The sequence below is a fragment of the Rhodomicrobium sp. R_RK_3 genome (assembly GCF_002198715.1).
Lineage (GTDB): Bacteria > Pseudomonadota > Alphaproteobacteria > Rhizobiales > Rhodomicrobiaceae > R-RK-3.
Genome location: NZ_MWLK01000012.1, coordinates 1 through 54,713, shown reverse-complemented (window position 1 = coordinate 54,713; position 54,713 = coordinate 1). Strand labels below are relative to the sequence as shown.

56 protein-coding genes, 2 tRNA genes and 1 riboswitch (1 of these 59 running past the window's edge) are annotated in these 54,713 nt (G+C 65.6%); of the genes, 30 read left to right on the top strand and 28 right to left on the bottom strand.

Features of this window, described 5'->3' with window-relative positions; all coding sequences use genetic code 11:
• A protein-coding gene (locus tag BLEFHOIH_RS05745) for an SDR family oxidoreductase (protein WP_088343566.1) crosses the window boundary here: on the top strand, positions 1-579 show its 3' portion. 180 nt of this gene lie to the left of the window's left edge; 579 of the gene's 759 nt are visible here — the last part of the coding sequence; its start codon lies beyond the left edge, outside the window; its stop codon occupies positions 577-579.
• Positions 580-806: 227 nt separating this feature from the next.
• Here the strand turns inward: BLEFHOIH_RS05745 and BLEFHOIH_RS05740 are convergent, their stop codons facing one another.
• Entirely contained in the window at positions 807-1,451 is a 645-nt protein-coding gene (locus BLEFHOIH_RS05740; protein WP_088343565.1) for a hypothetical protein, read from the bottom strand.
• 488 nt (positions 1,452-1,939) lie between these two features.
• On the opposite strand from BLEFHOIH_RS05740, the gene BLEFHOIH_RS05735 reads away from it, so the two are divergent.
• Complete coding sequence (locus BLEFHOIH_RS05735; RefSeq protein WP_088343564.1) at positions 1,940-3,094, top strand: helix-turn-helix transcriptional regulator; 1,155 nt, start codon at positions 1,940-1,942, stop codon at positions 3,092-3,094.
• Between the two features lie 110 nt (positions 3,095-3,204).
• On the top strand, positions 3,205-3,714 hold the full coding sequence (locus BLEFHOIH_RS05730; RefSeq protein WP_088343563.1) for an OsmC family protein: 510 nt from the start codon (positions 3,205-3,207) through the stop codon (positions 3,712-3,714).
• Positions 3,715-3,974: 260 nt separating this feature from the next.
• Here BLEFHOIH_RS05730 and BLEFHOIH_RS05725 read toward each other — a convergent pair whose 3' ends face one another.
• From BLEFHOIH_RS05725 to BLEFHOIH_RS26595, 3 genes are read right to left on the bottom strand one after another with little or no spacing between them, the layout of a single operon-like run.
• Entirely contained in the window at positions 3,975-4,343 is a 369-nt protein-coding gene (locus tag BLEFHOIH_RS05725; protein ID WP_125461599.1) for a hypothetical protein, read from the bottom strand.
• Positions 4,344-4,386: 43 nt separating this feature from the next.
• Entirely contained in the window at positions 4,387-5,394 is a 1,008-nt protein-coding gene (locus tag BLEFHOIH_RS05720) for an FHA domain-containing protein (protein WP_125461598.1), read from the bottom strand.
• A 15-nt stretch (positions 5,395-5,409) separates the two neighbouring features.
• Positions 5,410-5,571, bottom strand: coding sequence for a hypothetical protein (locus BLEFHOIH_RS26595; RefSeq protein ID WP_170937019.1), 162 nt, complete (start codon positions 5,569-5,571; stop codon positions 5,410-5,412).
• Positions 5,572-5,936: 365 nt separating this feature from the next.
• Between BLEFHOIH_RS26595 and BLEFHOIH_RS05710 the strand changes: the two genes are divergently transcribed.
• From BLEFHOIH_RS05710 to BLEFHOIH_RS05680, 8 genes are all read left to right on the top strand, one after another.
• Positions 5,937-6,542, top strand: a complete 606-nt coding sequence (locus BLEFHOIH_RS05710) for a type III secretion protein (protein ID WP_088343559.1) — start codon at positions 5,937-5,939, stop codon at positions 6,540-6,542.
• 128 nt (positions 6,543-6,670) lie between these two features.
• The gene (locus BLEFHOIH_RS26590; protein ID WP_170937018.1) at positions 6,671-6,847 is read left to right on the top strand and encodes a hypothetical protein; all 177 of its coding nucleotides are present in this window, start codon (positions 6,671-6,673) and stop codon (positions 6,845-6,847) included.
• Positions 6,848-6,880: 33 nt separating this feature from the next.
• Positions 6,881-7,411: a hypothetical protein gene (locus BLEFHOIH_RS05705; protein WP_088343558.1), complete on the top strand. Its 531-nt coding sequence runs from the start codon at positions 6,881-6,883 to the stop codon at positions 7,409-7,411.
• 169 nt (positions 7,412-7,580) lie between these two features.
• On the top strand, positions 7,581-7,823 hold the full coding sequence (locus BLEFHOIH_RS05700; RefSeq protein ID WP_088343557.1) for a FliM/FliN family flagellar motor switch protein: 243 nt from the start codon (positions 7,581-7,583) through the stop codon (positions 7,821-7,823).
• Positions 7,816-8,472, top strand: a complete 657-nt coding sequence (sctR, locus tag BLEFHOIH_RS05695; RefSeq protein WP_088343556.1) for a type III secretion system export apparatus subunit SctR — start codon at positions 7,816-7,818, stop codon at positions 8,470-8,472. Before BLEFHOIH_RS05700 ends, sctR begins: the two co-directional genes overlap by 8 nt.
• A 17-nt stretch (positions 8,473-8,489) precedes the next feature.
• Positions 8,490-8,759 carry a flagellar biosynthetic protein FliQ gene (locus BLEFHOIH_RS05690; protein WP_088343555.1) on the top strand — a complete coding sequence of 90 codons (270 nt, stop codon included), beginning with the start codon at positions 8,490-8,492 and terminating at the stop codon, positions 8,757-8,759.
• A 19-nt stretch (positions 8,760-8,778) separates the two neighbouring features.
• The gene (sctT, locus tag BLEFHOIH_RS05685; RefSeq protein WP_088343554.1) at positions 8,779-9,591 is read left to right on the top strand and encodes a type III secretion system export apparatus subunit SctT; all 813 of its coding nucleotides are present in this window, start codon (positions 8,779-8,781) and stop codon (positions 9,589-9,591) included.
• Between the two features lie 440 nt (positions 9,592-10,031).
• Positions 10,032-10,784: an alpha/beta hydrolase gene (locus BLEFHOIH_RS05680; RefSeq protein ID WP_088343553.1), complete on the top strand. Its 753-nt coding sequence runs from the start codon at positions 10,032-10,034 to the stop codon at positions 10,782-10,784.
• A gap of 352 nt (positions 10,785-11,136) precedes the next feature.
• Here the strand turns inward: BLEFHOIH_RS05680 and truA are convergent, their stop codons facing one another.
• Positions 11,137-11,874 (bottom strand): tRNA pseudouridine(38-40) synthase TruA, encoded by a 738-nt coding sequence (gene truA / locus BLEFHOIH_RS05675; protein WP_088343552.1) that lies wholly within the window; start codon positions 11,872-11,874, stop codon positions 11,137-11,139.
• Between the two features lie 155 nt (positions 11,875-12,029).
• A complete protein-coding gene (gene tyrS / locus BLEFHOIH_RS05670; RefSeq protein WP_088343551.1) occupies positions 12,030-13,283 on the bottom strand; it encodes a tyrosine--tRNA ligase in 1,254 nt (417 codons plus the stop codon).
• Positions 13,284-13,477: 194 nt separating this feature from the next.
• Here tyrS and BLEFHOIH_RS05665 point away from each other — a divergent pair, with 194 nt between their 5' ends.
• Positions 13,478-14,611 carry an anhydro-N-acetylmuramic acid kinase gene (locus BLEFHOIH_RS05665; RefSeq protein ID WP_088343550.1) on the top strand — a complete coding sequence of 378 codons (1,134 nt, stop codon included), beginning with the start codon at positions 13,478-13,480 and terminating at the stop codon, positions 14,609-14,611.
• A 55-nt stretch (positions 14,612-14,666) separates the two neighbouring features.
• Complete coding sequence (locus BLEFHOIH_RS05660) at positions 14,667-14,936, top strand: hypothetical protein (RefSeq protein WP_125461597.1); 270 nt, start codon at positions 14,667-14,669, stop codon at positions 14,934-14,936.
• A 4-nt stretch (positions 14,937-14,940) separates the two neighbouring features.
• Here the strand turns inward: BLEFHOIH_RS05660 and BLEFHOIH_RS05655 are convergent, their stop codons facing one another.
• The 3 genes from BLEFHOIH_RS05655 to BLEFHOIH_RS05645 all read right to left on the bottom strand — a co-directional run bounded on the left by BLEFHOIH_RS05655 (position 14,941) and on the right by BLEFHOIH_RS05645 (position 17,546).
• The gene (locus BLEFHOIH_RS05655) at positions 14,941-15,477 is read right to left on the bottom strand and encodes a thioredoxin domain-containing protein (protein ID WP_088343548.1); all 537 of its coding nucleotides are present in this window, start codon (positions 15,475-15,477) and stop codon (positions 14,941-14,943) included.
• Positions 15,474-15,983, bottom strand: a complete 510-nt coding sequence (locus tag BLEFHOIH_RS05650; RefSeq protein ID WP_088343547.1) for a redoxin domain-containing protein — start codon at positions 15,981-15,983, stop codon at positions 15,474-15,476. The genes BLEFHOIH_RS05655 and BLEFHOIH_RS05650 overlap by 4 nt, the downstream gene beginning before the upstream one ends.
• Before the next feature lie 216 nt (positions 15,984-16,199).
• Positions 16,200-17,546: a hypothetical protein gene (locus BLEFHOIH_RS05645; protein ID WP_125461596.1), complete on the bottom strand. Its 1,347-nt coding sequence runs from the start codon at positions 17,544-17,546 to the stop codon at positions 16,200-16,202.
• Positions 17,547-17,989: 443 nt separating this feature from the next.
• Between BLEFHOIH_RS05645 and BLEFHOIH_RS05635 the strand changes: the two genes are divergently transcribed.
• Entirely contained in the window at positions 17,990-18,619 is a 630-nt protein-coding gene (locus BLEFHOIH_RS05635) for a GNAT family N-acetyltransferase (protein ID WP_245296880.1), read from the top strand.
• Between the two features lie 98 nt (positions 18,620-18,717).
• On the opposite strand, the gene BLEFHOIH_RS05630 is transcribed toward BLEFHOIH_RS05635, so the two are convergent.
• Entirely contained in the window at positions 18,718-19,770 is a 1,053-nt protein-coding gene (locus BLEFHOIH_RS05630) for an SCO family protein (protein ID WP_170937017.1), read from the bottom strand.
• Between the two features lie 189 nt (positions 19,771-19,959).
• The gene (locus BLEFHOIH_RS05625) at positions 19,960-22,374 is read right to left on the bottom strand and encodes a multicopper oxidase domain-containing protein (protein WP_245296879.1); all 2,415 of its coding nucleotides are present in this window, start codon (positions 22,372-22,374) and stop codon (positions 19,960-19,962) included.
• A 663-nt stretch (positions 22,375-23,037) separates the two neighbouring features.
• Here BLEFHOIH_RS05625 and BLEFHOIH_RS05620 point away from each other — a divergent pair.
• A complete protein-coding gene (locus tag BLEFHOIH_RS05620; protein ID WP_088343543.1) occupies positions 23,038-23,721 on the top strand; it encodes a response regulator transcription factor in 684 nt (227 codons plus the stop codon).
• A complete protein-coding gene (locus BLEFHOIH_RS05615) occupies positions 23,722-25,110 on the top strand; it encodes a HAMP domain-containing sensor histidine kinase (RefSeq protein WP_088343542.1) in 1,389 nt (462 codons plus the stop codon).
• Between the two features lie 175 nt (positions 25,111-25,285).
• On the opposite strand, the gene hisI is transcribed toward BLEFHOIH_RS05615, so the two are convergent.
• Positions 25,286-25,699: a phosphoribosyl-AMP cyclohydrolase gene (gene hisI / locus BLEFHOIH_RS05610; protein ID WP_088343541.1), complete on the bottom strand. Its 414-nt coding sequence runs from the start codon at positions 25,697-25,699 to the stop codon at positions 25,286-25,288.
• Between the two features lie 45 nt (positions 25,700-25,744).
• Complete coding sequence (gene folE / locus BLEFHOIH_RS05605) at positions 25,745-26,410, bottom strand: GTP cyclohydrolase I FolE (protein WP_088343540.1); 666 nt, start codon at positions 26,408-26,410, stop codon at positions 25,745-25,747.
• A gap of 257 nt (positions 26,411-26,667) precedes the next feature.
• On the opposite strand from folE, the gene BLEFHOIH_RS05600 reads away from it, so the two are divergent.
• Positions 26,668-27,129: an iron-sulfur cluster assembly scaffold protein gene (locus tag BLEFHOIH_RS05600; RefSeq protein WP_088343539.1), complete on the top strand. Its 462-nt coding sequence runs from the start codon at positions 26,668-26,670 to the stop codon at positions 27,127-27,129.
• 165 nt (positions 27,130-27,294) lie between these two features.
• On the opposite strand, the gene BLEFHOIH_RS05595 is transcribed toward BLEFHOIH_RS05600, so the two are convergent.
• The gene (locus BLEFHOIH_RS05595; RefSeq protein WP_088343538.1) at positions 27,295-28,008 is read right to left on the bottom strand and encodes a CbtA family protein; all 714 of its coding nucleotides are present in this window, start codon (positions 28,006-28,008) and stop codon (positions 27,295-27,297) included.
• A 12-nt stretch (positions 28,009-28,020) separates the two neighbouring features.
• Positions 28,021-28,224, bottom strand: coding sequence for a CbtB domain-containing protein (locus BLEFHOIH_RS05590; protein ID WP_088343537.1), 204 nt, complete (start codon positions 28,222-28,224; stop codon positions 28,021-28,023).
• A gap of 56 nt (positions 28,225-28,280) precedes the next feature.
• Positions 28,281-28,352, bottom strand: a riboswitch (cobalamin riboswitch).
• 99 nt (positions 28,353-28,451) lie between these two features.
• Here BLEFHOIH_RS05590 and BLEFHOIH_RS05585 point away from each other — a divergent pair.
• The gene (locus BLEFHOIH_RS05585) at positions 28,452-29,027 is read left to right on the top strand and encodes a histidine phosphatase family protein (protein ID WP_088343536.1); all 576 of its coding nucleotides are present in this window, start codon (positions 28,452-28,454) and stop codon (positions 29,025-29,027) included.
• A gap of 286 nt (positions 29,028-29,313) precedes the next feature.
• Entirely contained in the window at positions 29,314-30,837 is a 1,524-nt protein-coding gene (locus tag BLEFHOIH_RS05580) for a DEAD/DEAH box helicase (protein WP_088343535.1), read from the top strand.
• 211 nt (positions 30,838-31,048) lie between these two features.
• On the opposite strand, the gene BLEFHOIH_RS05575 is transcribed toward BLEFHOIH_RS05580, so the two are convergent.
• From BLEFHOIH_RS05575 to BLEFHOIH_RS05545, 7 genes are all read right to left on the bottom strand, one after another.
• Positions 31,049-31,381, bottom strand: a complete 333-nt coding sequence (locus BLEFHOIH_RS05575) for a type II toxin-antitoxin system PemK/MazF family toxin (RefSeq protein WP_088343534.1) — start codon at positions 31,379-31,381, stop codon at positions 31,049-31,051.
• Entirely contained in the window at positions 31,381-31,638 is a 258-nt protein-coding gene (locus tag BLEFHOIH_RS05570; protein WP_088343533.1) for an antitoxin, read from the bottom strand. The genes BLEFHOIH_RS05575 and BLEFHOIH_RS05570 overlap by 1 nt, the downstream gene beginning before the upstream one ends.
• A 130-nt stretch (positions 31,639-31,768) precedes the next feature.
• A tRNA-Ala gene (locus tag BLEFHOIH_RS05565) sits at positions 31,769-31,844 on the bottom strand.
• A gap of 133 nt (positions 31,845-31,977) precedes the next feature.
• Entirely contained in the window at positions 31,978-33,984 is a 2,007-nt protein-coding gene (gene tkt / locus BLEFHOIH_RS05560; protein ID WP_280950376.1) for a transketolase, read from the bottom strand.
• Positions 33,985-34,128: 144 nt separating this feature from the next.
• Positions 34,129-34,977 (bottom strand): fumarylacetoacetate hydrolase family protein, encoded by an 849-nt coding sequence (locus BLEFHOIH_RS05555; RefSeq protein WP_088343531.1) that lies wholly within the window; start codon positions 34,975-34,977, stop codon positions 34,129-34,131.
• Between the two features lie 168 nt (positions 34,978-35,145).
• On the bottom strand, positions 35,146-35,937 hold the full coding sequence (gene hisN / locus BLEFHOIH_RS05550) for a histidinol-phosphatase (protein ID WP_088343530.1): 792 nt from the start codon (positions 35,935-35,937) through the stop codon (positions 35,146-35,148).
• A 338-nt stretch (positions 35,938-36,275) separates the two neighbouring features.
• Complete coding sequence (locus BLEFHOIH_RS05545) at positions 36,276-37,178, bottom strand: N-formylglutamate amidohydrolase (RefSeq protein ID WP_088343570.1); 903 nt, start codon at positions 37,176-37,178, stop codon at positions 36,276-36,278.
• A 337-nt stretch (positions 37,179-37,515) separates the two neighbouring features.
• Between BLEFHOIH_RS05545 and BLEFHOIH_RS05540 the strand changes: the two genes are divergently transcribed.
• Complete coding sequence (locus BLEFHOIH_RS05540) at positions 37,516-38,964, top strand: deoxyribodipyrimidine photo-lyase (RefSeq protein WP_088343529.1); 1,449 nt, start codon at positions 37,516-37,518, stop codon at positions 38,962-38,964.
• 3 nt (positions 38,965-38,967) lie between these two features.
• On the opposite strand, the gene BLEFHOIH_RS05535 is transcribed toward BLEFHOIH_RS05540, so the two are convergent.
• Positions 38,968-40,002: a HAMP domain-containing sensor histidine kinase gene (locus BLEFHOIH_RS05535; RefSeq protein ID WP_170937015.1), complete on the bottom strand. Its 1,035-nt coding sequence runs from the start codon at positions 40,000-40,002 to the stop codon at positions 38,968-38,970.
• Positions 40,003-40,547: 545 nt separating this feature from the next.
• On the opposite strand from BLEFHOIH_RS05535, the gene BLEFHOIH_RS05530 reads away from it, so the two are divergent.
• From BLEFHOIH_RS05530 to BLEFHOIH_RS05515, 4 genes are all read left to right on the top strand, one after another.
• Positions 40,548-40,922, top strand: a complete 375-nt coding sequence (locus BLEFHOIH_RS05530; protein ID WP_088343527.1) for a phasin — start codon at positions 40,548-40,550, stop codon at positions 40,920-40,922.
• A gap of 105 nt (positions 40,923-41,027) precedes the next feature.
• Positions 41,028-42,005 (top strand): phasin family protein, encoded by a 978-nt coding sequence (locus BLEFHOIH_RS05525; RefSeq protein ID WP_088343526.1) that lies wholly within the window; start codon positions 41,028-41,030, stop codon positions 42,003-42,005.
• Between the two features lie 196 nt (positions 42,006-42,201).
• On the top strand, positions 42,202-43,332 hold the full coding sequence (mnmA, locus tag BLEFHOIH_RS05520) for a tRNA 2-thiouridine(34) synthase MnmA (RefSeq protein ID WP_088343569.1): 1,131 nt from the start codon (positions 42,202-42,204) through the stop codon (positions 43,330-43,332).
• Positions 43,333-43,361: 29 nt separating this feature from the next.
• Positions 43,362-44,825 carry a glycosyltransferase family 39 protein gene (locus BLEFHOIH_RS05515; protein ID WP_088343525.1) on the top strand — a complete coding sequence of 488 codons (1,464 nt, stop codon included), beginning with the start codon at positions 43,362-43,364 and terminating at the stop codon, positions 44,823-44,825.
• Here BLEFHOIH_RS05515 and BLEFHOIH_RS05510 read toward each other — a convergent pair.
• Complete coding sequence (locus BLEFHOIH_RS05510; RefSeq protein ID WP_088343524.1) at positions 44,807-45,589, bottom strand: glycosyltransferase family 2 protein; 783 nt, start codon at positions 45,587-45,589, stop codon at positions 44,807-44,809. The genes BLEFHOIH_RS05515 and BLEFHOIH_RS05510 overlap by 19 nt on opposite strands.
• A gap of 174 nt (positions 45,590-45,763) precedes the next feature.
• Here BLEFHOIH_RS05510 and BLEFHOIH_RS05505 point away from each other — a divergent pair, with 174 nt between their 5' ends.
• From BLEFHOIH_RS05505 to BLEFHOIH_RS05495, 3 genes are all read left to right on the top strand, one after another.
• Positions 45,764-46,411 carry a class I SAM-dependent methyltransferase gene (locus tag BLEFHOIH_RS05505; protein WP_088343568.1) on the top strand — a complete coding sequence of 216 codons (648 nt, stop codon included), beginning with the start codon at positions 45,764-45,766 and terminating at the stop codon, positions 46,409-46,411.
• Positions 46,412-46,485: 74 nt separating this feature from the next.
• Positions 46,486-46,562, top strand: a tRNA-Met gene (locus BLEFHOIH_RS05500).
• 492 nt (positions 46,563-47,054) lie between these two features.
• Entirely contained in the window at positions 47,055-48,275 is a 1,221-nt protein-coding gene (locus BLEFHOIH_RS05495; RefSeq protein WP_280950377.1) for a heparan-alpha-glucosaminide N-acetyltransferase domain-containing protein, read from the top strand.
• Positions 48,276-48,414: 139 nt separating this feature from the next.
• On the opposite strand, the gene BLEFHOIH_RS05490 is transcribed toward BLEFHOIH_RS05495, so the two are convergent.
• Positions 48,415-50,112, bottom strand: a complete 1,698-nt coding sequence (locus tag BLEFHOIH_RS05490; RefSeq protein WP_088343522.1) for a thiamine pyrophosphate-binding protein — start codon at positions 50,110-50,112, stop codon at positions 48,415-48,417.
• 144 nt (positions 50,113-50,256) lie between these two features.
• On the opposite strand from BLEFHOIH_RS05490, the gene BLEFHOIH_RS05485 reads away from it, so the two are divergent.
• Entirely contained in the window at positions 50,257-50,721 is a 465-nt protein-coding gene (locus tag BLEFHOIH_RS05485; protein ID WP_088343521.1) for an Lrp/AsnC family transcriptional regulator, read from the top strand.
• 21 nt (positions 50,722-50,742) lie between these two features.
• On the opposite strand, the gene BLEFHOIH_RS05480 is transcribed toward BLEFHOIH_RS05485, so the two are convergent.
• Entirely contained in the window at positions 50,743-51,390 is a 648-nt protein-coding gene (locus BLEFHOIH_RS05480) for a TetR/AcrR family transcriptional regulator (protein ID WP_088343520.1), read from the bottom strand.
• 106 nt (positions 51,391-51,496) lie between these two features.
• Here BLEFHOIH_RS05480 and BLEFHOIH_RS05475 point away from each other — a divergent pair, with 106 nt between their 5' ends.
• Positions 51,497-52,333: an oxidoreductase gene (locus tag BLEFHOIH_RS05475; RefSeq protein WP_088343519.1), complete on the top strand. Its 837-nt coding sequence runs from the start codon at positions 51,497-51,499 to the stop codon at positions 52,331-52,333.
• Positions 52,334-52,362: 29 nt separating this feature from the next.
• Here BLEFHOIH_RS05475 and BLEFHOIH_RS05470 read toward each other — a convergent pair whose 3' ends face one another.
• On the bottom strand, positions 52,363-53,316 hold the full coding sequence (locus BLEFHOIH_RS05470; protein ID WP_088343518.1) for a helix-turn-helix domain-containing protein: 954 nt from the start codon (positions 53,314-53,316) through the stop codon (positions 52,363-52,365).
• Positions 53,317-53,397: 81 nt separating this feature from the next.
• Here BLEFHOIH_RS05470 and BLEFHOIH_RS05465 point away from each other — a divergent pair, with 81 nt between their 5' ends.
• Positions 53,398-54,279 carry an AraC family transcriptional regulator gene (locus BLEFHOIH_RS05465; protein WP_088343517.1) on the top strand — a complete coding sequence of 294 codons (882 nt, stop codon included), beginning with the start codon at positions 53,398-53,400 and terminating at the stop codon, positions 54,277-54,279.
• Here BLEFHOIH_RS05465 and BLEFHOIH_RS05460 read toward each other — a convergent pair.
• Complete coding sequence (locus BLEFHOIH_RS05460; protein ID WP_088343516.1) at positions 54,267-54,503, bottom strand: hypothetical protein; 237 nt, start codon at positions 54,501-54,503, stop codon at positions 54,267-54,269. The genes BLEFHOIH_RS05465 and BLEFHOIH_RS05460 overlap by 13 nt on opposite strands.
• Between the last annotated feature and the right edge of the window lie 210 nt (positions 54,504-54,713).

Below are 54,713 nucleotides of genomic sequence, written 5' to 3'. Positions count from 1 at the left end.
ACCGGCGACGTCACCAAGGAAGACGACGTCCGGGCGATGATCGCCGCCGCCGCCCGCGTCTCGCCGAAACTGCATGTGCTGGTCAACAATGCCGGCAACCTGCTGCGCTCCGACTTCCGCCATATGGACGACGCCACCTGGGAGAGCGTGCTCAACCCGCATCTGTGGGGCACCATCCGCATGACCCGCGCGGCGCTGCCGCTGCTGACGGCGGCCAAGGGCGCGGCGGTCGTCAACCTGTCCTCGATCATGGCGACGCAGCATCTGCGCCAGCTCTCGGCCTATTCGACCGCCAAGGCCGCCATCGCCGGCCTGTCGCGGAGTCTGGCGGTGGAACTCGCCCCCTACGGCATCCGCGTCAACTATATGTGCCCCGGCTTCATCCCGACCGCCATGACCGGCCGCTATACCGACCACCCGCAAGTCTCCAAGGGGCTGCTGGCGCAAATGCCGATGCGCCGCTTCGGCACGCCGGAGGAGGTCGCCAAGGTCGCGCTGTTCCTGGCCAGCGACGACAGCGCCTACACGACCGGCGAGGGCATCATGGTCGATGGCGGCATGAGCTTGAATTTGGTTTGATCCGGCTGGCGTCTCTCAGCCTCCGAACCGCCGCAGCCCAGCCCTCTCCCAGGGGGAGAGGGCGGCACGCGAAGCGTGCCGGGTGAGGGGGTAATGCCTCTCGGTAGGACGGACGTCGCCTCACGGATAGGCATTACCCCCTCACCCCGGCCCTCTCCCCATGGGAGAGGGAGTCCGGCTGCGGATTGGTTCGGGCGCGCGTCGTTTTCGTCGCAACCGATCCCGCTTTAGGCCCGAGGCCGCCTCTGTTGCTGCTGGCGGGCGGCGGCGCGGACCTGGCCGATCACCTCGTCGGCGGCCTGCCAGATTTTCTGGTCGTCGTCGGCCTGCAGGTAGTCGAGCACCACCTTGGCGATGACCAGGCCGACCACGAACAGCAGCCCCATCGCGACCGCCGCGCCGAGCACCACCATCCTGGTGTCGACGCCGTCGAGGCTGCCCGGTATCAGCACCCAGGTCAGCAGGGCGAAGGCGGCGGGCAGCGTCGCGAACAGGCCGAACCGGGCCGTCTTCAGCAGGCTGACTTTTGGCCTGATATGCCGAATATTATGCGGCAGCTTGGCCTCGGCGCCGGTCGTGTGATTGTCGAGCCGCACCGGAAAGCCGTGTACCGCGCCCTTGCGCGCGGCCCAGACCACGGTCACCGCATGGCCGTTGCGCAGCGCCACGCCGCTATTGATCAGCACCACCTCGACCTGGGCGCCGTCGCGCTGGCGCAGCATGAAGCGCTGGCGCTCGACCATGCGCGAGGCGATGCGCACATTGCCCGCTCCCTCGCCCCTCGGCACGGCGCTGCCGCCGAAATCCGGCTCGGATGAAGACTCCAGCCCCGCCACGAGGCCGGACGCCGCCCACGCGTAATAGTCGCCCATCGCTGCCCTGCTTGTGTCCGTGTCGGCGGGTCCGCACGCTCCCCTAGACCAGCCAAAGCCTCCCCATGAAACCACGCCGGCTCGTAGGCGCGCTGCGCAGATGTACACTGCCGCAAAATCATCCAAACGTCCCGCCGGGGGACCGCTTTCCTAGCACGTCCGCGCCGCCAATGCATCTGATCTTACCATTAGTGCGAGGGCTGAGCGACGCTGTGCGCTTTGTTTGAGCGATTTTATTGCGCGCGCCCGGCAATCCCGGCCCCTACGCATTCTTACGAGGGTGATTTGCCGTGAAAAACGCCTGATTCGGCCGCTAGGCGGATGCACGCATGACCCATCGCGCATTTCCATAATCCAAAAAATGCGTTATTCGATTAGGTGGGACAGGAGCATCCGCGCATCTCGCGCTGCTGAGGGCTGCCAGCCATGTTGAGTGTCGACGCGTGCGCCGAAGGGCGCAGCCATTGCATGTTGCGCGCGGTGCGGCCATGAACGACAGGCCGGCCAATGGAGAGCAGCTTTTCGTCGCCGCCGTCGAGGCGATCTATCACGCCGCCACGGCCCCGGACGCCTGGCCGCGCGCCCTCGAGGCGATCGCCGAGGTGTTCGGCGATATCGGCGCCAACCTGATCTATCTGCGCGATGGCGGAGCGGCGGGGACGGTGGTCTCGCCCAGCCTGATCGCCGGCGCCGCCGAATATCAGGAGCTGTGGTGGCAGCACGACATCCGCACCCAGCGCGCCAGCGAGCGCGGCTACTGGCTGTCCGAGGGCATCATCACCGACGCCCATCTGGTGAGCGAAGCGGAGATGAACAGCCATCCCTTCTATACGGAATTCCTGGCCAAATACGGGCTGCGCTGGTCGGCGAGCGCGGCGATCTCGCCGGAGCCGCGCGTGCATGTCGGGCTGACGGTGCAGCGCTCGGCGGCCAAATCCGCCTTCACCGACGAGGAATGCGCAAAGCTCGCCCGCCTCAGCCATCATGCCGAGCGCTCGCTGCGGCTCAGCCTGCAATTGATGAATGCCGATGTCGCCAATGTCGGCCTGCGCAATGCGCTGGACGGGGTCGGCCTCGCGGTGTTCCTGCTGGACGGGCTGCGGCGCGTCGTCTTCAGCAACACGGCGGCAAACCGGCTGATCGGGCGCGGGCTGGAGCTGTTCGAGGAGCGGCTGACGGCCTCGATGCCCTCCGAGCGCGACGCGCTGGAGGCCGCCCTCTCGGCCAGCGCCGGCGACAGCCCGCAGCGCTTCCTGCAGCCGCCCCGCCCGGTCCTGCTGAAGCGGCCGCATTCGCAATATCAGCTCATGCTCTACCCGATCCCGCTGCACCCTGCCGAGCGGGCGGGCGCGACCGATTTCCTGGTGCGCGCCCGCGCCATCGTCATCGCCATCGAGCTGCGCCCGAACGAGCCGGCCGAGCCGGCGCTGGTGCGCGACCTGCTCGGCCTGACGCTCGGCGAGGCGCGGGTGGCGGCGCTGATCGGCTCGGGCGTCTCGCCGAAGGCGGCGGCCGAGCGGCTCCGCATCGCCGAAGGCACGGTGCGCACGGTGCTGAAGCGGGTGTTCCTGAAAGCGGGCGTCTCGCGCCAGAGCGAGCTGGCCGTGCTGCTCACCAACATGTCGCGGATACAGGGGCGCTGAGGCGGGTGCCGCGTGGAGGGGCGGTGACATTTTCGCCGCAGCCGATTAAGCTTCCGCCACAATCCCATACGCATCGCAAAAGCGGCCGCAACAGCCGCGGAGGAACCACCATGGACGCAGACGCCCTGAAATCCCTGCAGGCCCCGATCAAGGAGCGCTATCGCGAGACGCCGGAGGCGGCGGTCATCACGCTGAAGGCGGAGGGGCATGTCGGCGAGGGCGTGACCTGCTCGGTGCAGACCTCCAAGGCGCTGATCGAGGCGGGCCTGCATCCGGCGACCGGCGGCACCGGCTTCCATGCCTGCTCGGGCGACATGCTGCTTGAAGCGCTGGTCGCCTGCGCCGGCGTCACGCTGAATGCCGTCGCCACCGCGCTCGGCATGGAGATCGGGCGGTCGAAGGTGCGCGCCGAGGGCGATCTGGATTTTCGCGGCACGCTGGGCGTCGCCAAGGACGCGCCGGTCGGCTTCCGCGACATCCGCCTCGCCTTCGACATCGACGGCGACCTGACCCAGGAGCAGCGCGACACGCTGCTCAAGCTCACCGAGCGCTATTGCGTCGTCTACCAGACGCTGCGCAACGCCCCGGCCATCGCCGTCAGCATGGCCCGCGCGGGCTAGGGTGGGATCATTCTAGCCGGAAACGCCGGGCGCAAACGCCCCCCTTTTGTCATTCCCGCGAAGGCGGGAATCCAGCCGCGTCACCGCAGGCTCCTCAAGGATGCTGGATTCCCGCCTTCGCGGGAATGACAAGACAAGGGGAGGGTCGGCAACAAACGCGTGCCGGTGAGTGACCGCGCCAGCAGCGCCGCCTAGCGCCGTGGGCGCGGGGCCAGGCTGCTTGTTGGTGGCGCGTCGGGGCCGACCGCGCCGGCGTTCGCTCAGGTTGCGATGCTCGCCAGGCGGTGCTCGCGGACGAATTCGTGGCGGTCGAGCTCTTCGTCGACGACCTTGGTGGCCAGCTCCTTCAACTCGTCATTGCCGTCGAGCGAGGGCAGCACATCGTCCCGCAGATATTCCAGGAGCAGGATCATGTTGCTCTCGTAGAAGATCGAGGGGTTCGAAATCAGCGGCATGATGAAGTCGATCAGCGAAGCCTCCACCGAGGTCATCGGCAGGCGGTCGAAGACGCCCTCCCGGCCGAATTCCTCGGTGGACTCGATGTCGAGAACGGCGCTCGGCGCTTCGCGCTCGCGGATCCGCTGCAGCACGATGTCGAGGCGCTGGCCTTCGATTCTTGTCGTCTTCAAGCTCATGCACTGGCCCGCTTAGCGAAACACGCCCGACCGGAGGTCACCGGTAGGTCAGCGTCAAATTCTCTTCGCCCTTTTTCAACATCACCCGATCCTCGCCGATCTCCTGCAGGATCCAGCCATTGTCGAGGATCGCTCCTTGATAATAGCGGGAGCCGTTTTCGGCAATGATATAGGGACGCTCGCCGAACCAGATCGCCTGCAGGCGCACGGCCGGCTTGGCCGAGGCCGGATCGCTCGCGACATTCGCCGACAGATTCATGCGCGGCGAATAGGTCTTGTCGAACCAGCGCTGGATCGTCGTCCAGTCGGTCGCCCGGTTCTCCGGCAGCCGGCCGGTGGCGGTCAGATGCGGCCCGTCGGTCGCGATGCTGATGGTCTCGATGCCGGCAATGCGCAGCTTGTCCTGCAAGGCCCGGGCTGCGTCGTCGGCGCTGACTTCCAGGCCGCCGCCGCCCGCGGGAAGGCTCGCCGAGGCGGCGTCGGACCGGCTCGCCGCCATCGCCAGTTCGGCCTGGCCGTCCCCGTCCGCCGGTGTCGCCTGCAACCCGTGCCAGGCGATGGTGGTGGCCAGGGCAACGCCCAGCACGCCGGCCGTGATGGCGGGCCGGTCGGCAAGTTTCGACAGGATCGGGAAACCGCCGGCAAGGCCGCTGGTTTTGCGATCGCTGGTCAGTTGGATGGACGCGGATCCGATCGTGAGCACAGTCGGCAGGCGCAGACGGCAGCCATGCCCAAATTCGATCTCCTCATCGCCGACGCGCAGGGTCCCGCCGATGGCTTCGGCGCGAATGTCATTGCCGTCGATGCAGATGATCACATGCTGGGAGGCGACGCCGTCGTCACGGAGAACGATGTCGGCTCCGGCCTTGGACCCGATGGAATAGTCACCATCGGCCAGTGAAAGCCGGACACCCGAATGGAGCCCCCCGACAACCTCAAGCTGTAGCTCAGGCGATGCGGTGCGCGACAGAGACTTCGTTTCGCTCATGCGCCGCAACTTTTCTCGGTTGATACACCGTGGGTGGGGCCGGCGAACCGGCACCACCGCATGCTCGAAACCTTAGCGGACAGCCGCACCGTCGACGATTTTTCTCGCGGTGTTCTTGTCAGCCTGAATCTCAGACGACTTCGTGCTCGCGACGAGCGCTTGCGTCAGGATGCGTTCCAGGTCGTCTAGTGCCGCCTGCTGACCGGCGGAAACGCCGCCTGCTGGATCTGCCATAGTACACTCTCCTCGAAGACTTAAGAGATGTATGCCCGCCTGCTGCCTGATCATGCGGATGCATGAGCCCACAACAATACACCGGAAGAGTAGCAACCGTGCCAGAACGTGTCAATCAACAATAGCCGACGTTTCGACGGCGTTTTGCCAACCAGTCACGCATATTTTTCATAAACCCGGAAATTATGGAAATTCAAGCGCCTCAGCGGGCTGCTCTTTATTTGCGCAGGGGAATGTCACTATTTTGACATCTTGCAACAGGCGAGTAAGCGCTGTTGCCTCGCAGTGCATTGCACGTTATACAAGAAGCGGGTGCTTGTATTTACGAGCTTTAGGTGTAGTTCGATGTATGGGGATGCGTCGTAATGACGAAGGCTGCGGGGTCATTCGGTATAATCGGCAGCGTTCTGCTCCTCGGCGCCTCTTTCCTGCCATCCCCCGCCTCCGCCGCCGACGCCAAATGGGGCGCGGCTTCCTATAAATATCTCATTGTCGATCAGGATATTCGCGATGTCCTGGTCGAATTCGGCCGCAACGCCAATGTGCCGACGCAGATCGCGCCGACGGTCGGCGCGCGCCGCATTCGCGGCCCGCTCGCCTCGACCAAAGGCGGAACCGCGCAGGACTTCCTGCAGCGCTTCTGCGACAGCTACGGCCTCGTCTGGTATTTCGACGGCACCGTGCTGCACATCGCGGCGCTCGAGGACATCCAGACCGAAGTCATCACGCTCGACAAGGCCAAGACCGGTGACATTCTGCGCCGGCTGGGCGAGCTCGGCATGACGGATGCCCGTTTTGCACTCCGCGCTGCCGATAATGGAGGCATGTTGTGGGTCTCCGGCCCCCCGGCCTATCGCTCGCAAATTCGCAAAACAGTTTCAATCATCGAGGCATCGGGAAAGCAGCGGACGGCCCGCGAGGTCGATTTGAAGGACGCCGTCGAGGTCCGGGTTTTCCGGGGCGGATGGTAGGCAGATATCGTTCGCACGATTGCACGTCGAAAATGTTTTATTGGCAATTTATCGATAGATCGGCAGTTGACTGAGATAGTCCGTGATGCAAACATGGCTTCATGGACGTGATCTGGGAGAGGTGCGGAATGGACCCTATTGACCCGAATGCGACGCCCGCGGCAGCGGCGGACCAGTCGTTCGACGCGCAGTTCGACGAGGCTTTGACGAATGCGATCGTGACGGCGGGCATCATGGTCGGCTCGAACATCATGAGCCAGACGCTCACCCAATTCGCCGAAGCCAATGCCGAGCTGGAATCCTAGAGCTTAACGTCTCGCTTCAGGGGGTGAAACCGGATGCAACCTTCTCTGCCCGTCTCGGTCCAGCCGGCGCTGAACGTGCCGACCCGCGACATCGAAATGCCGACGCAGAATATCTCCGTCGCGATGGAGCACAAGCTCGTCGAATATATTTCGCGACTGCAGATCCAAGGCTCCTATGGGCATGAGATCGCCAATCCGGCGGCCCTCGGCAGCGAAGTGCTGTCGGTTCTCAAGAATTATCTGGATCGTGCGAGCAGACTTCAAAATCTCACGGGCGGAAAGGTGCCTACGATGAGTGAAAGCTCCGGCCTGTCGCTCTCGGACAACCAGGGCGGCCTGCAGCATGCGGTGTTCAACCCGGGTCCGGCCGAACATTATTTCGAGCCCGCCGCTCCGGTGCGCGAGCATGCCGCCAAGGTGACGCCCGCCGTCTCCGGCGCCGAGCTCGACCGGGCCATCCAATTGCTATCCGAGCTGTTGAGCTTCGGCTTCGAGACCAGCTTCATCGGCACGGCGACCGCCAATGTGAGCAAGTCGACCACGACCTTGCTGCACGGCCAGTAGGCCGCCCGGCCGCGGCGCCTCCAAGCCGGGGGCGCCACATCAAGACGAGACTATGCATGGGAGGGCTTTCCTGCCGCGGCTCGGCGTGGAAGCCCTCTTCTAGTGACTATGGGGAGAGTGATCGCGGGACGCCTCGCGGGCGCCGCGTTCTGTTGGGGGACAGTGCGTTTTGCAAGTACAGGACGGTGATCTTGCATCGATCAAGGTTCGCGTCGTTTTTCAGGCCGGACAGATCGAGATGAAGGCGGGCGAGGTGCAGGACCTCGCGCCGGGCGTCCTGCTGCCGATCGAGCGCAGCGCGGGCGAGGTGATCGACATCGTGGCCAACGGCCGGCGCATCGGCGTTGGCGAGCTGGTGAAGATCGGAGACAAGCTGGCCGTGCGGGTGACCAGGCTCAGCACCGATGGCTGACAATCCCTTCAATCTTCTGCCGATCCTCGTCACGCTCATCGCGTTCGGCCTGATCCCGCTCTTCGTCGTGACGATGACGGCCTTCCTGAAGATCTCGGTCGTGATGTTCCTGGTGCGCAACGCGCTCGGCATCCAGCAGACGCCGCCGAACCTCGTGCTCTACGCCATCGCGCTGGTGCTGACGCTCTATGTCAGCTCGCCGGTGCTGGGCGACATTTACGGCCGGCTGACGGCGGTGCCGGTCGACACCAAGACGGTCGAGGGCATCCAGGAAGCCGCCTCCCGCGTGCGCCAGCCGGTGAAGGACTATCTGGTCCGCTTCTCGCATCCCAATGAGCGCCAGTTCTTCCTGGCCGCCACCGAGCGCATCTGGGGTCAGAATTCCAGGGCCGAAGTCCGCGACGACGATATCCTGATCCTGCTGCCCTCTTTCGTCAGTTCGGAGCTGACCCGGGCCTTCGAGATCGGCTTCCTGATCTATCTGCCGTTCCTCGTCATCGACCTGATCGTCTCCAACATCCTGATGGCGATGGGCATGATCATGGTGTCGCCGACGCTGATCTCGATCCCGCTCAAGCTGTTCCTGTTCGTCTCGGTGGACGGCTGGTCACGGCTGCTGCATGGGCTTATCCTGAGCTACGCCAATTAACGGCGAGGAGCCGCGAAATGTTCGAGAACGCATTGCTGGGACAGGTCAATAATGCGTTGATGATCGTGCTGTGGACGTCGGCGCCGGTGCTGCTCGCCGCCGTCGTCATCGGCGTGCTGGTCGGGCTGTTGCAGGCGCTGACGCAGATCCACGACCAGACCTTGCCGCAGGCGGTGAAGCTGATCGCCACCTTGATCATCATCATGCTGCTGGGGCCGTTCTTCGCCCAGAACATCGCCGACCAGACCTCCACCGTGCTCAACGAATTCGCGGTGATGACGCGGTGATCGGGCCGAGTGCCGCGCCATGAACACCGAGCTGGCGCTGACCGACGTCCATAAGGTCGAGATCTATCTGATCGCCTCGGGCATGGCGCTGTCGCGCATGATCGGCATGGTGTCGGTGATGCCGGCCTTCACCCGCATCGGCCTCACCGGCATCTTGCGCACCGGCGTCGCGCTGGTGCTCTCGCTGCCGATGATCCCGTTATTCGTCGACCTGATGCTGGCGCAGAACATGCCTTTCGGCCAGGTCGCCGCCATCCTGTTCAAGGAGGTGATGGTCGGCATTCTGATCGGCATCGTGCTCGGCATTCCGATCTGGGCGGCCGAGGCGGCGGGCGAAATCCTCGATTTGCAGCGCGGCGCCACCTTCGCCGAAATCGTCGACCCGCTGTCGACCACCACCAACAACATCACCGGCACCTTCTTCGCCATCGTCATCGTCGCGATCTATTTCGCCAGCGGCGGCCTCGGCCTGACGCTGCGCACCGTCTATGAGAGCTATGCGGTCTGGCCGCTCCTGGAGTTCATGCCGATCTTCAGCGCGCAGGCGAGCGAGCTGCTCCTGCAATTGCTGGATCAGATTTTCGGCATGGGGCTGCTGCTGGTGTCGCCGATGGTGATCGCCTTCCTCCTGGCCGACATCTCGCTGGCTCTCGTCGCCCGCGCCGCGCCGCAGCTCAACATCTTCATCCTGTCGCTGACGGTGAAGAACCTGACTTTCGTCATCCTGCTGGTCCTGTACGGCTCGTTCCTGCTGACCTATATGCGCAACGACCTCGGCTGGATCATCAACGCCGGCCAGCGCCTGGAGCAATTCGCACCGAAGCGGGATTGAGGCGTCGGGAAGCGCCTTTTCCTCGGCGCGAAATGCTGCTTGCAATCCATCAAATGCAAAAAATGCCGCGTGGCCGCGCCTTCGATTGCGGCGCGATTGTGTCGCGGGCTCCTGAGTAGGCATTATCGCGGGGCTTTCTGCCGGGGCGGGCCGGTACAATTTTTAACGTTTATGGAATCGGCGAAATCACGGTGCTGGCTCAATTGCGCCACAGAGTGGCGCGCAACAATGGCAGTCCGATGATTCGCCGCAGGTTCCGGCTGCGGAAATATCGCAATGAGCGCGGCCGCCGGGAAACCACCGTCCAGCCCGCTTGTTAAGGTGGATGGCCGGCTTTGCGATCTGCGGCCAACCATTCGTCTCATTGTTTTCGCACGATTTTCGGGAACGGCGTCACGGTGCCATCGGTCTTGAGCTCGTGAATTTATAAGGCGCTTTTTATGCAGCGATTCGATTCTGACGGCGTCACCCTGTCCTTCCTCGACGAAGGCGCGGGCGACCCGATCCTCCTCATCCACGGCTTTGCCTCGAACAGTACCGTCAATTGGCGGAACACGAATTGGGTCAAAACGCTGATCGGCGCCGGTTTCCGCGTGATCGCCTTCGACAATCGCGGCCACGGCCAGAGCGAGAAGCTGTACGATCCCGCACAGTACGGCGCGCCGACCATGGCGGAAGATGCGCTCCGCCTGCTCGACCATCTCGGCATCGAGCGCGCCGATGTCATGGGCTTCTCGATGGGCGCCCGCATCGCCGCCTTCCTGACGCTGGCCCATCCGGAGCGCGTGCGCAGCGCGATCTTTGCCGGGCTCGGCATCAACATGGTGCGTGGCGTCGGCGCGCCGGAGCCGATCGCCGCCGCGCTGGAGGCGCCGAATGCCGAGGACGTCAAGAACGACGCCGCCCGCTCCTTCCGGGTTTTTGCCGAACAGACCCGCAGCGACCGCCGGGCGCTGGCGGCCTGCATCCGCTCCTCGCGCGACAAGATCGCGGCGGAGGAGCTGGCCAAGATCAGCCGCCCCATCCTGATCGCCGTCGGCACCGACGACGTGATCGCCGGCTCAGGGCCGGAACTGGCGGCGATCATCCCCGGCGCGGAGTTTTTGGAGATCGTCGGCCGCGACCACATGAAGAGCGTCGGCGACCTCAGCTACAAGAAGGGCGTGCTGGATTTTCTCTCGCGCCGGCACTGAGCCTAGGGCGGAACGCAAGCAGCCGGCCCCGTGCCCCCGCAACGCCGGGCGCACGCGGCCCTTGCGCTTGTGCGGACTCTCCGCCCGAGCCACAGCCAGACTCCCTCTCCCAGGGAGATCTTTGCAAAACGCCGCCATTGTTTTCGTCGCCCCGGCCGTTAGAGCCGGGGCCCACTCGCTTCTCCGCTTGCCGCAGCAATAGCGGAAATATGATTGGGTTCCGGCTCGGCCTGACGGCCGTCCGGGACGACGGGGAGAGGACCTTCGATACGCAAAGGTCTCCCATGGGAGAGGGCTAGGCCGGGCGGCTTGGGAGGCTGAGACACACGGCGCAGGGCGCTTCCGGAACCGGCTAATAATCCACCCGCACCAGATACAGTCCGCTGCTCGGCGCCATCGGGCCGCAGCGGGTGCGGTCGCGCGCTTCGAGCGCCGCGCGCATTTCGCCGGGCGGCCACTTGCCTTCGCCGACCAGCTTCAGACTCCCGACCATCGAGCGGACCTGATGGTGCAGGAACGACCGGGCCGAAGCGCGGATAGCGATCTCTTCGCCGGAGCGCTCGACGCTCAGCACATCCAGCGTCTTGACGGGCGATTTCGCCTGGCATTCGGAAGCGCGGAAGGTGGTGAAATCGTGCCGGCCGACGAGATGGCGCGCGGCTTCGGCCATGGCGTCCGCGTCGAGGCCGGGCCAGACCCGCCAGGCGTGGTCGCGGTCGATGGCGAGCGGGGCGCGGCGGTTGACGATGCGGTAGAGATAATGCCGCGCCCTGGCCGAGAAGCGGGCGTCGAATTCCGCATCCGCCAGTTCGCAGGACAGGATCGCGACCGGCGCCGGCTTCAGGTGAAAATTCACCGCCTTCATCACTGTGTCGGCGGGCCAGTCCTTGGCCAGATCGATATGGGCGACCTGCCCGAGCGCATGCACGCCCGAATCCGTCCGCCCGGCGCCGCGCGGGATGAAACTTTCGCCGCAAAAGGCCTCGATGGCGTCGCGCATCCGCTCCTGCACGGAGGGCGCGTTCGCCTGCATCTGCCAGCCGGCGAAGGGCGTGCCGTCATATTCGATGGTGAGCTTGTAGCGCGGCATGGCGGATGCCCGGCTCTCTTTCCTCGTAATCCCCGCGAAGGCGGGGACCCAGTACTCCGCAGCATGTTGAGGTTGGGCAGAGCCCGCCTGCTGACTCCGGTATTACTGGGTTCCCGCTTGCGCGGGGATTACGCCTGAGCGAAATCAAGCGTCAGTCAGACCGGCTTGATCAGCACATGCCGCTTCTTGCCGAGCGACAGTTTGATGACCCCGTCCGCATTGACCTGCGCCGCCGTCAGCGTGGCGCGCTCGTCGGCGACGGCTGCGTCATTGATGCGCGCGCCGCCACCCTGGATCGCCCGCCGCGCCTCGCCGTTCGAGGTCGCCAGCCCCGCCTTGACCAGCGCCGTCAGCACGCCGAGCCCGGCTTCGAGCTCCGCCATCGGCAACTCCACCGTCGGCAGCCCCTCGGCCGCCGCGCCCTCGGAGAAGGTCCGCCGCGCCGTCTCGGCCGCGGCCTCGGCCGCCTCGCGGCCATGCGCCAGGGCGGTCGCCTCGGTCGCCAGCACGATCTTGGCGTCGTTGATCTCGGCGCCTTGCAGCGCCTCCAGCCGGCCGATCTCGGCGAGCGGCAAATCCGTAAACAGTTTTAAAAACCGCCCGACATCGGCGTCCTCGGCATTGCGCCAGAACTGCCAGTAATCGTAAGGGCTCAGCATCTCGGCGTTGAGCCACACCGCCCCTTGCGCCGTCTTGCCCATCTTGGCGCCCGACGCCGTCGTCAGCAGCGGCGTGGTCAGGCCGAACAGCTCGGCATTCTCCGTCCGCCGCCCCAGTTCGACGCCGTTGATGATGTTGCCCCACTGGTCGGAGCCGCCCATCTGCAACTTGCAGCCGTGCCGGCGGAACAGCTCGACATAATCATAGGCCTGCAAGATCATGTAGTTGAATTCGAGGAAGGTCAGCGGCTGCTCGCGCTCGAGCCGCAGCTTGACGCTGTCGAAGGTCAGCATCCGGTTGATGGTGAAATGCGGGCCGTATTCGCGCAAGAAATCGATATAGCGCAGCGCGCTCAGCCAATCGTCATTGTCGACCATCAGCGCGTCTTTCGGCCCGTCGCCGAAGCTCAGGAACTTGCCGAAGACTTTGCGGATGCCGGCCTTGTTCTCGTCGATCTGGGCCTGGGTCAGCATCTTGCGGCCCTCGTCCTTGCCGGACGGGTCGCCCACCTTGGTGGTGCCGCCGCCGATCAGCGCGATCGGCCGGTGGCCGGTCTGCTGCAGGCGGCGCAGCATCATGATGCCGATCAGGTTGCCGATATGCAGGCTCGGCGCGGTGCAGTCGAAACCGATATAGGCGGTGACGATTTGGCTGGCGGCAAGCGCATCCAATGCGGCAAGGTCGGTCGACTGGTGGATATAGCCGCGTTCCTGCAGCGTATTGATGAAATCTGATTTCAAACTCGTCATAGTATCGGCCTTCGGCTGCTCTAAGTCCTTGCGGTCGGCAAGTGAATGTCGTGACTAACGCCGGCTCGGGGAGCGAGGCAAGGCCGATGACGCCTCACCGCATCTCCCGCGCATGGCCGAACAAAGGGTGCCTCGTGATTGCCTCGTTCTATATCAGCTCCCTGTCTGAGTTGCACGGTTTGTAGCGAGCGGCGATGAAAGCGATCGGAATGATGAGCGGCACCTCGATGGACGGGGTGGACGTGGCGTTGATCGAAACCGACGGCGAGACCATCATCGCCTTCGGGCCGACCGGCGGCCGCGATTTTTCCGAGGACGAGCGCACCGTGCTGCGCGAGGCCGTCGCCCAGGCCGAGCGGCTGACGGACCGGGAGGCGCGGCCGGGCATCCTGGCGCGGGCGGAGCAACTGGTGACCGAGATTCACGCCGACGCGGTCGAGGCGCTGCTCGCCGACCATGGCATTGCCCGCGAGAGCATCGATGTGGTGGGGTTTCACGGCCAGACCGTGCTGCACCGTCCCGAGACCGGCCTCACGGTCCAGCTCGGCGATGGCCAGATGCTGGCGGATTTCATCGGTCTGCCGGTGGTCTATGATTTCCGAGCCAGCGACATGGCGGCGGGCGGCGAGGGCGCGCCTTTCGTGCCGGTCTATCACCGCGCGCTGGCCGAGGCCGCCGACCTGCCGCGCCCGGCGGTGATCGTCAATATCGGCGGCGTGGCGAACGTCACCTTCATCGGCGAGGACAATGCCCTGCTGGCCTTCGACACCGGGCCCGGCAACGCGCTGATCGACGATTGGATGCTGCGCGAGATGGGCGAGCCGCGCGACGAGAACGGCCAGCTCGCCGCCATGGGGCTGACCGACGGGCGGCGGCTCGAGGCCATGCTCGCCGACCCGTTCTTCCTGCGCAAGCCGCCGAAATCGCTCGACCGCAATGAATTCTCGCTGAGCGTCGTCGATGGGCTGTCGCCGGCGGATGGCGCGGCGACGCTGACGGCCTTCACCGCCGCCTCGCTGATCTGCGGCATCGCGCATTTCCCGGCCGCGCCGAAGATCTTCGTGCTGAGCGGCGGCGGCACGCGCAATGCGACGCTGGTCGGCGCGCTGCGCAAGCTGCTGCCGGGCCGGATCGCGCTGGCGGGCGATTTCGGCTGGGACGCGGGGGCGCTGGAGGCGCAGGCCTTTGCCTTCATGGCCGTCCGCTCGCAGCTCGGCCTGCCGATCTCCTTCCCCGGCACGACGGGCGTTGCGCAGCCGATGACCGGCGGCGTCTTCGCCGAGCCGAGCGAGCCGTGGCCGGGGGAGAGCGAGAGCGGTTTCGGCTAAACCGGAACGCAGACCGGCGGCCCCGCGTTCTCCTGGCCAACCAGGAGGCAGCGCCATGAGTTCAAAATCACCCGGAAAGAGCACGGACGGGCCGGAGGAATTGCCGGCCCGCGAGAACAGCCCCTATGCCGGCGAGCGCAGCAAGGCCAAGCCCCAGCCCCGCGAACGCGGCGATTACGACGATCCGGTGAAGCGCCAGACCGGGCGCGGCAACGCCAGCAAAGGCCCTTGGGAGGACCAGGGCGGCGCCGGGCATGGCGAGAATTACGGCGCGCGCAAGAGCGACCCGTCCGGCCAGGATGGTCCGGACGGGGGCAAGGTTTGACCTTTCATCGGCCCGCCGCTTCGATGGCGGCGGCGAGCTCGGCATAGTCGTAGCCGCCGTCATGACGGAAGCCGTTGATGAAGAAACTCGGCGTGCCGTTGACGCCGCTGCGGATGCCGCTGCGGAAATCCTCGCGCACGCGCAGCGCATGCACGCCCTCGGCCAGCTCCCGCGTGAAGCGCGGCAGGTCGAGATCGATGGTGGCGGCGTATTCGGTCAGGCTGTCCGGGTCGAGCGCGTCCTGGTGGGTGTAGAGGATGTTGTGCATCTCCCAGAATTTGCCCTGCGCGCCGGCGGCTTCCGCGGCCTCGGCGGCCTTCTCGGCATAGGGATGCGCCGTGGCCAGCGGGAAATGCCGGAAGGCATAGCGCATCCTGTTTCCATAGCGCTGGATCAGCTCGGCGACGATCGGGTAGGCCTGCCCGCAGAACGGGCATTCGAAATCGCCATATTCGACCATGCTGACCGGCGCATTATCGGGACCGAGGACGTGATCGCGGGGCCCGATGGGCACCGTCAGACTGGCGGTCCGTCTCATCATGCGGCTCCTTGTCGAGGCAGGCTTTCCAGCGCCGTCAATATGCCGTCGGCGCCGGGATTGACGCCGACTGGGGAGACATAGCTCCAATGCACGCGGCCATCGGCGTCGAGCACGAACAGCGCGCGCTCCGTGGTGCCGTCGCCCTTGCGGTAGACGCCATAGGTCTTGGCGATCTGGCCCTTGGGCTCGAAATCGGACAGCAGCGGGAATTGCAGCTTGCGCTCGTGGGCGAAGGCGAGGTGGCACCAGGCGCCGTCGACCGAAATCCCGAGCAGCTCGGCATTGTGGGCGCGGAATTCGGGCAGGATCTCGTTGTAGAGCACCATCTGGTCGCCGCAGACGGGGCTCCAATCGGCGGGATAGAAGGCCAGAATGACGGGCTGGCCCTTGAAATCATGCAGGGAGACCGTCTGGTCCGGCGTGGAATGCAAGGTGAAATCCGGGGCTTGAGCGCCGGGCGGCAGCGGACCGGCGGGGGCCGCCATTGCTTCGGGGGCAGATGTCATCGCGGCAAATCCTCTTCATGGGAGGAGCGAACCGCCAGGCGGCGCCGAGAGGAGGGGCCGCGCGCGGTCAGGCTCAGGCTCTGACCAGAATATGGTTCGCGCCGGCGGCGATGCCAGGGGCAGGGGCATAAGGGCGGTTCCGATGCCGCCGAAGCCGGAGCCGCCGTTCACACTTTGGAAATAGGTTCGGGGAACGGCCGCGGCGTCAGGCGCGCTCTACCAGGCGCATTCGCCGTGGCTCCAGACGGTCGAGCACAAGGCCAGCGTTTGCAGCAATTGCGCGGTCGGGATGCCGGAGAGGTAGAGCGCGCCCCAGATGCCGACAAACACCCCGATGGAGATCAGCAGAGCCGGCGCATACCACAGCCGCGAAAGGTAGACGGCGTTCGAGATCTCGCGGATTTCATCGACGCTCGGCCGCACTTCGGGATGGTCCGAGATCGCCTCCACGGCGCGCTCGGCGCCGGGCGTCAGGGGCGCGGCGAGCGAGACGAGGCCCATGGTCAGCATGGCGATGGTCGGCACCAAGGGCGTCAGCAGCATGCCGGTCACGAACAGCCCTTCGTTCCACGGCGATTTCACCGCCTGCGCCGCGACCGGGCGCCAGTCAAAACTGTCGCGGCCGAAGACCGACAGGAACACATCCGCCAGCTCCAGCCCGATCGGCAGCAATATGGCGAGCGATGCCACCAGCAGGATCGAGGCGGTGACATCGGCGATCAGCACGCCCGCGACGATGGCGGCGCCGGTCGCCCCCGGATAGGCGCGCGCCATGATCGAGAGGTGAAAGCGCGTCACCGCCCAGGACACCCAGTCCATCATGGCGTTCATCACCGGCAGGATGACGAAGAACAGGAGGAGGAAGAAGGCGAATTGCTTGGCCATGGTCAGTGCGATCACCGTCACCAGCACCAGCGCGATCAGGAAGGCCCAGATGCCGGCAAAGGCGAAGGCGATGGCGAAGGCGAGCGCGAAGGCGAAGCCGCCGAGAATGGCGAAGGCGACCGTGCCGACATCGGAGAGGTTGCCGGCAAGGCTCGAGGCGACCGCGAAGGCGATGGCGAAGGCGAAGACCACGGCGAAGGCGCCGAGCAGGATGCGGGCGATCAGCTCGGCCAGCTCGCTGTCGCCGCCGATCGAGCGCCACATCCGGCGGGCGAACCAATAGACCAGCCGGAACAGCCAGCGCACCGCCATCGACACCATCACCACGCCGAACAGGAAGAGCAGCAGCGCGCCGAAGCTGATCTGGCCGTGCTTATAGCCGTAAAGCACTGTCGCCAGCAGGAACAGGGCGACGGGAAAGACGAAGGCGATGGCGACGCAGCGCTCAAAGGATTGCCCGCTCCAGCGCGGCCCGAACCAGGTGCCGAGCCATTCGGCGAAGCGCTGGTTGGCGTCGAGAAAGCGCACGAACGGGCCTTCCGCGCCGAGCCGGGCGCGCAGGTCGAGACGATCGGTAGAATTGTCCAATTGCTCGGCGACGCTGCTCGGAGGGAAGGGCAGCAGCCACAGCAGAATCGTCGTCAGCAGGATGAGCAGCGCGGCGATCGACCCCGTCACGCCCCAACCCTGCCACGAGATCAACTCGAGACCAGACCCCGCCGGACCCATTTTAACGCTACCCCCCACCCGTAACTCGGAGCGCATCCTGCAAAAGACGGACCGAAGTTGCAAGCTCGGTCTTGCCCTCCGGGCGAATTGGCGCGGCGGCGCCGGGATGCGGTTGCGGGCCGGCCGGGGCGGGGCGGATTTCCCCGGAGGAGCAAGGCGTTAGCGGATGGCGCGTCCGATCCGGGTTGCGCGCCGGATTGGCTGCCGAAGGGCCGCGATGGCAGGCATGGCGGCGCCGATTTCGGCGGCGATGGGGGCAGGGGGCAACACATTTTCGCCATGCGTAAGGCAGCCCGCGAACGCGCCCTTCCGGCGGCTCGGCTCCGCACCGCGCTGTTGCCTGAGCGGCGGCATGGATTAGACTGGCGGCGCATTCGAAGCAAGGAGACGCCATGACCGTTCGAGAGCCGAGCCATGCCAAGGCGGGCGCGATGACATTGCGGGTCGAGCCACGCAGCGGCGAGGCATTGCGCGCCGTGCTGCCGCAACTGGCGCAGCTTCGCATCGAGGTGTTCCGCGACTGGCCCTATCTCTATGAGGGCACGCTGGACTACGAGGCGCGCTATCTCGGCAAGTTCCTGGAGGCGCCGGACCATGTCGCCATCTGCGCGTTCGACGGCGACGCGCTGGTCGGAGCCTCGACCGCCGCGCCGATGAAGCACCAGCATGAGGAGTTCACCGAGCCCTTCCGGCGCATCGGAGCCGATATCGCCGACATCGTCTATTTCGGCGAGTCGATATTGCTGCGCGACTATCGCGGGCGCGGTCTCGGGCACGCCTTCTTCGACGGGCGTGAAGCCCATGCCGCCGCCCTCGGTTACGGCAAAACGGCTTTTTGCGGCGTCATGCGCCCGGCGGACCACGCGCTGCGCCCGGCCGACTATCGCCCGCTCGACGAATTCTGGACGAAGCGCGGTTACCGTCCGCTGGACGGCGTCATCGCGCATTTTGCGTGGCAGGACGTCGATCAGCCGGCCGAGACGGAAAAGCCGATGCAGTTCTGGGGGCGCGGCTTTTTATAGGTCGCCGTTACGGGTCCGCCCCGGCCGTCGGAGCCGGGGCCGGCTGGCCTCACCTCTTGCCGCAGCGCCAGGGATTTACAGCGACGCCGATTCGCGAATTAGCCTGGACCGTCATGGGCACCGGGGCCGGCCTTGCCGTCGATCTCCTTGCGGTCATGCGCCTGCGAGCGGACCTCGATATATTGCAGCAGGTCGGTGACGTCGTCCGGCGTCAGGCTGAGATTGGGCATCTTGATGTTGTTGTACTGCGCCAGCAGCTCCATCGTGATCGGGTCCTTCTGCTCGCGCATCTCGACCGGGTGCAGCAGGAAGCGCGACAGCCAGGCCCGCTCGCGGCGCTTGGTGAGGTCTTTCAGATCGGGGCCGATGGCGTTGCCGTCGCCGATCGAATGGCAGATGGCGCAGCCTCGCATGTAGAGCGCCTCGCCGGCCTGGCGGTCGAGGCGCAAGCCTTTGTCGGTCGGCGCCTGATTGGCCGGCAGGGCGGTGCGCTTGGTCTGGAAATAGACCGGATCGAGCTGGCGGATTTCCTCGACGGCGACGTCATATTCCTCGAATACCGAGGAGCGCGACCACTCGCCGGTCTCGTCATTGCCGAGCACCAGGTCGTTGCGGTGCTCGAACAGTTCGCGGCTGCGCTCGCCGAGGCGCCAGCGGATCTTTTCGATATCGCCCGGATTGCCGGTGATGAACAGCCAGCCGCCGCCCGCGCCGAACGCATCGGCATAGGCGTTCAGCACTTCGGGCGTGTCGTGCTCCGGGTCCATGGTGATGGAATAGATGAAGAAATCGCGCCCGACGAGGTCGCCGAGGCGCTGGCGGAGCTGCGCCATGCGCGCGGTCTGCAGCGGGCAGATGTCGTTGCAATTGGTGTAGATGAAGTTGATGACGACCTTCTTGCCCTTGAGCAGGCCCTCGTAGAAGGGAACGGTCTTGCCCTCATGGGTGGTGACCATGACGTCGGTAAAATATTTCGGCGAGAAGCGCGAGTTCTGCGGCGCGGCGGCGGCGGTCTGGGAGGCTGCCATCAGCGCGAGGATGGCGAGGATCGGCAATGCGCGGCCGAGACGATGGACGAGGCCGCGCCAACGCAATTTGGCGTGACTTAACGTGGCGCGTTTCCGGCTGGTCACTCGTCGCTGTCCGAACATATGCATCCCCTTGATCTTCGAAATCCCCGCGCAGGCGGGGATCCAGTACGCCGCAGCATAAGCGGTTGAGCAGAAAGCCAATTTCGAGTTTGTGAATACTGGATCCCCGCCTGCGCGGAGATCTCGTCTGGTGTGTCTAGGGCAAGGATCCTCCTCGCCCCAGACGCTTCTCAGTCGGGAAGCGCCGGCTCAGCCTTTGCCTTTGCCACCGCCGCCACCGCTATTGTCGGTGACCTTCTGGAAGGTGGCGCTGCGCGGATCGCCTTCCGGCAGGATTTCCGGCGTCAGGAACGTCACCCCATCGGGCGTCGGGTTCGGCGTCAGGCTGACGCCGACGAACGGGTCGCCGCTGCCATTGTCCGCCTTCAGCACCTGGTAGCGCATGAGCAGAGCGAAATCCTCATGCACGGTGTTGTGGCAGTGGGTGACATAGGCGCCGCCGAACTCGCTGAAGCGGGTCTGGAAGGTCACCGAACCGGCGGCGCCGAGACGCCAGACGTCCTTGCGCGCCAGTTTCTCGAGCGGCCCGAGCGTGAGCGGCCCCGTCCGGGCGAAGGTGACGCTCTCCTCGAAATGCAGATGGATCGGGTGATCCCAGCCGCCGCCGCCGTTCTTCAAGGTGATGTGCTCGACATCGCCCGGCTTCGGGAACAGCAGCGAAACGCGGTTGGCGTTCATGTAATGCGCCGTCTGGCCCTCGACCTTGATCGTCCAGGGCATGCTTTCATTGCCGCCGCAATCGGGCGTGCAGCCGTCGAAGGGAGCGCCGGAGCGCCCGAACTCCAAGAGGCGCGTGCGGGTCGGCTCGACGAGCGGGATCTGCTCGGTGAGCGTCAGCGGCACTTGGCTGCGGTCGTTCATGTTCTGCGTCGTCCAGATGAAGCCGGGCTGATCGACGCTCTCGACGGATTGCGAAACGAGGAACTGCATCACCGGGCCGACCGCCGGGTCGTTCGACTTGCCGGCCAGCGCGTCCTTGAGGCTGATCGGGCCTTTCGGTCCGCGCCCGTCCTGATGCTCTTCCAGATTGACCAGATGCAGCTTGTCGCCGATCCGGAATTTCGAGAAGTCGACGATGATGTCGAACCGCTCGGCGGTGCCCTGCTCGATGAGCTGGGAGACCGTCACCGGATGCACCAGCAAATTGCCGTCATTGGCGATCACCTGGATCGGCACCGCCGAGCCGGTCGGGCCGGACAGCGCCAGGCAGATGAAGCGCGACATGCCTGCCGACAAGAGGCGGAAGCGGTATTTGCGCGGCAAGACCTTCATCACCGGCGCATAGGTGGAGTTCACCAGGATGCGGTCGCCGAGGAAGCCGTCCGTGTCGAAGATGTCGAAGAAAAGCTGGCCCTGCTGGTCGAGCGCGAAGTCGGAGATGATCAGGTTGACGTCGAAATCGACATTGCCCCAGGGCAGCAGCGAGCCGCTCGGAAGCCGCAGGTTAAGGCCGTCATTCTTCAGCTCATGGCCGCGGTCGCGCGCACCGTAATAGTTCAGCATGCCGAGATGGCCCTTATAGACGTTCTCGGCCGTGAAGAAGAAACGGTGATCGTGGTGCCACAAAGTGTGCTGCGATTCCCGGTAATCGCCGGCGACGGGGACGGTGGCCTCGCCATACTCATCGATACCCCAGGAGCGGCGGTCGGCCGCGTCGGTGTTGATGGTGTCGTGGCGGGCGAGGCAGGTGCCCCAGTGATAGTCGTAGAATTGGCCGGGGAAGAAATGCGCGTTCTGGGCGCCGTCGCTGCCGGAGCCATTATGCGCATTGTGGTTGTGCGACGCGAATTCGTTGCGGCCAAAACCGTAATTCTCCGCCCGGTCGACCGGCACGCTGTTGTAGATGCGGGTCAAGACCGGCGAGCCGTAGCGGACCTTGGTCAGGGGCGGCGGCAGCGAGCCCTTCGTGCCAAGGCCGCCGAAGCCGAACGACCAGATGGCGTTGGGTTCCGCATAGGGGAACTTGTCGTGGAAGCTGAGGCCCGGCCCGACCTGGCCGATCGAGAGCACATGGCCGTCCACCGGCAAAAACTCGTCCCAGCGCTGATGCGCGAAATAGGGCCCCGGCGGGCGTCCCTCGACCGGACCGCGCTTGGTGAGCGGATTGACGAAGGGATTGGTGAAGCCGAGATTCTGCGCCGCCGTGAATTCCTCGTGCCAAGAATTCTGCTTGCCGTTGAGGAACTGGTTCGCGGCGGTCGGCCAGACCACCTCGGTCTTGCCGTTCACATTGATCGAGGTAAGCGGATAGGTCGGCGTGACCGGCAGCCGGCGAAATTCCTGGGTGAAGCGCTGGGCGCCGAAAAGCGGGCTCGGCGGCGTGCCGACCGGGATGGCGCCATAGGCGCTGCGGGCGAACGGGCTGAGCCCGTTTTTCAGCGCCAGCGTTCCGGCGACGGTGAAGATGCCCATTTTCAGCAGATCGCGCTTGGTCACCTCGCCAAGGCTGAGCGCGCGAACGATCTCCGCTCTGTTATCGCGGGATTTCTGCGCCTCCCTCAATCGGTTTTTGGGAGCAGATCGTTTTAGATACATCGTGATCTCCGTCAGGAGGTTGCGCTGACCGTTGAGACTGATGATGGCGAGTGCGCCTTTCGCCGCCATGCGGGTGCAACCCGCGAGCGCACGCCGAGCCGGAGGTCTGGTGACGGCTCGGCATGCGCTGGGTTGAGGCCGGGCGGCGCCGCCAAGTCCGAACGCCGCCCTGACCTGTTCTCAAATCGCTCTCAGCCGGCCCGGAAAATGCCGGGCGTCCCCGCGGCTCGCGGCGGCTGGAATTCTGCTGTTGCCTATTGATTCCGAATGATTTTGCCCAAAGCCAATGCCCCCCACCTTCCAACTGCCCCTCAGTATTCGGCCAAGAACTGACAAAGTCCTGACACATTCGGGAGGGCCCGGAGGCCGGTTTTGCGCCTCGGGAAGCCTAAGGTCGCAGCAGTCTCGAAATGCCTGCGAGGCGTTGGGCGGGGGGAATTCGCCAAGTGCGATAATGCCGGAGGCGGCCGCGCGGAAGCCGTCCGGCGGTCGTCGAGCGGTTACCGCGCGGCGGGGGCACAGACCATCGGCTGCGAGGTATGAGACCTCAGTCGGATGCGCGGACCGGGTATCAGACAGTCGGCCGCCAGCCATGAGACCTCTGTCGGGTGGCCGAATGGGACGTTTCTACGTTTTTCAATTGAGGCAAGTGAAGCACCAATTGAGTGTGGTTCCGCCCGGGCTGACACCGATCCCCGCGAAGGCCACAGGCTTCAATTCTCGTGAGTAGACATGCTGGGTTCACGCGCATTGCTTGTCGAAGATCACGCGCGGATGGCTCGCCTTTTGGCGGACTATCTGGGCGATGCCGGATTTTGCGTGACGGCCACGCGCAGCGCCGAGGAGTTCGGGCAGTTCGCCTCGGTCGGCAGTTTCGATTTCTACATCATCGATCTCGGCCTGCCGGACGGCGACGGCATCGATCTGGTCCGCAACCGCCGCGCCGCCAGCGATGCGACGCCCATCCTCATCATCACCGCCCGCGTCTCGCTCGACGACCGCATCCGGGCCTTCGACGTCGGCGCGGACGATTGCCTCGTCAAACCCTTCCATGCCAGCGAGCTGATCGCGCGGGCCCGCGCCATCCTGCGCCGGCCGCGCGCGCTGGAGCATGCAGAGATTTCCGCCGGCGCCCTCGCCATCGATTGCTCGACCGGGGATGTGCGCGCCCACGGCGTGCAACTGAAGCTGCGCCGCGTCGAGCAGCGCCTGCTCTCGGTGCTGGCGCGCAAGCTCGGCAATGTGGTGTCGAAGGAGACGCTGGAATCCGCCCTCTATGATTTCAGCAAGGAGGTGACGCCGAACGCCATCGAGCAGGGCATTTCGCGGCTGCGCTCGGAATTGCGCCGCGCCGACACCGGCATGACGATCCGGACGGTGTGGGGCGCCGGCTACGCGTTGGAGGAAGCGGGCTGAATGTTGCCGGCGCGCGCGGCCAGTGTCCGGAGAAGTCTGGCGGCGGCCATCGGCCTGCGGTTGGCGGCGGTGTTCGGGCTCATCATCGCCGTGCAGGTCGGCGCCTGCCTCTACGAAAATCTCGGCGACCATGCGTTTTTCGCGCGCAACTATGTCGATATCGAAGTGCGCACGGTCGGCGCCCTGCTGCATCGGGGACCGGGCGGCGCCCTGGTGCTGGATGAAGCCCGCATCCCGGCCTATTACGCCGAGAGCGCCGCGCCCCGCTACGCGTTCCGCATCATCGACCCGTTCGGGCGGCGGATCGGCGAGCGCAACGGGCAGATCCTGTCCAACCTCATGCCGCCGCCGGCGCGGATTTCGGCGGCGCCCTTCAACTGGTTCCGCATCGCCGAAGGCGGCGAGGAATTCCACATCGCCGGCGGCGCGCCCTGGCCGTCGGGCGGTCAGGTGGTCTGGGTGGAGGTCGCGACCCTCGGCGACCCGGAATGGCGCCGGCTCTGGGTGCTGCTCGTGGAACTCGCCAAGGATGTCTGGATCCCGATCCTGCCCATCGTCCTCGTCGCCTTCCCGGTCGCCATCCTGACGGTGCGCCAGTCGCTGAAGCCCTTGCAGGTGGCGGCGGATCAGGCCCAGGCGATCGATGCGAGGGCCGGCAGCTTCCAGATCGACGACCGCAACGTGCCCTATGAAACCGCCTGTTTCGTCGCCGCCATCAACCGGCTGCTCGGCACCTATCAGGACCTGCTGGTGACCCAGCAGCGGCTGATCCTGCACGCCTCGCACGAGCTGCGCACGCCATTGGCGCTGATGCTGCTCGAGCTCGGCCGCATGCCCGGCGAGGGCGCGCGGCGGCTCGAGCGCGACGTCGCCGGCATGGCCGATCTGGTCAACCGCACCTTGCAGCTCGGCCGCATCGAGGCCATGCGCACCCCCTGCCGCGAGGAGGTCGATCTGGTCCAGGCCGCCGACGACGCGGTCCACAGCCTCAGGCCGCTGATCGGCCAGCGCGGCTGCGAAGTCGAGATCGCGGTCAGGGGCGAGGAGCGCTTCATGGGCGACCTGACCTCGATCCGCGAGGCGACCCGCAATCTCATCGAAAACGCCATCAAGCACACGCCGGCCGGCACGCGCATCCTGATCACCTGCGGCCCCGGCTTCCTGCTCAGAGTGGAGGATAGCGGCGGCGGCGTGCCGCTCTCGCCGCCCGATGCATTGTTCGAGCCGTTCCGCAAAGGCTCCGCGTCCGGCGACGGCGTCGGGCTAGGGCTCGCGATCGTGAAGAAGACGGTCGAGCTGCATAAGGGTCGCATCAACGCCGGCAGGTCCACGCTCGGCGGGGCGTGTTTCGAAATCGAGTTTCCTTGCGCGGCGAAGGCCGGGGCTTAGGCGGGAAGAGGCAAAGTGGGCCCGGTTGGTCGGTCGCTTTTCGAAATCCCCGCGAAGGCGGGGATCCAGTAATCAAAAACTCGAGAATCGCATTCCGCTCAACCACGCTGCGGCGTACTGGCCCCGCCTTCGTGGGATTTCGTTTAGGAGTGCCGGCTGCGGCCCGCGCGGTCGCTCAATCCAGAAAGCTGAGCTGCCGTCCCTCGGTCTTTGCGCGGCCCAGCTCGACGCGGCGATAAAAGCAGGACTTCCGGCCCGTATGGCAGGCGGCGCCGCCGCCGGTGAGTTCGACGCGCAGCAGCAGGCAATCCTGGTCGCAATCGGTGCGCATCTCGACGACGCGCAGCACGTTGCCGCTGCTTTCGCCCTTGCGCCAGAGCGCGCCGCGCGACCGGCTCCAGAAATGCGCCTCGCCGGTCTCCAGCGTGCGGGCCAGCGCGTCGGCGTTCATATAGGCGAACATCAGCACATCGCCGCTCGACGCCTCGGCGACGATGGCCGCGAGCAGCCCGTTGCCGTCGAAGCGGGGGGTGAAATCGGTGCCGCTTTCCAGCGCCAGCTTGGATGGCGCGTCGGTCGGGGCGCTCATGGCGTGCCTGCCTTCTTCTCTATATCTTGGGAGCGGGCCGCCGCCTCAGCCGGCTTGGATGCGCGGGCCCTGGATCATCATCATGAAACGGTCGCGGTAATCGGCATTCTCGGCGAACACGCCGGTGAAGCGCGTGGTGATGGTCGAGGCGTTGGATTTATGCACACCGCGCGTGGTCATGCATTGATGCAGCGCATCGATCAGGATGGCGACGCCGCGCGGCTTGAGCGCATTCTCGATGGCCTCGGCGATCTGCGCCGTCATGGTCTCCTGCGTCTGCAGCCGCTTGGCGAAAATATCGATGACGCGGGCAAGCTTCGAAATGCCGACCACGCGCTTCTGCGGCAGATAGGCGACATGGGCAACGCCGAGAATGGGCAGCATATGGTGCTCGCAATGCGATTCCAGCCGGATGTCGCGCACCATGACCAGATCGTCATAGCCATGCACCTCCTCGAAAGTGCGGGAGAGCACCTCGATCGGGTCCTGCGCATAGCCGGAGAAGAATTCGGCATAGGAGTCGACGACGCGGCGCGGCGTGTCGCGCAGACCCTCGCGGTCGGGATGGTCGCCGGAATAGCGGATGAGAGTGCGCACGGCCGCCTCGGCTTCGGCACGCGTCGGCGGCGCGTCCTGGTCCTCAGGCCGTTTGGCGGCGGTTTTGACGACGCGGCCGTTCCCTGCCTGGACCTCATTGGAGACTGCACTCATGAGATTGCCCTTATCATTATCGTTCGCGCGGCGATGCCTGCGCCCTGAGAGATTCTGAGAGACGTCTCCTCCGGATGCCCGACTGCCTGTCCGATCAAATTCGCGGCATCCGGTCGCCGGTCCTATTTACCGCGCCCTGTCAGCCGCTTACATGCCCAGATACGTCTTTTCGCCCCGCTGCGGTTGCATGCAGCGCCCCATGATATAATCTTACCTCAATGCTGCTTCAAGCAAACGCTGGACCCTTGGTTTCACGCATGGTCAATCTTGACGATCTTTATAACGGACGCATTCTCGAACTCGCAGCGAACATTCCGCGCACGCAGCGCCTTGCCGCACCCGGCGCCACCGCCCGCGCGCATTCGAAACTGTGCGGGTCGCGGATTACCGTCGATCTTAGCATGGATGGCGAGGTGGTGACGGATTATGGCCAGGACGTCAAAGCCTGCCTGCTCGGCCAGAGCTCGGCTTCGGTGATGGGGTCGCATATTATCGGCGCGACGGCGTCCGAGCTGCGCGAAATCGGGGCGCAGATGCGGCGGATGCTGAAAGAGGGCGGCGAGCCGCCATCGGGCAAATGGGCGGATCTGGCCATGCTCGAGCCGGTGAAGGATTATAAGGCGCGGCACGCCTCCACACTGCTGGTCTTCGACGCCGTCGAAGACGCGATCGCCCAGATCGAAGCCTCGCGCGCACCCGTCCGCCAGCCGGCGGAATAGGCGTCAACGCCGATCATTGGCGAGGCCCTATGAGCTCTATGCCGTCGCCCCGGCGGTCAGGAGCCGGGGCCTGCTCGCCTCTCCACTTGCCGCAGTGTTTGCTGATCCGGGATTGGGTCCCGGCTCACCGCTTCGCGGTGTCCGGGACGACGATCGGTGGCAGGCTCACCTGCGCTCGGCCAGACTGCGCTCGGCGAGGACGCCGAACAGCAGGCCCAGCGTCGACCAGAGCAGGAACTGGATGCCGAGCACGGCCACCCGGAACTGCCACAGCACATCGGCGGAGAAATTTTCCGGCACTTCGTTGATCGGCGGCAGCGCGAAATGGGCGACGCCGACAATGGCGAGGAACAGCCCTCCCGCCAGCATGGAGGCGTTCCAGCCGCCCCATTGCGACCAGTATCGCCGCGCCGTCAGCACCGCCAGCACCAGCGCCAGCAGAGAAATGATCAGCATCACCATGAACAGCTCCGTCCGCGCGCCGATGGTCTCGGGGTCGCCGACGGCGGGCGGATTGGCCGGGTATTTCATCAGCGGCACGAGCGCGATCGCGATGAAGGCGCCGAGCGCGAGCAGGGCAGCGGTCGAGCGCGCCCTAAGCGGCCCCAGGCGGCCGTAGACGAAGGCGAAAACCAGCGAGAACAGCCCGCCGACCGACGCGCAGAACACCACCAGCGCGGTGGCAAGGCCGATGCCGGCCTGTGTGGTGCGGCTGACCAGCTCCTCCCCGGGCGCTTCGCCCTTGGCCTGGCTCGTCTGCTCCTCGAAGGCGATGGCGCGGTCGACGGCCGGCTCGCCGTAAAGGCGCGCGAAACCGAAGGCGATGAGACCGGCGACGACGCCGGCGATCATGCCGCGCAGCAGAAGCTTTCCGACCATGGGCGCGGCTCCTTAATGGCAGGGGAAGCCGAGCAGATGACGCCCGTCATGCACGAATTCATGCACATAGCCGCCTGACACGATCGAGGTCGCGCCCTCCTCGGCGCCGACGAAATAGATCGCCAGCATCAGCAGCAGGCCGCCGAAAATCGCCCATGGCAAGATTTCCCCGACCGAAATCGGCCGGAGGTCGTCCGTAAATGTAATGTCAGACATCGATAAAGGCCTCCAGGGATAGCGCGTCCCAACGACGAAATGGGCGACGGGGTCAGGTCTGGCTTACGGAGAGCGAAAAAGCTCACCGGTTACAGTGGCGCGACCGCTCCGGATTTGCACCGGCTTCCAAACCCGTCATTAACCAATACTATCCGGGCGAGTGGCATTAAAGTCAACGAGATCGCACCGCGCTTGCGGTGGTTCCCTATCCGCCGGGAGAGCATGCCATGCCGACGCGCCTCACCCTGATCTGCCACGGCGCCACCGCCGCCACGCGCGACGCCCGCTTTCCGCGCGACGAGCCGCTGGAGCCGAAGGAGGCGGCGCGCGCCGCCGCGCTGGCCGGAGGGTTGCGCCGCGCCGATCTGGTGCTGACCGGCCCGGCGCAGGCCGCGCGCCAGACGGCGGCGGAATTCGCGCCCGAGGCGGTCGTCGAAGCTGCGCTGCGGGATTGCGATTACGGCGACTGGTCGGGACGCAGCATCGCCGAAATCCACGCCGAGGACCCGGACGGCCTTGCCGCCTGGCTGACCGAGCCGGACGCCGCCCCGCATGGCGGCGAGTCGATCGAGGCGCTCTGCGCCCGTATATCCGTATGGCTGGACGCCTGCCGGGCGCGCGGCGGCCACATCGTCGCCATCACCCACAACACCGTCATCCGCGCCGCCCTGCTTGCCGTGCTGGACGCCCCGCTCGCCTCCTTCTGGCGCATCGACATCGAGCCGCTCGGCCTGCTCGACCTGCGCAGCGACGGCACGCGCTGGAGTTTGCGCGCCTCCGCCGCCGCTGCCCGTAACCCCTAAGCAACAACCCTGATTTTCCTTTTGGCTTTCGCGAAGCGGCGCACCATGTTATGCAGTGCACGCGTCCCCATCCGGGGACAAACCGGTGCTACAGCCGCGTGAAGGACTTTGGACGGCGTTTGGTGACTTAAGTCTCGCCCCATCGTTCCCCTGTTGAGCCCTATAGAGATTTCCACGGACACCCAGGCCACGCGGGGCGTCTTCGAAACGTTCCGCCCCAAGCTGCGCCCGACGGCATTGCTGCTGTCTGGCTGCGCGCGCGGCCATGATTTGAAAGAACCTGACATTGACAGACTTTAATACGCTCGGCCTCAATCCGTCCCTTCTGAAAGCGCTCGCCGACGAAGGCTATACGGTGCCGACCCCGATCCAGACCCAGGCGATCCCGCATGTGCTCGCGGGCCGCGACCTCTTGGGCATCGCCCAGACCGGCACCGGCAAGACGGCGGCCTTCGCGCTGCCGATCCTGCACCGGCTCGCCGCCAACAAACGCCCGGCGCTGCGCCAGGGCGCGCGCGTGCTCATCCTCGCGCCGACCCGGGAACTCGCCAACCAGATCGCCGCCAGCTTCCGCACCTATGGCCGGCATATGGGCCTGACCGTCGCCACCATGTTCGGCGGCGTCTCGCACCGGCCGCAGATCGCGGCGACCCGCAACGGCGTCGACGTGCTCGTCGCCACGCCCGGCCGCCTCATCGACCACATGGACGAGCGCAATATCACGCTCTCCGGCACCGAGATTCTGGTGCTTGACGAAGCGGATCAGATGCTCGACATGGGCTTCATCCGCCCGATCAAGCAGATCATCCGCACCATTCCCGCCAAGCGCCAGAACCTGTTCTTCTCCGCCACGATGACGAACGACACCAGCAAGCTGGCGGCCGAAATCCTGCGCGATCCGGTCGAGGTTTCGGTGACGCCGCGCTCCAAGACGGCCGACCGCGTCGCCCAGCGCGTCATCCATATCGAGGCGCCGAAAAAGCGCGCTCTGCTGGTCGAGCTGTTCTCCGACCCGGCTCTCAGCCGTACGCTGGTCTTCACCCGCACCAAGCGCGGGGCGGACAAGGTCGCCCGGCATCTGGAGAGCTTCGGCGTCGCCGTCTCGGCGATCCACGGCAATAAGAGCCAGGGCCAGCGCGAAGCCGCGCTCGCCGCGTTCAAGACCGGCCGCATCCGCGCGCTGGTCGCCACCGACGTCGCCGCGCGTGGCATCGACATCGACGAAGTGACGCATGTGGTCAATTACGAGCTGCCGAACCTGCCGGAAAGCTATGTCCACCGCATCGGCCGCACGGCGCGCGCGGGCGCCGAAGGCATCGCCATTTCGCTCTGCGACGCCGAGGAACGCGCCTATCTGCGCGACATCGAAAAGCTGATCCGGCAATCCATCCCCAGCACCAACCGCTGCGGCGACACGTCTCTGGTCGCGGAGGAAAAGGGGGCTTCGTCAGCCGCCGATCAGCGCGGCCGCAATGGCGGCGGACGTTCGGGCGGCGGTCGCTCGGAGCGCTCCGGCGGCGGCTATCGCTCGGAACGCAATGGCGAGGCGCGGCGCTCGGATGGCGCAGGTCGTGGCCGTGGCGCGCCGCAGGCTGCCAAGGCGCGTGTGGAAGGCGCAGGCGGCGGCGCCGCGCGCGATGCGCGTCCCGCTTCGACGGATGCTCGGCCCGGCGCTCAGCGCCGCCCGGAACAGCCCTCGCGCGGGCGCTCGGCCGGCCGCAACGCCCCCGCGCTCAGCAGCGGCTCCTGGCGCCCGACCAGCGGCGGCAAGAAAAGCGGCGGCGGCCAGCGCTCGCAGCCATCCCGGTAATAACGCGCCGGCGATCAGCCGATGCCAGTGATGATCGAGCGGACGGGTTGCCTGAGGGCACCACGTCCGCTTTTTCGTTCGCTCGCACGCTTTGTCGGCCTGGCAGCGGCGCGGACCCGGCGCGGATGCGCCGCTGCGGAGCGGCATGAGATCAGGCCGACCCCTTCTCGAACTATCCGCGAAGGCGCCTCGGCGCGCAGCAGGCGGATGCTCAGACGAATATCGTTACGAGCTTGGCAAGCACTTCGTCCATGACCTCCTCGGGCACGCTTTCCAGCCTGCGGGCCTTGCGCGCGGCAAGGTCCAGGACGCGGGGCTGATCGCAGCGGACGACGCCGGTGGTCTTGGTTCCCGCGCCCGTCAGCATGACGGCGAAGCCGGCGGTGCGGGCGAAATCGCCCCGGGAGGTCACCGGAAGCACGACGGGAAGCTTGGTCATGCGGTTGAAAGCGGCCGGGGAGACGACGAGGACCGGTCTGCGCCCTCTCTGCTCGCGGCCTTCGGTGGGATCGAGCGAGACCATGTAGATGTCGCCGCGCTCCATCAGATCAGCTCACCGCCCTTTGGCCGATCATTGGCCCAGGCGCGGTCGTCTTCGCTGGCGGGCGCATTCGGATCGCATTGGGACAGCAGTTCATCGAGCGTGTAATGCGGGCGCGGCCGGGCTTCGATGATCAGCCGGTTGCCCTCGACGCTCAAGCCGACCGGAGCCCCGGCGGACAGGTGAAGCATGTCCAGGATCGCGGGCGGAACCGCGAGCATGACGGAGCCGCCGACCTTGCGCAAATTGGTGCTGTGCATGTGAGCCTCCAGCCGAGTTATACTTTTATATAACTTCAGCCCGGCGCCATTTCAAGCACGGCCGGACCCTGCGCGCGAAGCGACGCGGCGCGTCTCGGAAGCAAGGATTTATCTGAACGCTGAGGAGGTTTGGTGGAGCCAGGCGGGATCGAACCGCCGACCTCTTGAATGCCATTCAAGCGCTCTCCCAACTGAGCTATGGCCCCTCGCGGAGATGATGTCTTATGCGTTTCCTGGCCCCGGATCAAGGGAAACGTGCGCGATTTCTGTCATTGTTTGACGCTGCGGATAATCGGCCGCGGCGGAGGGCGGCGCGGGGCCGCCGACCGTCTCCGCGACCTAGCCGAGCGCCGCCCGAGCGGCCGCGACGATGGCCTCTGTGGTGATGCCGAAATGGCGATAGAGCGCTTCCGCGGGGGCGGAGGCGCCGAAGCCGGTCATGCCGATGAAAGCGCCGTCCGGGCCGATCCATTCGTCCCAGCCGAAGCGGACGCCCGCCTCGACCGCCACGCGCGGCGCATTGCCCAGCACCTCCCGGCGGTATTCTTGCGGCTGCTTGCGGAACAGCTCCCAGCTCGGCATCGAGACGACGGCGGCGGCGATGCCGTCCGCCTCCAGCGCCTTTGCGGCAGCGAGGGCAAGCTGCACCTCGGACCCGGTCGACAGGATCGTGACCTGACGCGCGGACCCCGGCTCATGCACCACGTAAGCGCCCTTCGCCGTCAGATTGGCCGCCTGTTCGGCGCGGGCGGGAAGCGCGGGGAGCCCCTGCCGCGACAGGCACATGACCGACGGCATGTGCTCGGCCTCGAGCGCCGCCGCCCAGGCTTCCGCCGTCTCCATGGCATCGGCGGGGCGGAACACCAAGAGGTTCGGGATCGCCCGGAGCGCCGCGAAATGCTCGACCGGCTGATGCGTCGGGCCGTCTTCGCCAAGGCCGATGGAATCATGCGTCATGATGTGGATGACGCGGATGCTCATCAGCGCGCCGAGCCGGATCGCGGGCCGCGAATAGTCGGAGAAGGTGAGGAAGGTGCCGCCGAAGGGGATGAAGCCGCCATGCAGCGCAATGCCGTTCATCGCCGCCGCCATGCCGAATTCGCGCACGCCGTAATGGATGTAGCTGCCGGAGAAATCGCCCGGCTTGACCGGCTTGGCCGCCTTGGTCTTGGTGCCGTTCGAAGGGGTGAGGTCGGCCGAGCCGCCGATCAGCGCCGGCAGCGCGGCGGTCAGTGCCTCCAGCACCGCCTGCGAGGATTGCCGCGTCGCCAGCTTGGGCATGTCCTTGGCGAATTGCTCCTTAACGCGCGCGACCGCGCCATGCATCGCCTCGCCGATCTCGCCGGACAGCGCGACAGCCAGATCCTGGCCGCGCGGATCCTCCTGGATGCGCTGAAGCCAGGCCTGCCGCTCCGAGCGCCCGTAAGCCGGCGCGCCGCGCCACGCCTCCAGAATATTGCCCGGCACTTCGAAGGCCGGATAAGGCCAGCCGAGCGCTTCGCGCGCCTTGCCGATTTCCTCCGCGCCGAGCGGGGAGCCATGCGTCGCCGACGTCCCCTGCTTGTTCGGCGCGCCCTTGCCAATGATGGTCTTGCAGGCGATCAGGCTCGGCTTGCCGCTGCGGCGGGCGGCTTCGATGGCGGAGAAGATCTGCTCCTCGTCATGCCCGTCGATCCGGTGCACGTCCCAGCCGGCGGCGGCGAAGCGCGCGGCCTGATCCGTCGAGGTCGAAAGCGAGGTCGCGCCGTCGATGGAGATCGAATTGTCGTCCCAGAACACGATCAGCTTGGACAGCTTGAGATGTCCGGCGAGATCGATCGCCTCATGGCTGACGCCTTCCATCAGGCAGCCATCGCCGGAGATCACATAGGTGAAATGGTCGACCAGCTTGTCGCCGAAGCGGGCGTTTTGCAGCCGCTCCGCGATCGCCATGCCGACCGCCGTGGCGAGGCCCTGGCCGAGCGGCCCGGTGGTGGTCTCGATGCCCGGCGCGTGACCGTATTCCGGATGGCCGGCGGTGATCGAGCCGAGCTGGCGGAAATGCTTGATCTGCTCGATGGTCATCTCCGGATAGCCGGTGAGATAGAGCAGCGAATAGAGCAGCATCGAGCCGTGGCCGGCCGAGAGCACGAAGCGGTCACGATCCGGCCAGTCGGGCGCGGCCGGGTCATATTTCAGGAAGCGGGTGAACAGCACGGTCGCCACGTCGGCCATGCCCATCGGCATGCCGGGATGGCCGGAATTGGCCGCCTCGACGGCGTCCATGGACAGCGCCCGGATGGCGTTGGCAAGGTCACGCAGCGGCACGGCGCCGCCCGGGTTTTGGGGGGTCTGCTGAACGGTCACGGCTCTCTCCGGCTCCCTGTCCGCGCCGCTTTTTGCGGCGGCGGACCAAAATCTGCCCAGTAAATGGACCGATCGGGCGCGAGAATCCAGCATGATTGCAGGGATTTGCGAAATCATGCCGGAAACCGGCGTTCGGGAGCCGTGCTAGAGCTTGAAGGGAACCACCTTCTGCCGCTGCTCGCCGAGCCCTGCGATACCGAGCCGCATCTCGTCGCCCGCCTTGAGGTAGAGCGGCGGCTTCATGCCGAGGCCGACGCCGGGCGGTGTGCCCGTCGCGATCAGGTCGCCGGGCATCAGCGTCATGAAGCGGCTGATATAGCTGACCAGGAACGGCACATGGAAGATCATCGTCGCCGTCGAGCCGGTCTGGCGGCGCTCGCCATTGACGTCGCAGAACATGGCCAGTTCCGAGACATTCGGGATCTCGTCCTTGGTCACCAGCCAGGGCCCGATGGGGCCGAAGGTGTCGCAGCCCTTGCCCTTGGTCCACTGGCCGCTGCGCTCGAGCTGGTATTCGCGCTCGGAGACGTCATTGATGACGCAGTAGCCGGCGACATAGTCGAGCGCCTTGGCTTCCTCGACATAGCGCGCCTTGGTGCCGATGACGATGCCGAGTTCGACCTCCCAGTCGAGCTTGACCGAATCCATCGGCAGCATGACGTCGTCATTGGGGCCGACGATGCAGGATGTGGCCTTGCCGAACAGGATCGGCTCGGCCGGGATCGGCATGTTGCTTTCGGCGGCGTGGTCGGAATAGTTGAGGCCGACGGCGACGAATTTCGGCGAATTGGCGACGCAGGCGCCGAGGCGCGGTTCGCCGTGGATGACCGGCAGAGTCGCCGGGTCGAGGGCGGCGAGCTTGGCGAGGCTGTCCGGGCCGATGGTCGCGCCGGTGATGTCGGGGATGACGCTGGAGAGATCGCGGACGCGGCCTTCCGCATCCAGCATTCCCGGCCGCTCGCTGCCGGCCGGTCCAAAGCGCAGTAATTTCATCCCAAGCGTCCTTTCCCCGATGCGTCGCGCCGGTTGCCTGCGGCGCGTATGGCCCATGGCGGGCGTTGCGCCATTAAGCGGTGCGCGGCCGGGGCTGTCAATCGGCGGAGACGCCGCTTACAGTGCCACTTTGTCGTAGCGAGACGAGACGCCGCGCTTCAAACCGCGCTAACCCGCCAGCGCCCGCATCGCCGCCTCGTGCAGGGAGGGATCGCCGACCGCCAGGATCTGGCCGCCTTGCGCCGGATCGCCGCCGTCCCAGGTGGTGACCTTGCCGCCGGCGGCATGGATGATCGGGATCAGCGGGGCGATGTCGAACGGTTTCAGGCTCGCCTCGGCGACGATGTCGACAAAACCCATGGCGAGCATGCAATAGGCATAGCAGTCGCTGCCGAAGCGGGTCATGCGGCACGATCTCGACAGGCTGCCGAAACGCCCGGGCTCATCGCCTTTGAACATGTCGGGGGTCGTGGCGGCCAGAACGGCGCCGGACAAGGACGCGCAAGGCCGCGTCTCGATGAGCTGCTCGCCGGCGCTGCCGCGAAAATGCGCGCCGCTCAGCGAGTTCCAGAAGCGCTCGCCGGTATAGGGCTGGTCCATCATGCCGAGCAGCGGCACGCCCTCATGCGTCAGGCCGATCAGCGTGCCCCAGGTCGGCAGGCCGAGGATGAAGGCCTTGGTGCCGTCGATCGGGTCGAGCACCCAGCGATAGGGACCGGCGGCGGGCTTGTCGTCGAATTCCTCGCCGAGAATGCCGTGGCTGGGGAATGTCTGCTCGATCTGCCGGCGCATGACCTGCTCCGCGCCGCGATCCGCCTCGGTCACAGGGTCGAAGCCGACATCCAGCTTGTTGTCGATGGCGCCGCGGGCGCGAAAATGCGGACGAATGACGTCGCCCGCTAAGTCCGCGAGCTTATGCGCGAAGCTCACGAAATCGTCGGTGACAGTGACGCCGGTCATCTCTATGGGTTTTGACACAATTTTCCGCCGATTATTTTTGATGACAAACTATGCATAATGCCGCTATTTGTTGCACTTATCTCAGGCCTAAGCGTCAACGCTAAGGCAACGCGTTGCTTTTTTGCAACAAAATGGGCGTTTTGTCGCTCCCCCTCCGGAAGTTATTGATTTTTGTGCGCTGCAATGTCATCTTTTGCAGTGCGGGATGGGTCGTGAGAACGATCTAGACCGCAGCCCTCCTTGGGCGTTTCCTCCCTAGACTTGGGCCGTTCGAAAGCCTCGAACGGCCCTTTTTTCTTGTCCGCAGCGTCGATTATTGTCCGCGTTTGGGCCTCGCCTTATTCGGCGGCAGCCCGCCTGGGTGCCAGGCAATCCGGCAGCGACTGGACGATGTTGCCTGCCAGGTTGGTCAGGTTCGCGCGCAGATTCCGGAAATCCCGTCTCAGCGCGAGCGTCTCCTCGTCCATGTACAGCGCCCGGTTGACCTCGATCTGCAGCGTATGCAGCCCCTCGTTGGGGACGCCGTAGCGCTCGGTGATGTAGCCGCCCGCATAGGGCTTGTTCAGCGCCACCTTATAGCCGAGCCCGACCAGCAGCCGCTCGATCATCCGCACCATGTCGCGCGCGCAAGACGTGCCGAAGCGGTCCCCGAGCACGAAGTCGACCTTCTGCAGATTGGTGCGGTCGCCCTGATAGGATGGCATGGAGTGAAAATCGATCAATACGGCATAACCGAATCGCTGACGTGCATCGTTCAAGAGGCTGGATAGCGCCGTGTGATAGGGCTTATAGAGCCGGTTGATGCGCTCGAGCGCCGCGCTGACGGCGAGCGGCCCGCGATAGATCTCTTCCTGCTCGTTGACGATGCGCGCGATGGTGCCCAGGCCCCCGACGACCCGCAGCGAATGGGTGTTGGCGTAATCCGGCAGCGTCTCGGCGAAGAGAGCCGGGTCGAGCTCATAGGGCTCGCGGTTGACGTCGAGATAGGCGCGCGGGAAATGCGCGTGCATCAAGGTCGCGCCGATATTGACCACGCCCGCCAGGAGCAGATCGACATAGGCGTCCTCGGATTTCCGCAAGGCCGGCGCGGTCAGCCGCGAGGCGTTGAGGAACGCCGTCGGGTAGGTGCGCCCGCTATGGGGGGAGTTGAAGATGAAGGGGGTCGCCGCGTGCTCCGGCTTCAGAATCGTGAAGGGAGGATTAAGCTCGGTTTCGATCGACTGAGCTTCAATATCTTGCATCTTGCGAAAATACCTGACGAACTTCGCCAGCATGGGTCACGCCAATTTCGCGAGACGAATGTCTGGCCTGGGGGATGAGTGGGTCGAAGGCTGCATATGAGTTCCGCGCCGATCATTTGAATTGTCGTTCGACCCCCATGGGGCCGAACCGTTTCCCTCCGAATTGCGACATCCGCGTTCGGGCATGTGAGCCGAATTCCTCTGCCGGGGCAAGTACGCAGTAGGCTTTAACTGGGACTGCCTTGGGGCGATGTGAAGAGATGCAAAGACCATACTCTACCTGAATTCCGCAGCATGACGGCAGAAAAATTACACTCTGATGGATAAGTGTTGAGGGATGGCCCCAAGACCGATTCTTTTGTGGTTCCGCCGCGATCTACGGCTCAGCGATAACGCCGCGCTGGAGGCCGCCGCCGCGAGCGGCGCGCCGGTCATTCCGGTCTATGTGCTGGACGATGAAAGCGCCGGGGACTGGGCGATCGGCGGGGCGGGCCGCTGGTGGCTGGCCGGGAGCTTGCGGGCGCTCGGCGCCGATTTGCAGGCGCGGGGATCGCGGCTGATCCTGATGCGAGGAGAGACCCTCAAGGTGCTCAGCGCGCTGGCGAAAGCGACCTCCGCCGAGGCCGTCTATTTCACCCGTGGCTATGAGCCTTGGGCAAGGCGGCTGGAGACCGCGCTTCACGCAAGGTTGAAAGCGGAACAGGTGGCCTGCCGCCGGTTCGGCGGTCATCTGCTGCTGGAGCCTGAGGCGGTGGCGAACAAGGCGGGCGAGCCGTTCAAGGTGTTCACGCCGTTCCACCGGGCCTGCGCCGCGATGGAGCCGCCGCCCGCCCCCTTGTCCGCGCCGAAGATGCTCGCTGCGCCGGCGCGGTGGCCCATGAGCGACACGCTCGAGGATTGGGCGCTTGAACCCCGACGGCCCGATTGGGCGGGCGGGATGCGCGCCTTCTGGACGCCGGGCGAAGCAGGCGCGCGGCGGCGGCTGGACGAATTCATCGAAAATGCCCTCGCGGATTATGCCGAGGCCCGCAACCGCCCGGATATCGACGGCAGCTCGCGCCTGTCGCCGCATCTGTCCTTCGGCGAGATCAACCCCCGCCAGGTTTGGCATGCGGTCGAGCACGCCGCCGCGATGACCCCCGCGCGCCAGCGTGGCGCCGCCGCCTATACCCGCGAGCTCTATTGGCGCGAATTCTCCTATCATTTGCTGTTCCATTATCCGGACCTGCCCGAAAAACCCTTCCGGCCCGAATTCGCCGCCCTTCCCTGGAAGCCTGACGCCGCGTCGCTCGCGGCGTGGCAGCGCGGCCGGACCGGCTATCCTTTCGTCGATGCCGGGCTGCGCCAGCTCTGGTCGATCGGCTGGATGCACAACCGCGTCCGCATGGCCGTCGCCTCGCTGCTGACCAAGCACCTGCTCATTCCCTGGCGCGAGGGTGAGGCGTGGTTCTGGGACACGCTGGTCGATGCCGATCTCGCCAACAACGCCATGAACTGGCAATGGGTTGCCGGGTCCGGCGCCGATGCCGCGCCCTATTTCCGCATCTTCAATCCGATGCTGCAGGGCCGGAAATTCGATCCCGATGGCGACTATGTCCGGCGCTGGGTGCCCGAGCTTGCGGCGATGCCGGCCGAGCTTATTCATGCGCCGTGGGAGGCGTCCAACGCCGTGCTGAAGGCCGCCGGCGTCACGCTCGGGTCGACCTACCCGCTGCCGATCGTCACCCACGAGGCGGGGCGGCGTCAGGCGCTGGAGGCTTACGAAACGATCAAGGCGGGCCGCTGACGGTCAGGCTTCGACGCCGGCGAAGGTGATCTCGACCGTCGTCCCCTTGCCGCGCACGCTCTCGATGGCGAGTTCGCCCCCCGCCGCTTCGACCAGCTTGCGCACCAGCGGCAGGCCGAGGCCGGAGCGGCCCGGCGCCGGCTGGGCCTTCTTCCGGCCCGAGCCGAGCACCGACCGGATCTCCTTCTTGGTCATGCCGCGCCCGTCATCGGCGACGCTGAGGCGGACCATGCCGTCCTTTCTCAACCGCGCCTTGACCTTGATCCGGCCGCCCGTCTTCTGATGGCGCACGGCATTCATCAGCACGTTCAGCAGGATCTGCTTCACCACGCGCTCGCCCGCGGCGAGCAGCGGCAGCCGTCCGCCGGTATTGCGCGACACTTTGATGCCCGCGCTCTTGGCCAAAGGCGCGATCAGCCGCAGGCAGCTCTCGACCATCGCGCTGATCGCGACCGGTTCCGGCTTGGGGAAAATATCGCCCGGGCGGAGGATGCGGTCCGAGAAATCGCCGAGGATGGCCAGCGCCAGATGCGCGCTCTCCATGATGTCGGCCGCGTAGCCGCGCAACCGGTCCTGGGCGCGGCCGGGCGGGGCACTGTCGCGGATGCGCTCGGCAAAGCCGAGGATGACGGCGAGCGGATTGCGCAGCTCGTGGCTGAGTTCGCGCACGCCGAGTTCGAGCGCTTCACGGTCGAGGCCAGGAGCGGCGCTGGGGCGAGGAGGCGGGACCCCTCCGCCGCGTCCTTCGCGCTTCGAGAGCCGGGCGGCGATCGAGTCGAGCGCGGCGCGGTCGGACTTGCTGCCGCGCGCCTCCGGCTCTCCGCCGGCATTCGCCTCTCGTGCGGGCATTGCGGCCGCCGGACTGGGCGCGCCGCGCGCCTTCTCCTCGCCGAGCGCCTTGACGATCAGGCCCGGATGCCCCCCGGCGACTTCCAGCGTCTGCAGATGGCAGCGCACGGCCCTGCGACCAGACGCCGCAGGCAGCGTCACGACCTCCACCCACTCGCGCCGCTCCGTCTCCCGCGCGAGCGCATTCATGCGGTCGGCGGTTTTGCTGCGCGGCGAAAAATGTCGGGCTCTCAAGGAGTCGTTGGAGGCCTCGCCCCAGAAATCGCGGCCCGCCTGATTGGCCCACAGTATGCGGCGGCTGCCTGCGTCCCAAACCCAGACAGGTTCTTCCGCGGTCAGAAAATCGCCGAGGGAAAGGTGCGATCCTGTGCCGCTGTCGCTATTCATAACGCTTAAATCTACTTTTTAACCAACGGTTAGCCAAGTTTATTGCCGCACCCCATCAACACCGGTATCGGCAAAAATTACAAGCGCGTGCGCGACACGGCTGAGGCTTTTCCCTGCGACATGCTTAACGCGGATTTCTGTTAGCGGTGCGATTCATCACTGTACTGACTAGACGAAAGTATGAGAATCATCCATTCCTAGGCCCAGTTGCAATTATTGCACTGCAAAAACATATTGCATTGCACAACGTTTTTGGTTAAATCTTCAGCGTTGCATAGCAATTGGGCAATGCTCCCCGGGGCAAGCCGCTGGCGTACGTCACCCCCACTAGTTAAGAGGCGAAATTCATGCAATACACTCCTGAATTCGAGATCCCGTCTTCGGTCCGCGACATTGCCGGCAAGTCTGTCGAACAGGCCAAGGACGCATACGGCAAGTTTGTCGATGCCGCACGTCAGGCGCAAGACATGGTCGCCAAGTCGACGGAAGTGCTGGCGGTCGGCGCCAAGGAAATGAACGAAAAAGTCTTCAGCTTTGCCGAAGCCAATACCAAGGCGGGCTTCGAAGTCTGCACGCGTCTTGCTCAGGCCCGCGACGTCAAGGAAGCTCTCGAGATTCAGACGCAGTTCGCGCGCAGCCAGATGGAAGCCTACGCGCAGCAGGCTCAGGAACTCTCCCGCATTTTGGCGGCTTCCGCTCAGAAGGCGCAGCCGATCAACTAAAGCGTTCCTTGCCGTCCGGCAGGCCTCGCAGGATTGAGCCAGATCGGCGGTTGCTGATCTGGCGCGACGGCCAAGGCGAACGCACAGACAAAGGAGGATCGTGATATGTCCGACGACACGGATTCCACTCACCGGACCCCTCTCTCGTCCAGTTCCTCCACCCCGTCCGGCACGAGCGCGCTGAGCGTGACCATCGAGGCCGCGCCCGGTGAGGCCGCCGCCCCTGCCGAAACGGAAATCGCTACCGCCCCCGCCGACGCGTCGCCTGCCCCCATCGAGGACGTCGCGCCGCTCGCGGGCGAGCCCGCCGAGCCGGTTGTCGCCGGCGCCGCCGAAACCGCCGACCCGACGCCGCCGACTGTCGATGCTGAGGCGCCGCTCGAGGGTGAGCCGTCCGATCCGGTCGTCGCCACCGGGGCCGAATCCGAAGCGCGGGCCTCCTATGAGCGTCTTTCCGAATATGTCGAGGCCGCCGCGTCCGAGCCGGTTGCGGAGTTCGTCGCCGAGACAATCGTCGAGCCTGCCGAAGAAGTTCATGCCGAGCCGGTCGCCGAACAGCTTGCGGAAAGCCACGAGTGGGCTGAGGACATCGCTCCGGAAGGCACCGGCGCAGCGCCCGCCGAAATCGCTGCTGCTCCCGAGCCGGAGCCCGAGCCCGAAGTCACCCGGCTGGTGGCGGTGCCGAACGAGCCCGATCCCGCATTGACCGAGAGATTGCGCGCCGCCGTCCGCGAGACCATCGCCCAGAATGAGGCCAAGCAGGACCGCGCCTATCAGGTCTTCGGCCAGGCCTCGGCGCATCTGAAGGTCGCGCTGGACGAAGCCGGCCACGACGCCGCGAGGATCACCTTCAAGCTGATGGAGTTCGCGCAAGCCAATGTCCGCAGCAATCTCGAATTCGCCCGCGAATATGCCGCCGTGCGCAGCGTCCCCGATATTTTCGACCTGCAGGCGGCCTATTTCAAACGGCAGATGGCGCTGATGAATGCGCAGGCCGAGGAGTTCCGCAAGCTGACGGCGGAAATCACCTCCAAGTCCGCCGCGCCGTTCAAGAGCGAAATCAAAGTCCTGACCGGCCGCTGATCGCCCATTCAGGGCGTTCCCGCGACACCCGTGCCGCCCCGGCCGAGCCATGGCTTGCTCCCGGGCGGCACATCTCTATATTGGCGCGGAAGAGAAGCGGCGGCGCGTCCGCCGTCAGCCCGCGAAAAGACCCATGAACCACACGCCACGCGCCACCGATTTCGCACCCGCCGCCCGCGGCCAGACCGGCCACGGACTGAACAGCCTCGGCTTGCCGCGCGCGCCCGGCGCAACGCGCGTCGTGGTCGCCATGTCGGGCGGGGTGGACAGCTCCGTGGTCGCCGCGCTGCTGAAGCGCGAGAGCTATGATGTCGTCGGCATCACGCTGCAGCTCTACGATCATGGCGCGGCCACGGCCCGGAAGGGCGCCTGCTGCGCCGGCCAGGACATTCACGACGCCCGCCGCGTGGCGGCGGCGCTCGGCATTCCGCATTACGTGCTGAATTACGAGGAGCGCTTCCGCAAGAGCGTCATCCAGCCCTTCGCCGACAGCTATATCGCCGGGCAGACGCCGGTGCCCTGCATCGCCTGCAACCAGTCGGTCAAGTTTAAGGACCTGCTCGAGACCGCCCGCGACCTGTCCGCCGACGCCATGGCGACCGGCCATTACGTCGCCAGCCGCCCCGGCACGTCCGGCTGGGAAATGCTGCGCGCCGCCGACGCCGAGCGCGACCAGAGCTATTTCCTGTTCGGCACCACGCGCGAGCAGCTCGATTTCCTGCGCTTCCCGCTCGGCGATCTGCGCAAGGACGAGACGCGCCGCCTCGCCGCCGAACTCGGCGTGCCCGTGGCGCAGAAGCCCGACAGCCAGGACATTTGCTTCGTCCCCTCGGGCCGCTACACCCGCATCGTCGAGAAGCTGCATCCCGGCGCCGCCGAGCCCGGCGAGATCGTCCATGTCGACGGCCGCGTGCTGGGCCGCCATGAGGGCATCATCCATTACACCGTCGGCCAGCGGCGCGGCATCGGCATCGCGGGCCCCGAGCCGCTCTTCGTCATCAGCCTGGACGCCGGTGCCCGCAAAGTCGTCGTCGGCCCACGCGAGGCGCTGAAGGCGCATGTCATTACCCTGCGCGACGTGAACTGGCTGGGCGACGGCATGCTCACCGATCTGCCCGCCGATGGCCTCGCCGTCTGGGCCCGCATCCGCTCCTCGCAGCCGCCTCAGGCCGCCACACTTTTCGCGCAAGGTCGGCGCATTAGCGTGCGGCTGCATGAGGGCGAGGACGGCATTTCGCCTGGCCAGGCCTGCGTCCTCTATGATAGCGATGCGCCACGCGCCCGCGTTCTCGGTGGCGGCTTCATCGAAGCGGCGGCCCGCGAATAGCAGCCTGGCGGCAGCCCAGGGGGGATTTAATGCCTGATCAGCCGCTCGAACGCATCGCGCGCTGGACGCCGCTCTTCATCCTGACCTATTTCACGGCGCAATTCCTCATCCGCGTCACCCTGTCCGGCAATCTCGAAATCGACGAAGCGCAATTCGTCGGCGAGACCTATCTCGCCCTTGGCTACGGCAATTCGCATCCGCCGCTCTATAATTGGCTGGTCGCGGGCTGCGTCTGGCTGATGGGCGGCTATTGGCCGGCGGGCGTCGCGCTGCTGAAGAACCTCCTGCTCGCCGGCACCTATCTGCTCGGCTTCGACATCGCGCGCCGCGTCACCGGGCGCGCGCTGACCGGGCTCATCCTCGTCGCCTCCTTCCTGCTGCTGCCGCAGGTCGTCTGGAAATCGCAGATTACGCTCGCCCATACGACGCTGGTGATGTTCGCCGTCGTCGCCGTGCTGCACGCGGTCGTCTGCATCGCCGAGCGGCCGGATGCGCGCAACTATCTCTGGCTCGGTCTCGCGGCCGCCATCGGCGGACTGGCGAAGTACAATTTCTTCCTGATGCTGGTCGCCATCCTGATCGCCGCCGCCAGCATCCCCTATCTCCGCGCCCGGCTGTTTACCCGCAAGCTGGCCTATTCCATCGCGCTTTTCGCGGTGCTGTTCGCGCCGCATCTGATCTGGGCGGCGCAGAATATCGCTCAATCCACCCAGCGCATGGCCAAGCTCGAGCGCAGCAACGATTTGTTCGGCGGTATCGACATCCCCTGGCTCGGCCTCGACGGCTTCCTGGCCTCGCTGGTCGCCCTGGCAGCCTGGACCGGGCCGCTGTTGCTCGCCTGGTTCGCGATCCGGCATTTCAGCACCGCCAAGCCGGAGGAGCCAAGCCCGCCCTCCAGCGAGCGCACGCAAGCCTTCATGCAGCTTTTCGGCCGCTCGGCCGCCATCGGCCTCGGGACGTTCCTCGCCATCGTGCTGTTCGGCGACCTTCACACCGTGTTCGAGCGCTATTTCACGCCGATCCTGATTACGGTCCCGCTCTGGCTGGTGCTGGCATGGCCGATGGAAGGGCATGGGCGCGCGCCGCTGCATTTCCTGCGCCTCGGCGCGTTGGTCGCGCTGCTGATGGTCACCGCCTGGCCCGCCTGGATCGGCTTCGGCCGCGAGCAACTGGCCTATCCCTATGAATCCTTCGCCGCCACCATCGGCGAGCGGGCGAGCGGTCCCTTCGCGATCCTGGCGCAGCAACGCCGCGCCGCCGCCAATCTGGCCATCCGGCTCGACCGCGCCAGCGTCTGGGAGGAGGGATCGCGTCCGGATCAGGTGGTGCTGCTCTGGGATGGCCGCCAGGACGCGCCGCCGAAAGATCTGATCGAACAGCTCGGCACCGGCTTCGAGCCGCGCGGCGCACCGCTGAAGATGAGTTACCCTTACGACAATTTCTCCGGCCACCGCGCCGGCCTCAACGCCTGGGTCTATGCGCGCAAGCCGTAGCTTCGCGCCGGGCCGGCGGTCTCGCGGCTGCTGCCGCGGGCCTCTTCGGCCACCACGCCGCGATCGCTATAGCGCCGGATCAGCCAATAGACGCCGATCAGGTCCAGCACAGAGACGATGGCGCGGTCGAACAGCCCGTATTTCGACTGCCCATGCACCCGCGCCCGGTCGTTGACCGGGATCTCGCGCACCGCATAGCCGTGCCGCCGGGCGAGCGCGGGCAGGAAGCGGTGCATGTTGTCGAAATAGGGCAGCTCCCTGGCGAGCGCCGCCGGAAGCACCTTGAAGCCGCAGCCGGCATCCCGCGCCGTATCCTTCAGCGCCCAGCGCCGGATCAGATTGGCGGAGCGCGAGGTGAGCTTTTTAACCAGCCCGTCATTGCGGCGTCTGCGCACACCCGCATAGATCGCTTGATCCGGGCCGGCGGCGATTTCGCTCCAAAGCGCGGCCAGATCGGCGGGATCGTTCTGCCCGTCGCCGTCGAGCGTTGCGATCCATTTGCCCTCAGCCGCCTCGAATCCGGTCTTGAGAGCGGCTGATTTCCCCGCCCGCCGCCCGTGAACGATAATGCGCAGCCCTGCGTTATTTTGCATCAGCGGCAGGATTTCCGCCCGCGTCCCGTCCGTGCTGCCATCGTCCACGACGACGATTTCATAGGCAAGGCTCGGAGCGCGCTGACCCACGACCATCACAATTTCATTGATTAATTGCGCCAAATTGCTTTCTTCGTTATGCGCAGGGATCAATATGGTTAGGTCGGGCATTGGTGGCTTGCTCGCTGGGGCTCAATCCGCTCAAGGGCCGCTTATACGCGCCTGAATGCGAAGATTAAAGCCTGATCGCGCCGGATGGCGCGGCTTGCGCACTGGTTGAAGAGTCACGCGGCGGAGCGGTATGCTTGGGCTTCCGTCACCTGCGAACTGGAGTTCGACATCGACATGGCGGCACAGCAGAAAGTCCTCAACACCACGACCGTGCGCGAAGCCTACAGGCGATGGGCGCCGGTCTACGACACCACCTTCGGCACGATCGCTGCCGCCGCCCGCCGCAAGGCCGTGGAGCACATCAACCAGCGGCGCGGCACCGTGCTGGAAGTCGGCGTCGGCACCGGCCTCTCCCTGCCCAATTATGCCCCCTATCTGAAGATCAGCGGCATCGACCTGTCGCCGGAAATGCTCGAAAAGGCCCGCGAGCGCGTCGCCAAGGAAGGCCTGCGCAACATCGAGGGTCTGCGCGAGATGGACGCCGCCCATCTCGATTTCGCCGACGATTATTTCAACACCGTCGTCGCCATGTATGTGATGACCGTCGTGCCCGATCCGGACAGGGTGATGGCCGAGCTGGAGCGCGTCTGCGCGCCGGGCGGCGAGGTGATGATCCTCAACCATTTCAGCCAGGATCACGGCGCCCGCGGCTGGGTCGAGCGCAAGATGGCCCCCTTCGCCGACAAGCTCGGCTGGCACCCGATCTTCCCGCTCGAGCGCGTCATGGTGCGCCCGCGCCTGTCGCTGATCGAATGCGTCCCGCTCTGGCCGATGGGCCTGTTCACTCTGGTCCGCTTCCGCAAGCTGAAGGCTTCGGCGTAAGGCGCCGGCGGGTTCAAATCGGCCGCGCCCCGCTCTTGACGCTGACGGCGGCGCTGCCTATACCTTTACCCGATGGCGGGGTAGCTCAGTTGGTTAGAGCGGCGGAATCATAATCCGTAGGTCCCCGGTTCAAGTCCGGGCCTCGCTACCAAAGATTTCAATGCGTTAAATCGCCGGCCGACATTTCGGCACCGACCGGGCCGAGGTGATGCGCGAGGCCCCGTTTTCAGTCGTCGCCTCGTCGACGTCGTGTCCCAGAGCGGGCGTCGACCTGAACGTGGAAAGCCGCCGGTCCGCGAAAACCTCAATACATCCAAGCTTTGCACTTCTTAATTCGTGCTTCGGTGGCCGCCAAGCATGGCTTTGATCGTCGCGAGCGCATCGCACCGCCCCGGCGCCGACCGTGGTGCGTATCATCTTTCCGGCCGAGGCGCCGCGCTATCTCGGCTCGATGCATTTACCGTCAGCGGGGTGGCCGGCGCGCACCGCCTGGAATGAATAATGCTCCTGCGCCAGGTTGCGTTACAGTAACAACGGGGACCGTTACGATCCCCCTACGAGCGTAACACTTGAGATCTTGCGAATAGAGCGCAGGCATCGCAACGCTGCCGCAGTATTCGAAGCGCGGCATTGGGAGTGCGATGTGCGTTTGGCTCGATCCCTCAATAATTCGGGCACGGCTTCGTGTCGCGCAGCGGGAGGGACGGCGGCGGCCGTACAGGCGACAGCCCGTCATCGCGTCGATTCCATCGACCTCCTCAGGGGGGCGGTGATGATTTTGATGACCCTCGACCACGCACGCGACTTTTTCAGCGCCGGGGATTCGCATAATTACGCCGAACCACAGCTCTTCCTCGTTCGCTGGCTCGCCCACGTTTGCCCGACGGTCTTTATTTTCCTTGCCGGGACATCAGCCTATCTTTATGTGCGCCGCCGGACGCTCGGCGAGGCCAGCCGCTTCCTGCTGACCCGCGGGCTGTGGCTGGTGCTGGCCATCCAATTGCTGGTGATGACGCTCCCTTGGGCCATCAGCCCCGTCCATAAGCTGCCGGTCGGCAATGTCATCTGGGCAATTGGCGGTTCGATGATTGCGATGGCGGCGCTCGTCTGGCTGCCGCGCTGGGCGCTGATCGTCTTCGGCGTGTCGCTGATTGCCGGACATAATCTCTTCGATGCCGTCTCCCCGGTCGATTTCGGTGCCCTCGGGTGGCTCTGGGTGCTCCTGCATGAGGGCGGCGGCATCGCGGTCGGCCACGGTAAGACGATTTACGTGCTTTACCCCCTGGTGCCTTGGATCGCGGTCATGGCGATGGGCTATGCGCTGGGGCCGGTCTTCCAGTGGGAGGCCCCGCAGAGACGGTTTCTGCTGGCCGGCCTCGGCTTGCTGCTGATTCTTGGCCTCATCGTGCTGCGTGCCGGCAATGTCTATGGCGACCCTAACCCCTGGCAGACCCAGCAGACCGTGCTCGCGACGGTGCTGTCCTTCATCGACTTCCAGAAATACCCGCCTTCATTGCTTTACCTGATGATGACATTGGCGGCGGCATTTTTGGCTCTGGCCGCCATCGAGCGGTACCCGGGTCCGGCAGCGCGGATCATCACCGTCTACGGCCGGGTTCCGCTGATCTATTATATCGCCCATATCTATCTGCTGCATGCTCTCGCGCTCAGCTACGTCCTGATCACCTTTCCCGGCCTCTCCTGGATCGCCAGGCAGCCGACGGATAGGCCCGCCGGTTACGGATTGGGGCTGCCTATGATCCTGCTCATTTGGGTCGCCGTGGCGCTGGTTCTCTACCCGCTCGTACATTGGTTCGCGGCGGTGAAACAGCGCCGCCGCGACTGGTGGCTAAGCTATCTCTAGGCTATAAGGCAGCGCATCGGTGCGTCCTCCGCATGAGCCGCGCAACGAAACGTTAATCTTCTTAACCGGCAATTTGCCGGCATTTGAGCCACCGCTCCTCGCGGTCGCGCGTAATCTACGCGCCCGAGATTGCGCGCGATCAGGCCGTGCCGATCGGTATTTCGACGAGATTGGGAAGACCCGAAGCGATCCCAGCCGCAACCGCGTCGCCGATATCGCCCGCGCTCTCCACGCGCCTCGCCGCCACGCCGAGTGATCGCGCCAGGCCAACGAAGTCGATGGCAGGATCGGCCAGCTCCATTCCGACAAATCGGCTTTGCCATGCATTTGCGCTCATCGTCCGCCGGCGCATCGCAACTTTCAGAATGTTGTATTCGCGGTTGTTCATGACCACGAAGGTGACGGGCAGCTTTTCGTGCGCGGCCGTCCACAGGGCCTGCGGCGAGTACATCGCGGCGCCGTCACCGAGAACGGCGACGACCGGCTGCCGGTCGAGCCCAAGAGACGTGCCGATCGCCGCCGGCATGGCCCACCCGAGGATGGCGCTGCGGGTGAACAGATATTGGCGGCACGACCATGAGCGCAGGAAGGCTCGGAGATCGCCCATGGTGGCAGGCGCCTCGTCGACGATCGCGACATCGGGGCCGATGGCGCGGGCAACCTCTCCGGCGGCCACATAAGGCGAAATCGGCAGGCTGCCGCCTTCGCGCTCCAGCCTCAGCGCTTGCGCGTCGTGGGCCGCGTCGCGGTCCTTTGCGGCCTTGTCCAATAATGCGGAGACGGCGCGGCGGTGCGGGGTGACCTTGTCGGTCAACAGGGGCAGGAGAGCCCGCAGCGACATTTCGATGTCACCGACGCAGGCAAGGGTCACGGGATAGGTGCGCCCGAGTTCCCCCGGATCGGCGGAGAGCTGATAGACGTTGCAATGCGAGGGAACCGGCGAGCCCTCCGAATAGACGTAGGTGATCAGGGACTGTCCGCCGAGCAGGAAAAGCCCGTCATAGGCCGCCAGCCGGTCACGGATGGCGGATGCCTGGGGCGGCAAGGGTCCGCGCCAGAGCGGATGGGCGGTCGGGAACGGAATATGCCCCGGCCAGGACGACCCGAAGACCGGGGCGGCCAGGGTCTCGGCGAGCCTTACCACTGACTCGCCCGCGCCTGAGGTGAAGACCTCCTCGCCGGCCACCAGGGCCATCTTGCCAGGCAGGAAGCCTGCTAGCGCCTCGCTCATGGCGTCGAGGGAACCGGCAAGCGCACGGGCGTCGACACGCGTCGATGGCGTTCCGGCGCTCGCGGCCGTTATTCCTTCCATCACGTCCAACGGCAGCGACAGAAAGACCGGCCCGGACGGCGCGGCCCGGCTGTCGTTGAACGCCCGGCGGACCAGGACCGGAATCTGGTCGGGATGAGTGACTTCCCGCGCCCATTTGACCACCGGGCTGGCGATGCCGGCCAGATTGCCGGACAGGAGCGGATCCAGGGCGAGGTGACGCAAATCCTGCTGACCCGCCGTCACCACCAACGGCGTATTGGAGACCTGAGCGTTGATGATCGCTCCCATGGCGTGACCGAGCCCGCCGGCGGAGTGGAGGTTGACGAAGCCGACCCGCCCCGACGCTTGCGCATAGCCGTCGGCCATGGCCACGACCGAGGCCTCCTGAAGGCCGAGCACATAGGAAAAATCCCATTGTCCCAGCGCTTCGATGACCGGAAGCTCCGTCGTGCCGGGATTGCCGAACACATAGCGGACGCCCTCGCTATGCAGGATGTCGGCCAGGAGCTCCGCACCCCGGCGCAGCGTTGCCGGCGTGACGCGATCGAATGCCTGGCTTGTCATCGAAACTGGCCTCGCCTCTTGGTCCGCGCTATGTCTGTTCGAGGCAAGGCTAGCCAATCCCACGCGCAATTGGCCGCCTTTCACGGCGCTTGCTCGCCATATCGCGCTATCCAATTGCGCGCAAACCGGCAAAGACGGGATCGCATGCCCCCACGGATTGACGAAACGGATTTGAGTATTCTGCGTGCGTTGCAGCGGGATGGACGGCTGCAGAATCTCGAACTCGCGCGCATGGTCGGCCTGTCGCAGTCGCCTTGCCTGCGCCGGGTGCGGCGCCTGGAACAGGAGGGCGTCATTCAGCGCTATGTGGCATTGGTCGATGCCCCGAAAGTCGGCATCAGCCTGACCGTTTTCGCACGCGTCTCCTTGATCGCGCAGGATGCGGAAACCGTCGAAGGTTTCGCCGCTGCCATGCGACGCCTCACCCAGGTTGTCGAATGTCACATCATGGCGGGCGAGTGCGACGCGCTCTTGCGGGTGGTCGCGGCCGATCTCGACGGTTATCGCGCCTTCCAGGCCGCGCATCTGACGCGGGCGAATGGGGTTCAGAACGTCAAGACCGACATCCCCATGCAGACGGTGAAGCTGTCGACGGAGCTGCCCCTTTGACGCTCGGGAGCGTTCCGTGGATCAGCATGCGAGCCGCTCGATTTGCGCGACCAGGGCGGCGCGCCGCCTGTCCTCGGCAAAGCCGAGGAGCAGCGCACAGGTGCCGGTGCTGAACGCGTTGCCGAGGTCCTCGTTCGGAAGCTCTCCCGCGATCCAGAACGAAACGCAGCCGCGGAAGGTGAAGGCGAGCTGTTCCGCGAGCGTCGTTTGCGCGACCGCCTTCATGCGAGCGTCGATGCCGGCGAAATCGCCGAGCGCCAGCGACCACAAGGCGCTCGAGTTCTGCCTGACAAACCCCGGTGTCGGACTGACCACCCCGAGCGAACCCACCACTGCCTTGTGGACATCGGGCTTTTCCAGCAGGAGAGCGACGCTGATGCGCCCCATGGCGAGCACGCGGTCGATGGCATCGCCATCGGGCGCCTCCTCGCGGAAACGCGCCGCCATCCGCTCGATCAGGCGGGATGACAGCGCCTGCATGATCGCGTTCTTGCTGCCGAAATGATTGAACGGCGTCGCAAAGCCGACGCCGGCTTCCGCCGCCAGCGCCCGCATCGAGAAATCCGCCATGGCGCTCTTCTGGAGCAAACGCTCGGCGGCATCGAGCACGATGTCGCGGGTGAGCTGCCGGCTGCGTTCCCGCAGGGGTTGTTGAGCCTTGCCGGCCATGAACCTTCTATCCTCTGCCGCCTGCCTCTTGCAATCTGTATCATGATATCAATATGGAGTCACGATATAGGATGGCGGGTTCCCTGCCGAACGCTGGAGAAGCAGAATGAACAGCAAAACCTTTCTTATTACGGGCGTCAGCTCGGGTCTGGGCAAAGCCTTTGCCGAAGGCGCCCTGAATGCCGGGCACCGCGTCGTCGGCACGCTGCGCAACGAAGACGCGGCGAAGGCGTTCACGGCCCTCGCGCCGGATCGCGCGCACGCCATCCTCCTCGACGTGACGAATTTCGACGCCATTCTTGGAGCTGTTTCGCAGGCGGAGCGCGCGGCCGGTCCGATCGACGTCCTCGTCAACAATGCCGGCTACGGCCATGAGGGCATCTTGGAAGAATCCTCGCTGGAGGAGCTGCGCCATCAGTTCGATGCCAATGTGTTCGGGGCGGTCGCGATGATCCAGGCGGTGCTGCCGGGCATGCGAGCGCGGCGCTCCGGCCGCATCGTCAACGTCACCTCCATGGGAGGTTTCATCACCCTGCCCGGCATTACCTATTACTGCGGCAGCAAATTCGCCTTGGAGGGCATTTCCGAAGCCTTGGGCAAGGAGGTGAAGTCCTTCGGCATCCATGTGACGGCTTTGGCACCGGGCCAATTCCGCACCGACTGGGCCGGGCGCTCGATGATCCGCGCCGAGCGCAGCATTGCCGATTACGACAATGTCATGAACCCGATCCGCGCCGCGCGGCGGGCCAAGAGCGGCAATCAGCCCGGCGATCCCGCAAGGGCCGCGCAGGCGCTGCTCACGCTGGTGGCGGCCGAGACGCCGCCGGTGCGGCTCACTCTCGGGGCGGACGCGCTCAAGCTGGTCGAGGACAAGCTCGAGGCCATGAAGACCGAAATGGCCGCCTGGGAGGAGGTTTCCCGCTCCACCGATTTCGCGTCGTGAGGCGGGAAGCGCGTGCCCCCGCCGATTCATCATGGCGCCCTTACGCGGGTGTTGAAGGCACCCGGCGTATGGCCGAAACGGGCCAGGAAGTTGCGCGCGAAATGCGCGTAGTCGCGATAGCCGCAGGCGCGGGCGACCTCGACGAGGGGCGGCTTGCTCTTCATCTCGGCGCGCCCGTCCAGCAGGCTCGCGGCGTAGTCCAGGCGGCATGATCTCAGGTGGTTGCCAAAGGTCGTGCCGCGCATCGCAAAGAGTTTTTGCAGATAGCGGACCGATATGCCGGCTTCGGCGGCGATATCGGCCGGTCCGAAACCGGGATCGGCGAACTCCCGCTTGATGATGCGGCAGATGCGAAGGAACAATTTGTCGCCCTGCGAGAAATGCTGCGGCAGATCGCCGGCCCCGAACAGCGCGCCGACCAGATTATAGATTGCCCGCTCCATGAAGGTCTGCGCGTCGCCGGATGCCGCATCGGGGTCCTCGATCGCGCCCTCGACAAGGCTCTTCAGCAAGCGCGCCGGCAAAGCGTCATCGCTTTTCCATCTGAGGCCGCCCTGCGGCTCGAAACCGAGATGGGCGGTCAGAGGCCGGCGAGGCAAATGCAGCCCGATCACCCGCCCGGGACCTTCGGCGGGAACAGCCAGTATCGGCCGCGTGGCATCGACCAGGCCGAGGTCTCCGGCAGCCAGCACCGAGGTGCGCTCATCCTGAATGAGAGTGCAGCGTCCGGACAACTGGAACAGCAGCTTGAAATCGGTCATGCCATCGCGTACCGCATCGGAGCGCGTGCGCTTGGCGGATGAAACCGAGGGGGTCGCGAGATCGACAGCAGGCAACCCATATAGATTCAGATATCGCATGGACGCTTTGATGTCGTCATATTCGGCGTATTGGCTTCTTGCGCCGTTCGCCGGACGTGCCTCGACGCGCCACGTTTCGAAATCGGGCGTGGACGCAAGGCAAAATTCGTTGCTCGTCCGCATGAACTCATCCTGTCGCGGAAATTTGGCCAAACCCGTGCCGCTGAACCGCCCATACCTTGATCACCCGTCCCCGATCTCGCCATGATGGATCGACCGGAAAATTTGACCATTCATCCAGAAGCCGGCGTCGACGGTTCGGCCTCCGGCGATCTGCTGTCCCATGCGCTGGCGCATATCCGCCTCAGGGGAGACCATGTCCGGGCCCGCGCCCTCGCGGCCGGCGAGCAATTGGAGCGGACGATCGGGGCAGGCCATGTTTGCGTCGTGACCGAGGGCACGGCGCATGTCGAGGGCGACGCCCACGCCAGGATCGCCGTCGAAACCGGCGACATGGTGATGCTGACAGCCGCCGCGGGCGGTTTGCGCGTGGTCGCGTCGGGCGCGCCCGCGAGCATCACCGTCTTCCGCTTCTGGCTGGAGCCCGACAGCCTCAATGGCATGATCTTCGCGCTGCCCCAATGCATCCACATCAGGCGGGCGGAAAATGCCGAATGGCTCAATGGCCTCGTCCACTATACGCTTCTCGAAGCCGAGACCATGCGGCCGGGCTCCGCCTTGATGATCTCGCGCATCATCGATCTGATGGTCATCCGCACACTGCGCTGGTGGGTTCACCAGGGGCAGACCTCGGGGTGGCTCGGCGGCCTGTCGGACATGCGCATCGCCCGCGCATTGAAGGCCATTCACGAGCAGCCGATGCAGCCATGGAGCATCGAGGCGCTCGCCGGCATTTGCGGCATGTCCCGTTCGAGCTTTTGCGAGCGGTTCGCGGCGCTGGTCGGCCACGCGCCGCTGCGCTACCAGAATGAGCTTCGCCTGACGCTGGCGCGCGAAATGCTGGCCAAGCCGAATGCGCGCGTGGGAGAGATCGGCCTCAGCGTCGGTTACAAGTCGGAGGCCGCGTTCAGCCGCGCCTACAAGGCGCTGTTCGGCCATCCGCCGCGTCAGGCTCAGACGCCCTGACCGCCCGCTCGCTTCGAGGCTCCTGCTGACATGGTACGGGCGCTGAGGCCGAGCGATTCCAGCGCGAGCGGCGCCTGCGCCCCGACCGAGGCGGCGAAATTATAGAGGCCGCGTCCAGGCAGGCCGCCGAACTGCACCGAGAGCGGCTGCAGCAGCTCCGGCACGGCGGCATTGAAGGCGACCGTATGCGGCAGCAGGATAGTATAGCTGAAGGGTTCGATCACCGAACGGTCCTTTCCTGCGACGGCTCCGGGCCATTTGGTACGAGACGGCCAGGCGATCGCCTTGCCGTCTGAAGCGCATTAGGGTGAGGTCGTGTTGTTGGAATCAGAGTCCGGCAGCCGTTTAAGATCCGCAGCCAAGCTCCCTCTCCCATGGGAGACCTTTGCGTATCGAAGGTCCTCTCCCCGTCGTCCCGGACGGCCGTCAGGCCG

Excerpts from the sequence above, each read along its gene's own strand:
- BLEFHOIH_RS05505 (WP_088343568.1), top strand. The coding sequence starts at position 45,764 with ATGGCGGCACAGCAGAAAGTCCTCAACACCACGACCGTGCGCGAAGCC.
- BLEFHOIH_RS05595 (WP_088343538.1), bottom strand. The coding sequence starts at position 28,008 with ATGGTCGGAAAGCTTCTGCTGCGCGGCATGATCGCCGGCGTCGTCGCC.
- BLEFHOIH_RS05485 (WP_088343521.1), top strand. The coding sequence starts at position 50,257 with ATGCCCCCACGGATTGACGAAACGGATTTGAGTATTCTGCGTGCGTTG.
- BLEFHOIH_RS26590 (WP_170937018.1), top strand. The coding sequence starts at position 6,671 with ATGGACCCTATTGACCCGAATGCGACGCCCGCGGCAGCGGCGGACCAG.
- BLEFHOIH_RS05530 (WP_088343527.1), top strand. The coding sequence starts at position 40,548 with ATGCAATACACTCCTGAATTCGAGATCCCGTCTTCGGTCCGCGACATT.
- folE (WP_088343540.1), bottom strand. The coding sequence starts at position 26,410 with ATGAGTGCAGTCTCCAATGAGGTCCAGGCAGGGAACGGCCGCGTCGTC.
- BLEFHOIH_RS05510 (WP_088343524.1), bottom strand. The coding sequence starts at position 45,589 with ATGCCCGACCTAACCATATTGATCCCTGCGCATAACGAAGAAAGCAAT.
- BLEFHOIH_RS05585 (WP_088343536.1), top strand. The coding sequence starts at position 28,452 with ATGCCGACGCGCCTCACCCTGATCTGCCACGGCGCCACCGCCGCCACG.
- BLEFHOIH_RS05545 (WP_088343570.1), bottom strand. The coding sequence starts at position 37,178 with ATGCAAGATATTGAAGCTCAGTCGATCGAAACCGAGCTTAATCCTCCC.
- BLEFHOIH_RS05660 (WP_125461597.1), top strand. The coding sequence starts at position 14,667 with ATGAGTTCAAAATCACCCGGAAAGAGCACGGACGGGCCGGAGGAATTG.
- BLEFHOIH_RS05690 (WP_088343555.1), top strand. The coding sequence starts at position 8,490 with ATGTTCGAGAACGCATTGCTGGGACAGGTCAATAATGCGTTGATGATC.
- BLEFHOIH_RS05600 (WP_088343539.1), top strand. The coding sequence starts at position 26,668 with ATGGTCAATCTTGACGATCTTTATAACGGACGCATTCTCGAACTCGCA.
- BLEFHOIH_RS05650 (WP_088343547.1), bottom strand. The coding sequence starts at position 15,983 with ATGACATCTGCCCCCGAAGCAATGGCGGCCCCCGCCGGTCCGCTGCCG.
- BLEFHOIH_RS05705 (WP_088343558.1), top strand. The coding sequence starts at position 6,881 with ATGCAACCTTCTCTGCCCGTCTCGGTCCAGCCGGCGCTGAACGTGCCG.
- BLEFHOIH_RS05665 (WP_088343550.1), top strand. The coding sequence starts at position 13,478 with ATGAAAGCGATCGGAATGATGAGCGGCACCTCGATGGACGGGGTGGAC.
- BLEFHOIH_RS05490 (WP_088343522.1), bottom strand. The coding sequence starts at position 50,112 with ATGACAAGCCAGGCATTCGATCGCGTCACGCCGGCAACGCTGCGCCGG.
- tyrS (WP_088343551.1), bottom strand. The coding sequence starts at position 13,283 with ATGACGAGTTTGAAATCAGATTTCATCAATACGCTGCAGGAACGCGGC.
- BLEFHOIH_RS05680 (WP_088343553.1), top strand. The coding sequence starts at position 10,032 with ATGCAGCGATTCGATTCTGACGGCGTCACCCTGTCCTTCCTCGACGAA.
- BLEFHOIH_RS05740 (WP_088343565.1), bottom strand. The coding sequence starts at position 1,451 with ATGGGCGACTATTACGCGTGGGCGGCGTCCGGCCTCGTGGCGGGGCTG.
- BLEFHOIH_RS05525 (WP_088343526.1), top strand. The coding sequence starts at position 41,028 with ATGTCCGACGACACGGATTCCACTCACCGGACCCCTCTCTCGTCCAGT.
- BLEFHOIH_RS05730 (WP_088343563.1), top strand. The coding sequence starts at position 3,205 with ATGGACGCAGACGCCCTGAAATCCCTGCAGGCCCCGATCAAGGAGCGC.
- BLEFHOIH_RS05480 (WP_088343520.1), bottom strand. The coding sequence starts at position 51,390 with ATGGCCGGCAAGGCTCAACAACCCCTGCGGGAACGCAGCCGGCAGCTC.
- BLEFHOIH_RS05575 (WP_088343534.1), bottom strand. The coding sequence starts at position 31,381 with ATGGAGCGCGGCGACATCTACATGGTCTCGCTCGATCCCACCGAAGGC.
- sctR (WP_088343556.1), top strand. The coding sequence starts at position 7,816 with ATGGCTGACAATCCCTTCAATCTTCTGCCGATCCTCGTCACGCTCATC.
- BLEFHOIH_RS05470 (WP_088343518.1), bottom strand. The coding sequence starts at position 53,316 with ATGCGGACGAGCAACGAATTTTGCCTTGCGTCCACGCCCGATTTCGAA.
- BLEFHOIH_RS05535 (WP_170937015.1), bottom strand. The coding sequence starts at position 40,002 with ATGAATGCGCTCGCGCGGGAGACGGAGCGGCGCGAGTGGGTGGAGGTC.
- BLEFHOIH_RS05465 (WP_088343517.1), top strand. The coding sequence starts at position 53,398 with ATGATGGATCGACCGGAAAATTTGACCATTCATCCAGAAGCCGGCGTC.
- BLEFHOIH_RS05625 (WP_245296879.1), bottom strand. The coding sequence starts at position 22,374 with ATGGCGGCGAAAGGCGCACTCGCCATCATCAGTCTCAACGGTCAGCGC.
- BLEFHOIH_RS05515 (WP_088343525.1), top strand. The coding sequence starts at position 43,362 with ATGCCTGATCAGCCGCTCGAACGCATCGCGCGCTGGACGCCGCTCTTC.
- BLEFHOIH_RS26595 (WP_170937019.1), bottom strand. The coding sequence starts at position 5,571 with ATGGCAGATCCAGCAGGCGGCGTTTCCGCCGGTCAGCAGGCGGCACTA.
- BLEFHOIH_RS05590 (WP_088343537.1), bottom strand. The coding sequence starts at position 28,224 with ATGTCTGACATTACATTTACGGACGACCTCCGGCCGATTTCGGTCGGG.
- sctT (WP_088343554.1), top strand. The coding sequence starts at position 8,779 with ATGAACACCGAGCTGGCGCTGACCGACGTCCATAAGGTCGAGATCTAT.
- BLEFHOIH_RS05655 (WP_088343548.1), bottom strand. The coding sequence starts at position 15,477 with ATGATGAGACGGACCGCCAGTCTGACGGTGCCCATCGGGCCCCGCGAT.
- BLEFHOIH_RS05540 (WP_088343529.1), top strand. The coding sequence starts at position 37,516 with ATGGCCCCAAGACCGATTCTTTTGTGGTTCCGCCGCGATCTACGGCTC.
- hisN (WP_088343530.1), bottom strand. The coding sequence starts at position 35,937 with ATGACCGGCGTCACTGTCACCGACGATTTCGTGAGCTTCGCGCATAAG.
- BLEFHOIH_RS05735 (WP_088343564.1), top strand. The coding sequence starts at position 1,940 with ATGAACGACAGGCCGGCCAATGGAGAGCAGCTTTTCGTCGCCGCCGTC.
- hisI (WP_088343541.1), bottom strand. The coding sequence starts at position 25,699 with ATGAGCGCCCCGACCGACGCGCCATCCAAGCTGGCGCTGGAAAGCGGC.
- BLEFHOIH_RS05630 (WP_170937017.1), bottom strand. The coding sequence starts at position 19,770 with ATGTTCGGACAGCGACGAGTGACCAGCCGGAAACGCGCCACGTTAAGT.
- BLEFHOIH_RS05475 (WP_088343519.1), top strand. The coding sequence starts at position 51,497 with ATGAACAGCAAAACCTTTCTTATTACGGGCGTCAGCTCGGGTCTGGGC.
- BLEFHOIH_RS05615 (WP_088343542.1), top strand. The coding sequence starts at position 23,722 with ATGTTGCCGGCGCGCGCGGCCAGTGTCCGGAGAAGTCTGGCGGCGGCC.
- truA (WP_088343552.1), bottom strand. The coding sequence starts at position 11,874 with ATGCCGCGCTACAAGCTCACCATCGAATATGACGGCACGCCCTTCGCC.
- BLEFHOIH_RS05635 (WP_245296880.1), top strand. The coding sequence starts at position 17,990 with ATGACCGTTCGAGAGCCGAGCCATGCCAAGGCGGGCGCGATGACATTG.
- BLEFHOIH_RS05555 (WP_088343531.1), bottom strand. The coding sequence starts at position 34,977 with ATGAAATTACTGCGCTTTGGACCGGCCGGCAGCGAGCGGCCGGGAATG.
- BLEFHOIH_RS05620 (WP_088343543.1), top strand. The coding sequence starts at position 23,038 with ATGCTGGGTTCACGCGCATTGCTTGTCGAAGATCACGCGCGGATGGCT.
- BLEFHOIH_RS05570 (WP_088343533.1), bottom strand. The coding sequence starts at position 31,638 with ATGCACAGCACCAATTTGCGCAAGGTCGGCGGCTCCGTCATGCTCGCG.
- BLEFHOIH_RS05710 (WP_088343559.1), top strand. The coding sequence starts at position 5,937 with ATGACGAAGGCTGCGGGGTCATTCGGTATAATCGGCAGCGTTCTGCTC.